The organism is Streptomyces sp. NPDC058401 (assembly GCF_042722885.1).
In the GTDB taxonomy this organism is placed as follows: domain Bacteria; phylum Actinomycetota; class Actinomycetes; order Streptomycetales; family Streptomycetaceae; genus Streptomyces.
In genome coordinates this window covers 21411-79081 of record NZ_JBHXKA010000002.1, presented here as the reverse complement: position 1 = coordinate 79081, position 57671 = coordinate 21411, and the positions used below count along the sequence as shown (strand labels likewise).

Here is a 57671-nt window from a genome sequence, read left to right as displayed (position 1 = left end):
GGCTTCGCGCCGTGCGACCGGATGATGCCGCGGACCTCGCGGTCGAAGCGGTCCAGCCGGGTCTGCAGCCGGGGATCCGCCGGGTCCGTGATGACCGCCGTGTTGTTGGTGGCGAAGATCTCCGCCGTCGACGGGCAGCCCCGGGGCGGGGCCGGGCTCGCGTGTGCGGTCCCCGTGCCGGCGGATCCCAGCGCGAGGACCCCGATCGCGACCAGGACCCGTGCGTACCGCTGCCTCATGTTCCAACTCCCTTTCCGGAAAACGGTGGTGGTGTACCGGAACCTCACCGGTGGTCTACCGGTGACGGACCGGTGGCGGACGGATGTCCACGCCACCCCGGGCAAGGAGAACCCGATCGGCCCCGCAGGCGTCAGGAAGATCGCGAACGTTCACGTGATCGTCAAGAAATGCCCGCAGGCCCGGGCCGGGACCGGCTCGGGCCCGGGAAGGGCCCGAGCCGGTCCCGTCGCGGCTACCGCCAGACGACGGCGCGCCAGCGGACCGGCCAGCTCCGCGAACTGCCCACGTCGCCCGCGACGCTCCCGGCCGCGTTGATCGCGAGCGGCTGGGTCGTGTCGATGCCGGCGGGAAGGGGAAGGGCGGTGACCCGCCCCAGCGGGTCCCATGTCACGGCACGCTCGTCCGAGGTGCCGACGCCGGTGCCCGCGTCGTTGATCCCGTTGACGAAGACCCGGCCCGTGCCGGGCAGCACCGCGAGTTCGGTGGCGCGGTTCCCGTCCCACCGCACGGCGTGGTCCTTGACGTTCCCGACGACGACGTCGGCATTGTTGACGCTCACCGAACGCGCGCCGATCCCCTGCGACGGCAGTGCCTTGAACTTCTTCCCGCGCGGGGCACGGACGGCCTTCCACTCCTCGGCCCCGTCGGTCGCCAGACCGATCACCGTGCCGCGGTCGTTGATCGCGACCGGCTCGCTGTACGAGCCCCCGAGCGAGCCGAGATCGTGGACACGGCCCGCGGTGTCCCACCGTACGGCCCGGGTCTTCTCGCCCGGCACGAACACGTGGCCGGCGATCTCACCCCGTTCGTTGATCCCGGTGGCCACGCCCCCTTCCGCCTTCGGGGGCAGGCGCAGCAGGGTCGCCCGGCCGTCCGGGCCCCAGCGCACCGGGCGCGCACGAACGGCCGTCGACAGCCGCCCGACGGCTACGTGGGAGTCGTTGATGTCCTGGGCTTCGCCGTCGACGTAGCCCGGTGGTTCCTCCAGCCGGGTGAGGGCGCCCGACGCGTTCCACCGGGCTGCGTGCCGTACGCCGTCCGGCGTGGCGGTGAAGCCGGCCACGGTGCCGTCCTCGACCACCTTCACCGCCTGCCCGCCCGAACCTCCGGAGACGGCCTGCAGAGGGGTGAGGGAGCCGTCGGCGCCCCACCGCACGAGGTAACCGTCCTGGTTCTCGTCGAGCGAGAGCCCCACGACGTCCCCGGCGTCGTTCATCGCCTGGGCCGAACTACTGGAATGGCCTGCCAGGAGCGGCAGTTCGTACATCGAGACGGAGACGCCGGAGGGCGCGGAAGGCGCCACCATCACGGACAACATCGCGGAAACAACCACGGGTAACAAGAAGATCTCCCCTGTCTTCTCGGACTGACACGGCGCCGGACGCCCCCGTCCACCCCGTTGATCCCCCGGGCGACGGGAACGGCACGACGCCCGAGCCCTCCCCCGACCGCGAGGCGCAGAAACGCGGCCGAGGGACTCGGTGTGCGACGAGGCCGGGCCGGTCTACCCGCCGATGCCCACCGGACGGGCGACGGCTGCCTCGGAGCGGGCGGTCGCGGGGCGCCTGCCGCGCCGGTCGGCGAGCAGCGCGAGGGCGATGCCGCTGCCGGTCCAGACCGCCAGGGTGAGGGCCGGGAGCCCCGCGCCGGAGCCGTCGAAGAAGGCGTTGGCGCGCAGGAGGCTGCCGGAGGCGCCCGGGGGGAGGAGCTGGCCGAGGGCGGCCCAGCCGGTGGGGAGCCAGTGGGGTCCGGTGGCAAGGCCCGAGAGCGGGTTGCCCAGGAGCATCATCAGTGCGCCGCCGAGGGCGAATCCGGCCATGCCGAGGAGGGCCTGAAGGCCCAGGAGGGTGGTGGACAGGGCGGCGGTGCCTAGGGCGAGGCCGAGGGCGGTGAGCCAGTAGTTCCCGTCGACGGAGTGGGTGGCGAACTGGAGGACGGCGGCGATGGCGGCGCCCGCCACCAGGGAGAACAGCAGGGCTCCCGCGATGCGGGTGCGCAGTCCGCGGTGTCCGGGGAAGACGCTGCCGAGGATGAGGGCGGGAAAGATCCCGCCGAAGATCATGGGCAGGAGCGCGGCGGTCATTCCGGCGCCGCGGGGGTCGTCCTCGGTGAAGGGCGCGAGGTCGTGGACGGTGGCCCGGGTGCCCTGCTGGGCGGCAACGCCGTCGCCCAGTGCGGTGAGGGCGCTGGTGGCCGAGGGGCCGCCCGCGGTGGCCGTGTAGACGTCGATGCGGTGGGCGGTGACGGCGAGGCCGCCGGCTATGTCCCGGTCCTCCACCGCTTCGCGAAGGGCGGCCGGACTCGGGTAGCGGCGGACGTCCCAGGCTTCGCCGTCGGCGCTCTGCCGGAGGGCCTCCGGGACCCCGTCCGAGCCGGTGACGCCGATGGGGACGCGGTGCGGGCCGCTGTGGAGCGAGGGCAGCGCGAAGGCGCACAGCATGGTGGTGATCAGGGCTGCCAGGCCGAGGACGACCAGGGTCAGCTTGCGTCCCGTGGCGGAAGGGGTGCGGTTCGGCATCGTGGGTCTTTCCCGTCCGGGGCTCAGGCCTGGGCGGCCGCGGCGGCGACGATCCAGTTCCGGAACTCGACGGCGTAGTGCCGCAGGTGGTGCTCCAGGACCTCGTCCGGGCACGTGACGGGGAAGTAGACCGTCAGGTTCGAGGTGAAGCCGTCGGCGGTGTCGCCGAACTGGATCAGCGCCCGCCCGACGACGGTGCCGTCGGCCAGGAAGAGGTTCGAGGACATCTTGCGCGGGAAGTCCGACTCCGGGAGGAGCTCGGCCGCGTCCTTGGCCCAGTCCAGCGCGTCGGTGCCCCAGCCGCCCATGTAGAAGTCGGCCACGTGCGGGCCGATGTTCTCCACCACGCGCGCGCCGATCTCGTCGGTGCCCATCACGTAGTGCTCGGGGTGCGCCGCGAGGAGCACGCGCTCGTCACCGGCGAACGCCTTGTCCATCCAGGCCAGGAAGGCGCCCGAGGTCAGGCCCTTCGTCGCGAGCACGGTGGTGCCCCCCTTGAAGGCGCCGCCGGAGGTGCGGGCGCTCTCGCGCAGGAAGGCGTTGCCCTCCTCGATGTCCGCGGCCAGGAGGTCGAGGAGCCCCTGGCGGCCCAGCAGCGTCCGGAAGCGGTCCACTGCGCGGCGGGCGTAGAAGAGCTCGAAGTCGTCGATGCTCCCGGCGCCGGCGGGGCCGGCCTCAAGGGCCACGGTCACGGGCTGGGGAGTCTGGATGTCGGTCATGGTCGCACCTCCGATAGGATGTGAATGTGAATTCACGTTCACATTGCGAGGATACGCCGAGGAGTGCACCGGTTGTCAAAAAGCCCTGTTGAGAGCGGTGCGGATACCATGCGGGACATGAGCGAGCAGTCGGAACGGCCGGCGGCCTACCGGGAACCCCAGCAGGCCCGCAGTGCCGCGACCCTGGCCCGCGTCCTGAGGGCGGCCGAGGAGATCGCCTCCACCTCCGGCCTGGAGGAGATGACGATCGCAGGCGTCGCCCAGCGCGCCGGCGTCGCCGTCGGGACGATCTACCGCCGCTTCGAGGACAAGGACCAGCTGATCGGCGCCCTGACCGAGCGGATGCTGGAACGCCGCGAGGAGTACGTCGCCGAGCGGCTGCGCGCGGCCCCGCCCTCGCTCCCGGGCGTCATGGACGCGTACGTGCACGCCCTGCTGCAGTCCTTCGCCGACAGCAGCAGCCTCTTCCCCGAACTGCTGCGCACGCGCGGGACCAGGTCGCTGGACCGCGGGGCCCGCACCATCACCGAACTCCACCGCCTCCTGCTCGACGCGGCAAGCCCCTACACCGGCCAGATCCGCCGCTCCGACCCACAACAGGCACTCGACACCGCGGCCCGCGCCATCCTCGGCGCCTGCTTCCACAACTCCGTACGCCCCGATGCCGCCACCGGCGAAGCGGCCAGACACCGGTACGCCGAAGAGCTCGGCGACATGGCGATCGCCTACCTCCTCACCCCGGACCGGCGCCGCAGCGCCGACACCTGACCCGAGCGCGCCGCCGGTCGGAGCTCCAGGGGCGCACCACCCCGTACCCGTCCCGGCTAGGCCGTCTCTTTCGGATCTTGCCGGGCCCGCGACGCCTGGCACCGCACCTGGCCGCACTGCCGAGGCGACCACGTACGCCCAGTACGCGAACGCCCCGACAGCACGGCCAGGCACGGCACCAGACGCCGCGTGCTCGGCCGACAAGATCCGAAAGAGACGACCTAAGGCCCCGGGTGGGACATGAGCAGATCCGGACGAGGGGAGGAGCGTGGCGCCGAACCGAATCGGGCCGGCCGCTGCGAAAACGCGCTTCCTGATGACCGTACGTACGGCCATGGAACGGCAGGTGATCAGGCCGGGGCGTTGGGGCGGCGGATGTCCTCCGGGTAGGCCGTGGAGCGTACGGCGTCCTCGTAGCTGATGGTGCCCGCCGCGACGAGGGCGTTGATGCCGGTCTCCAGGGTCTGCATGCCGTCGCGGTGGCCCGTCGCGATCATGTTGCGGATCTGGCGGGTCTTGCCCTCGCGGATCAGGTTGCGGATCGCCGACGTGCCCACCAGCACCTCGAAGGCGGGCACCCGGCCCCCGCCGGTCCGGGGGATGAGCGTCTGGTTGAGGATGCCGACCAGGGTCTGCGCCAACTGCAGCCGGATCTGAGGCTGTTGCTCGGACGGGAACGCGTCGACGATGCGGTCCATCGTCTGCGAGGTGTCGTTGGTGTGCAGGGTGGCGAACACCAGGTGCCCGGTCTCGGCGATGGTCAGGGCCGCGGAGATGCTCTCCGGGTCGCGCATCTCGCCGAGGAGCAGGACGTCGGGATCCTCGCGCAGCGCCGAGCGCAGCGCGGCGGGGAACGAGTCGGTGTCGGTGCCGACCTCGCGCTGGCTGACCGCCGAGCGCTTGTGCCGGTGCAGGTACTCGATCGGGTCCTCGATGGTGAGGATGTGCACCGACCGGTGCGTGTTGACGTGGTCGAGGAGCGCCGCCAGGCTCGTCGACTTCCCCGAGCCGGTCGGCCCGGTGACCAGCACGAACCCGCGCGGCAGGCCCGCCCACCCGACGACGACCGGGGGGAGCCCGAGCTGCTCGTACGAGGGCACGTCGTACGGGATGATCCGCAGGGCCAGCGCCGACGCGCCGCGCTGCACGAAGGCGTTCCCGCGCAACCGGGCCTTCTCCCCCCAGCTGAACGCGAAGTCGACCTGCTTCTCCTGGCGGAAGCGTTCGGTGAGCTCCTTGCCCAGCACCCCGGTCACCAGGTGATCGGCCTCCGGCTCGGTCAGCGCGGCCCCCTCGACCGGTCGCAGGGCGCCGTCGACGCGGAGGAACGGCGCCGACCCGGCGGTGAGCAGCAGGTCGCTGCCGCCCCGCTCCCAGAGCTCACCGAGCAGGTGGTCGATGACTGCGGAACTCGGCCCGGACATGCTGGTCTCCAAGGTGGTGTCTGTGCTCATGGCAGGACCGTCCACTGCTTGACGGTGCCCGCGTGGCCGTCGAAGGCCACGGAGGCCCGGACGAGGGGGTTGGCCAGCAGGTCGATCCGGGTGCCGGTCAGGCGCTCGGTCGCGCCGCCGCTCCCGGCGCTGACGGCGTAGGTCACGGTCAGCCCGGCCAGCTGGGAGGCCTGGGTCAGGCCGCACGCCGCCAGGTCGATGCGGTCGGTCACCGGGCCGCTCGACCCGGGCCGGACCGGCACGTCCAGGGCGTGCTCGGCGCCGGTGCAGGTACTGCCGGGGAAGTCCACCGATACCTTCACCGACTCCACGTCGCCGTCGTCGTGGTGCGCCACCTGCAGGACTACGTGGTCCAGCGGTCCGGTCGCGGCCGGTGCCGGTGCCGGCGGGGCGTAGCCGCCGAACGTGACGGAGGCCCTGCCGCCGCCGGGGACGGTGGCGTCCGTGACGTCGACGGGCGCGCCGGGCGCCGGGGGAGTGAACCCGGTGAGCGCGGTGACCGACGCCGGTCTCGCGCTCACGGCCGGGTAGGCCGTGAACAGCACCGGCTCCGGTGGGATGCCGATCACGGGGCGGAGGTATCCGGCGGCCGGGCTGATGCCGAGGGCGATCGTCCGGGCGATGATGCCGCGGGTGACGACCTGCGAGCCGACCTGGCTCATGGACAGGTCGACGGCCGCGGTAGGCGCGTAGACGGTGCCGTTGATCAGGAGGCGGCTGTGATCGCCCGCCCTGTCGGCGCCGTCGGTCGACTTCAGCACCGCGCAACCGCTGCCCTCGGTGAGGCACCCGGACAGCGCCCTGATGGACGGGGCCCGGAACACGATGCCGAGCTCGACGCCGTCGAGCCGGTCGGCGGCGCCGGTACTTCCCGCGCCCGACTTCACCGCATAGTCGACGAGGAGCTTGGCCACCTGGTCTTCCCTGGTGACCCCGCAGGCGCCGAGGTCGACCACGTCGACACCGAGTGCCCCTGCATGGCTGGCCAGGGGGTGGTTCGCGTCGCAGGCGGTGCCGGTGCCGGAGACGGCCAGCGAGGCCGTGGGCGGCGCCGCCGCCGGCGAGGGCGGTGTCGTCGGCGCAGGCGGTTCCGGGGTGGTGTCGTCGTCCTGGTGCGCCACGCGCAGCACGACCTTGTCGATCACCGACCCTGCCGGCAGGGCCGGCGTCGCGAACGCGCCGAGCCGGATCGACGCGGACGGGGTGGCCGCGGCCAGGGTCGCGTTCGCGGTGGCGCCGTCGATCGCCTGCGCGTTCGCCGGGGCGAGGAACGCCGCGGAGGCGGGCGCCGCGGTGCTGATGGCCGTGGTGGGCCGCACGGGGAGCGGGGACCGGTGGACCAGCTCCAGGGCGACTCCGTCGAGCTGAGCGGTGGCGCCGGTGCTGCCGGCGCCGAGGGCGGCGGTGTAGGTCACGACCAGGCCGGTCAGCTGGGCGGGGTCGGTGAGCCCGCAGGCGGCGACCAGGTCCACGGTGTCGGTGGCCAGGGAGTCCTGGTGCGTCGCGAGCTTCTCCGGGGTGCAGGGGCGGGGCAAGCCGGGCCCGGTCAGGGTGACCGAGACCGCCGGCGGCGGTCCTCCGGCCGTCCCGGGATCCTCGCGGTGCGCGATGTGCAGCCGAGCCCCGTCCAGGACCGAACCGGGCGCCGCCGCAGGGGCTTCGTAGCCGCCGAGGACGATGGCGGCCGTCGGCGTGGTGACCGGGCCGAGCGTGGCGCGGGCCGTGGCGGAGCCGTCGATCGCCTTGGCGTCGGCCGCGCGGACGAACGTCGTGGACTCCGCGCTCGTCGCCGGACGGGGCGGCGGCAGGTCGTAGACGACCTCGAGCCACATGCCGTCCAGGGCAAGGGCGCCCGCGGCGCCGTCCACCTTCAGCCCGGCGGCGTAGGTGGCGGTCAGGCCGGTCAGCTGTGCGGGGTCCGTGACCCCGCACGCCTTCAGGTCGACACGGTCGTCGCCCGGGGTGGCCCGCGCGGTGAGCGGCAGGTTGGTGCACCCGCCTCCGCCGCCCGCGGGGGAGACGTTGATCCTGGGCGTCGCCGCGTCACCGGTCTCCTGGTGGGCCACGCGCAGCACGGCGGACACGATCGTCGAGCCCTGCGGCACGGGCGGCCGGCCGAATCCGTCCAGGGTGATCGACGCGGACCGGGCCGCCGCGGTCAGACCGGCGCCGGCCACCAGCGGGGCCGGCTGTTCGCCGATCTCCAGGGCGTTGTCGGGACCGGTACCGGGAGCGGTGAACCCGGTCGATGCACTCACGGCGGTCGGCTTGAACGTGGTCGGCGTGCGGTACGAGACCTCCAGCCAGATGCCGTCCAGGCGCTCCGTAGCAGTGGCGCCGCCGGTGTCCAGGCCGGCGGTGTAGGTCACTGACAGTCCGCCGAACCGAGCCGGGTCGGTGAGCCCGCACGCGCCCAGCAGGTCGATCGGGGGATCCGAGGCGAGCGCCGCGTGCCGGGGCAGCTCGTCGGTGCGGCAGGTGTCCGCTCCGACGGCCGTGGTGACCTTCACCGCGCCGGGGGCCTTCAGGTCGCCGTCGTCCGCGTGCTGGACGTGCAGCGTCGCGCCGGTGACGACCGAGCCGGGCGCCACCCGCGGGGTGAAGCCGGCGAGCTGCACCGAGGCCGACCGGCGTTTCGCCGGGTCGAGGACCGCGTCGGCCGTGCAGCCCGCGGTTCCCGTCGGCTGCGCACATCCGGGCAGGGTCGGCCGTTCGCCACCGGTCAGGGCATGGCCCGGGTTGGCGAAGCCGGAGTTCGTGACCACCGCGGTCGGCCTCAGGGTGTGCGAGGGCTTCGGCGGCTGGACCCCGTACACCGCCACGTGCTGCGCGTCCGGGGTCACCGGGGCGCACAGTTCGACGTGTCCACGGTCCACCTGGAACCGGCTGCCGCCGCCCATCATGACCTCTACGCCTTCGGGCCGCGTCTTGTCGCAACCGTCCGGGCTGGGGATCTTCGGGCGGGCAGCGGCTCCGGGGTCCCAGCCCGCCTGGGTGCCGCCGACCACGCTGACCGTGGGATCGTCGACCGTCCAGACCGCGGTGGCGGCGTTGGCGGCGGCGCCGGTGAAGGTGAAGTCGAAGTAGTAGACACCCGGCTGGAGCCACACGACGACGCCGGGGCACTCACCCCCGGTGAGGCGGGTGAGGGCGCGGGCGTCGTCGTAGTACCCGGGCTGCAGGCGCACCAGCCAGGCACCGGCGGCGGGGCACGCGGGCACCGCCCGCCGGACCGGGACGGCCGTCGCGGGCGGGGTGTAGTCCGGGTCGGCGCCCACGACCGCGTCGGCGGGTGCCGGCGGGGTGTTGTTGGCGCAGGCGCGCACGTACGGAGCCTGGTTCGAGGACAGTTGGGTCTGCGACACGGCACCGGAGCAGTTGCCGACGGCGGACACGTCGCCCGACACCACCATAGAGCCGCCGGAGCCGGTGGTGATGTTCGAGCGGGAGAACACGCTGCCCTGCACGCGCAGGCCGCGCGTGGTCACGCTGATGCCGTCCGCCGCCGCCTGGCCCAGGCTGAGCAGGGCGTCCTGTGGCTGGGTCGCGCGCGTGGCCGCGGGAGACGCGTTGAGGGGGTCGCAATGGACGATCATCTGCCGCCCGTTGATCGGCGGGGCGGTGTAGTCGGCGCAGGGGTTGCCCTGCGAGAAGTTCTTGATTGCGAGCTGCGTGGCACCGTCCGCGCTGTAGTCCCGCTTGCCCTGGTCGGCGTACGCGTTCGCGGCCCTCAGCCCGGTGCCGGCGAAGGACAGGACCGACACGGCGACAAGGCTGAAGACGACGATGAAGGCCAGCGCCAGGATCAGCGTCGCGCCCTGTTCGTCTCGGCGCAGACGGCCGTTGCCGCGCAGGGGGCGCGGAGTCAGACGGCGCGGATTCAGGCGGTGCGGTTCCGGACGGCGTGGATCCGGGCGGCGCCGATTCAGGCGGCCCGTCATGACGCGCTCGATCGTCGGACTGCGGTGAGGGCCGTCGCGGGTGCGGCGGGGGCGCTCTGCACGGTCAGCGTTACCTCCATGGGCGAGGTGCACGAGGTCTCGGCACCGCAGGTCAGAGTCACCGGATCGGGCGATGAGGTGGCGTCGAAGCGGCCCAGCACCGTGGTGACGACGCCTCCGTCGGTGCACTTCACCCGGGTGAGGGAGCCCGTCGGCTTGTCGTAGGCGTAGACGATGTCGGTGCCGGGCCGGCCCAGGTGGACGATCACCTCGGCAACCCCGCATGCGGGTTCGGTGGTGACGCTGTCGGCGCTCCGCACGTCGCCGTAGAAGTAGCGGTTGAGGGTTCCCGCCGCGCTGGTGGCGGCCACCCGCTTCTCGGTGCCGACCATGAACCGCAGTCCGAGGATGATCGCCTGGGGCAGCAGTGCCCCGATGATCCCCAGGATGACGATGGTGACCAGCAACTCGGTCAGGGTGAACCCCGCCTCCGACTCCGAGCTCGACTCTGACCTCAACTCCGGGCGCCCGGTTGGCTGTTGTGTCGTCATGACAGCATCGCCTCCCGCTTGACCACTTCGAGGGTCACGTCCCTGACGGGGCGCGGACCGGTCGAGTGCACGGTGAGCGTGATCTTCTGCACTCCGGTGTCGGCCGTCGGGCAGGCCCGGCCGAACGCACCCACCCCGTCCCAGTACTCGACCTCGACGGTCACGGTGTACCCGGCCGGTGGCGCCGGAGTCTCGTAGCCGCCGGCGCAGGACACGTACGGGGCGCCGACGACCTTCTCGGCGGCGCTGCGGACGACCGAGTCGGCGCTGGTCACCTTCTGCTGAGTGACCGAGCTGATCATCGCGGTGCCCATGCCCCCGAGGATGGCCACGAAGGCAACGCCTATGAGCACGACGGCGACGAGCACCTCGATCAGGGTCTCGCCCTCTTCGCCGCGGTGGCGCCACGGGTGGCGCCGCGGGCGGTGTGCGGGGCCGGTCACTGGACGTTGACCTGGTTGAAGACGCCGTAGATCGCCGAGAGGAGGGCGACGGCCACGAACCCCACGACGACCCCGACCATGATGACCATGGCAGGCTCGAACAGGCTGGTCAGCCGCTTGAGTTTGTGCTGCAGTTCCTTCTCGTAGAACTCCGACACGTTTTCGAGCTGGTCGTCGAGGGTTCCGGTCTCTTCCCCCACGCGCATCATCTGGGTGACCGCGCCGGGAAACAGCTTGGTCCGGGCGATCGGCCGGGACATGCCGCCACCTTCGAGCATCTCCGTCCGGGCCGTCGCGATGGACCGTTCGTACACCCGGTTGTTGGCGCCCGAGCTGGCCAGGTTGAGCGCCTCCGGGATGGGGACGCCGGCCTTGATCATCGAGGTCAGGATGCGGCAGAACCGTTCGATGACCATGTAGCGGACCACGTCGCCGACCACCGGCATCGCCAGCAGGAAACGGTCGCGCAGGAGCCGTCCGCGCTCGGTCCGCAATCCGGCGATCACCGCAATGACGAGCACGAGGAGCACGCCGGCGATGACCGGGTACCACGCCGTGACGAAGTCGGTGAAGCCCAGCAGGATCCTTGTCGGTAGCGGCAGTTCCGCGTTGAAGGACTCGAAGAACACCTTGAAGCGGGGCAGTACGAACAGGACGAGGACGAGGACGACCGCGAGGGCCAGACCCATCACCAGGCCCGGATAGGTCAGGGCGGAGCGGATGCTGCGCCGGGCCTCGACGTCGCGCTCGATGTAGCGCCCCAACTGAGCCATCACCACGTCGAGTTCACCGGTGGCCTCGGCAGAGCGGAGGACGGAGACGTAGAACGCCGGGAGCGCCTTCGAGTGAGTGGCCATCGCGCCGGCGAAGCTTTCGCCGAACCGCAGCGAGTCCATGACGTCGACGAGCACCTGGCCCAGCTTCTTGTCCTTGGTCTCGGCGCGGATGATCTCCAGGGCGTCCAGGATGGGCACGCCGGCCTTGATGAAGGCGGCCATCTGGCGGGAGAAGTTGCTCAGTTCGACCAGGTCGACCTTGGCCGCGGTGAGTTCGAGCTGGAGCAGGTTGCGGCCCTCGGCCTTGACCGACTGCACCTCGTAGCCCTGCCGGGTCAGGCTCTCGGTCACGCCGTCGACGCTGGAGCCCTTGAGCACACCGGTGGCGCGCTTCCCGTCCGGGCCGACCGCGACGTACTTGAAGGTGGCCATGCCGGTTTTCTCCTGGGTTCCAGTGTCAGCGGTCAGCGTCGTCGGGTCGTCGGGTCGGCAGGTCGTCGGTTCGGCGGTTTTCGAGTGCGGTTTTCGAGTGCGGTGTTCGGGTACGGCCTAGACCACGTACACGCTGGACATGATCTCGGCGATGGTGGTGACGCCCTCCTCCACGAGACGGACGCCTCCGTCCAGGAGGCTGTCCATGTGCTCCTCGCGGGCGGTCCTGCGCAGGCTGTCGATCGACGCGTTCTCGACGAGCAGCCGCTTGACCGCGTCGCTCATCACGAGCAGTTCGAAGACGCCGATCCGGTCCTGGTAGCCGGTCCGGGAGCAGAAGTTGCAGCCCCGGCCCTGCCAGAACTCGGCGTCGGTCGACCCGCCGGCCTTGGCGAAGAAGGCCAGTTCGTCCACGCCCGGCCGGTAGGGCTCGCGGCACTGGTCGCAGATCCGCCGCACCAGTCGCTGGCTGACCACCCCGGAGACCGTGGAGGTGATCAGGAACGGTTCGATGCCCATGTCGGCGAACCGGTGCAGCGCGGAGCAGGCGTCGCCGGCGTGGATGGACGAGAGGACGAAGTGGCCGGTGAGCGCGGACTCGACCGCGATCCGTGCCGTCTCGGCGTCCCGGATCTCGCCGATCAGGATCACGTCGGGGTCCTGCCGGAGGATCGAGCGGAGCCCGGTCGCGAACGAGATGCCCGCCTGGTCGTTGATCTGGATCTGGTTGACCGAGGGGAACACGTACTCCACCGGGTCTTCGATGGTGGTGATGTTGCGCTCGCTCTGGTTCAGCTCGCCGAGCGTGGCGTACAGGGTGGTCGTCTTGCCGCTGCCGGTCGGTCCGGCGCAGGCGACCATGCCGTACGGGGAGCGCAGCAGGGAGGAGAACCGTTCGTAGGTCGCCGCGGGCATGCCGAGCTCGCCCAGCCGGTACAGCGTGCGGTTCCGGTCGAGCAGCCGGAGCACGGCCTTCTCGCCCCAGATGGTGGGGGTGGTCGCCACCCGGATGTCGACCGATCTGCCGTCGATCTCGGTGGCGATCTGCCCGTCCTGCGGGCGCCGCCGGTCGACGATGTTCATGTTGGCCATGATCTTGATCCGGCTGACCACGGAGGGGCCCATGTTCTCCGGCAGGCTCAGCACGTCGTGCAGCGCGCCGTCGATGCGGTACCGGACCCGCACTCGGTCGGCGTGCGGTTCGATGTGGATGTCGGAGGCCCGGTCGCGCAGACCCTGGGTCAGCATGAGGTTGACCAGGTGCACGACAGGGGCGTCCTCGCTGACCACCCTGGCGCCGGAAGTGGCGTTGCGGCCGGTCTCGGTGGCCTCGAAGGCCTCGACCAGGCTGCCGGCCCCGGACAGCGCCCGGTAGGCGCTGTCGATCGAGCGCCGGATGTCCGAGGGGGCCGCGATCGCCAGCTGTACCCGGTCCGGCGCGACGGCCCGGCCGACCTCGTCGAGCACGCGCGGGTCACCCGGGTCGCCCGCCGCGATCAGCAGCGTGCCCTCGGACCGCCGTACGCCGACGACGCCCAGCGAGCGGGCCAGTGCCTCCGGCACCCGGGCGGCCGCTTCAGGATCGGGTTCGCTCTGGCGCAAGTCGGCTACCGGTACGCCGAGTTGAACGGCCAGGGCCTCGATCAGTGACCGCTCGTCGACCATGCCGAGTTCGACCAGCAGGGCGCCGAGCCGCTTGCCCGACGCCGACTGCTGCAGGAGTGCCTCGTCCACCTGTGCGGGGACGAGCTGCCCGCGCTGCACCAGGAGTTCCCCGATGCGCGGCTGCTTCTGCCGTTCGGACGAAGACGGTGCCGCTCCGGACGTCACGTCCCGGGCGGGTTCGTCCGCCGGGGCCGTGGTCGGAGACGGCGTGGATCCGATGGCTCCCTCGGGCAGGGTGCCGTCCTCGCCCGCAGGACTCGTCGTCGCCGCGCGGCGCCGGAGAAAACGGCCATTCGCCAAGGAACCCACCCCTTTCGCACATCCAGAACAGCGGCCGATGAAGAACCGCGAGTCCATGCGTGGTGTCATCAGCTGCTGACTAATCAGCCGCAGACTACAACACCCCGGTACACCGTCATCTGGGAGGTCTCGATGGAGTTGGCCCTTGTCAGCCCAGTACTCGATAAGTAGTCTACCGCTGATTAATCAGGCTGTTACTACAACGTGACTTGGCTTTCTGGCCGGTCGCCGTAGATGGAGAAAGATGTTCACAAACCTGCAAGGCACGTTGCGTCGGCAAATGCGTGCACGGAACGAGACCGCGGAAGCCGGCTTCACGCTCGTCGAGCTTCTCGTGGTCATCGTGATCCTCGGCATCCTGTCCGCCATCGTCGTCTTCTCCGTTCGCGGCATCAACGACAAGGGTCAGAGCGCGGCGTGCAAGACCGATAAGGCCACGGTCCAGACCGCGGAAGAGGCGTACTACGCCAACAACAACACGTACGCCACCGTGGCGAAGCTCGCGGAGGTCGGCTTCCTGTCCACGGCTTCGGAGTGGTACGAGCTCAAGGACCTCACCGTGAACGTGGTGACGCCGATACCCAACAGGGATGGTTGGACGAACCCCTGCGCGACCACCCCCTGATACGGGGTTCTCCTCACCGGACGTCGCCCGTAGGTGGTCGTCCCGTGATCGCGTCGGCCAGGTGGCAGCGGAAGCGCCGCCTGGCCGACCGTGCTGAGCGGCTGCTCGACTCATCCAGGTAGTGACGCGTACGTATGAGTACGGCACCATTGCGCCCATGTCATCCATGTTTGTCGTGATTATCGGCCTGTTGGGGCTCGCGGTCGGATCGTTCCTCAACGTCGCCGTCTCCCGCGTACCGGCCGGCCGCTCCGTCGTGCGGCCCGGCTCCGCCTGCCCGGGATGCTCCACGCCGATCGCGGCCCGGGACAACATCCCCGTCGTGTCCTGGCTCCTGCTGGCCCGGCGCTGCCGCGCCTGCCGGGTGCCGATCCCCGCGCGCTACCCGCTCCTCGAAGCGCTCACCGGGCTGCTCTTCGCCGCCGAAGCACTGCGCTTCGGCCCCTCGGCAGTACTCCCCGCCGCACTGGTATTCACCGCAGGACTACTGGCCCTGGCCGCCTGCGACGCCGAGCTGTTCCTGCTCCCTCTGCGGCTGGTCTACCCGACGCTCGGGCTCACCGCGGCCTGCCTGCTCGCCGCCGCGGCGGCCACCGGGCAGTGGTACCGGCTCGGCGTGACCGCGGCATGCGCCGTCGGCGCCTTCGCCGTCTTCTTCGCCCTGCACTGGGTGCGGCCGGCCTGGCTCGGATTCGGCGACGTGCGCCTGGCGGGCCTGCTCGGCACCGGGCTGGGCTGGTTCGGCCCGTGGTATCTCGTCCTCGCGGTGGTCGGCGGCAGCTTCGTCGGATTGCTGATGGGCCTCGGGCTCATGGCGGCGGGGCGAATGACCCGCGACACCCGCATTCCGTTCGGGGTGTTCCTCGCCGTCGGCGCCATCGCCGCGATCCTCGTAGGTGCTCCTGTCGTCCACTGGTACGAAAGTCTCAGCGACCCGTACGCGAACGCGACGGGTGTGCCGTTCACGACCGTCGGCCACCGCCCCTGACGCCCGGGCCGGACACCGGCCCGGAGGTGTCGACGAACCCGGAACGGCCCTGCTGGGCGTACCTACAGAGCTTCTGGTCGTACCTACAGCGCCGCGATCCGCACGGCCATCGAAGACTGTTACATCACACAACGGCAGGCCGTCCCGATTGGTAACCTGGTTACCATGGAGAAAGCTGACCGACCTGATCTGCCGTTGGCCGAGTGGATCGTGCTCGCCCTCGTGGCCGAACGACCGAGCCACGGCTTCGCCATCGCAGCCCTCACCGTGGAGGGCACGGACATCGGTGAGTTCTGGCACATCTCCCGGCCCATGGTCTACAGGTCGATCACGCGGCTGGTCGAGCGGGGGCTGATCACACCGGTCGGCACCGAGGAAAGCGATCGCGGACCGCAGCGCACGATCTACGCCGCCACCCGCACGGCGAAGACGGCCGTCAACCGGTGGCTGAGCGAGCCCGTGGGTCACCTGCGCGATATCCGTGCCGATCTCACGAGCAAATTCCTGCTGCTCCAGCGTCGCGACGTCAGCCCCGCGCGCCTGATCGAGCGCCAGCGGGTCGTCCTCGATGAGATCGAAGCGGCGCTGCACGTCAAGGAGCACGTCGGCGACCACGTCACCCGCGCGATCTACGCCTGGCGGCTGGACCTCGTCCACGCCGCGCGCCAGCTCCTCGACGCCGTCGACGTCGACGCGACGCGGCCGGCCGTCAAGGCGGGCTGACGCCGCACCGCGGTCGCCGGCGATGCGCGTGACGCAGCAAGAAGGACCCGGCAGCAAGAAGGCCCGGTGACCGCATCATCGCGATCACCGGGCCCTTCACTCACGTCAGTGCCTCATAGCCGGCCGTCGGAGACGGCTCGTCGACTACGGTTCGTCGGCTACGGCACCTCGACGACGGTCTCGCAGGAGCCGCCGGACGCGATCGAGTCCGTGCCCGCGAGCGCCGGTCCGCCGTTGTCGTCCCCGGCGCAGACGTCCGTGTCGCTGCCGCCGGAGAGGATGTCGCTGCCGGCGCCACCGATCACGGTGTCGTTGCCGGAGCCGCCGGAGAGGGCGTCGTCGCCCGCCCCGCCCTTGACGGCGTCGTTGCCGCTGCCGCCGCTGATGGCGTCGTTGCCGTCACCGCCGTCGAGGTAGTCGTTGCCGCTGCCGCCGGATACGGCGTCGTTGCCGCCGAACGTGCAGATGGTGTCGTTGCCGCCGTTCCCGCTGACGGCGTCGTTCCCGTTGCCGGTCACGATCACGTCGGCGCCGCTCGTGCCGTTCACGATCCCGTTGCCGGTGATCGTGGCGGCGAGACCGTTGCAGCCGGCCGAGACGCTGATCGTCACGGTCGCGGTGTTCGAGTCGACCGTGCCGTCCGTCGCCTTGTACGTGAAGCTGTCGCTTCCGGTGTAGGCACTGGTGGGCTGGTAGCTGAACGAGCCGTCCGGGTTCAGCGCGAGGGTGCCGTGCGCCGGCCCGGTCACGAGGGAAGCCGTCAGCGTGTTGCCGTCGGGGTCCGTGTCGTTGCCGAGGACGCCGGGAGCGCCGACGACGAGCGAGGTGTCCGCACCGATGTGGCTGAGCGACTCGTTCGCGGCCGCAGGGGTCCGGTTCGTCGTGTTGAGCAGCACCGACGCGTCCTTGACGTACGCGGCCGAGCTGTTGCTGTTGGCCGTGACGACGTCGGGACGTCCGTCACCGTCGAGGTCGGCCACAGCCGTGCCCTGCGGGTTGAGGGCGCCGTTCAGCCCGAAGGTGATCGGGCTGCCGAAGGCACCCGTGCCGTCGCCCTCGAAGGCCAAGACCTCGGCCGTGCCGGCGCTGGACACGACCAGGTCGACGTGACCGTCGCCGTTCAGGTCGGACACCGACGAGGAGGTGAGGTTCGTTCCCGCCGACAGGACGTTCGCCGTGCCGAACGCGCCCGCACCGTTGCCGAGCAGGACCGCGACCTGTCCCGGTGAGCCGGGTGCCACGATGACGGCGTCCAGTTTGGCGTCCTCGTTGACGTCGGCGAGCTGGAGCTTGGACGGCAGGCTCACACCGGCCGAGACGCTCGACGCCGTGCCGAAGCCGCTGTTGCCGTCGCCCAGCAGCACGGAGACCGTGCCGGTCGACGTGTTCGAGGTGGTGAGGTCCAGGTGGCCGTCGCCGTCCAGGTCGGCGGCCGCGATGCCCTGCGGGCCGGTGCCGCCGTTCAGCCCGAGCTGGGTCGCGGCGCCGAACGTGCCGTCGCCGTTGCCGAGGACGACCGAGAGGTTGTTCGTGGTCGCGTTGGACGTCGCGAGGTCCGGCTTGCCGTCCTCGTCGAAGTCGCCCACGGTGACGTCGGCGGGGAAGCGCACGACACACGGGTTGTCGCCCGTGCTGTCGCACCCGGCCGTCGGGTTGAGCTGGACCACCGCTCCGGCGCCGAGGGCGCCGGTGCCGTCGCCGAGCCAGACCAGGGCGACGTTGCCGCGCGAGTCCTGGCTGACGACGTCCTGGTGGCCGTCGCCGTTGACGTCGCGGATCAGTGCAGAGCCGAGGAAGAGACTCGATGCGGTGCGGGGAGCCGCGTACTTGGTCACGGCGCCGAAGCTGCCGCCGCCCGAACCGAGGAACACGCCCAGGCCCTCGGCGCGGATGGCCGTGACGAGGTCCGGCTTCCCGTCGTTGTCGAGGTCGCCGATCGCGACGGCCGAGCTGCCGCGGCCGCTGTCACTGAGGCTGACCGCGGTGGCGAAGGCGGTCGTGTTGGTGCCGGCCGCCGAGGCCGGGCTGCCGGCCATCACGACGGTCGCCACCGCGAAGGCGAGTGCCGGAACGCGGAGCGACCGGCCGCGCGCGAGCGCGACGGAGCGGCCGTCCGGCGTGAAGTGCCGGCGTGGTGTTCTGCTCATGTGTGGGCCCCTCCTAAGGGCCTGATGACTAAGAGTCGGTACCGCGGCTGGCGGCTGCCGAGGGGGCACCGTGCTCGTGGGAGCAAGCGGTGCCCCGGTGGTCACCTATTGACGACCTCGTTGGCTGACGCTCCAACTTCTGCGCTGTGCGCAGTGCGGTACCCGGCCCCCGCCGCGGGATGCGCACCTCGGGGGCCGGGACCGTCGGCGGGCGGTGTTGGTGCCCGGCCGACGGTCCGTTGCCCAGTACTCCGGATCGCCTAGTAGCCGTAAGCGGCGAGGGTCGACTGGATGTTGTTGTTGATGTCCCACTGGTTGTTGAACAGGTCACCCCAGGCGGCCGCTGCGCCGGTGTTGCCGCCGGTCAGGGCGACGCCGTACTGCTCGATGTCCCCGTAGCCGGAGTACGCGCTGGCGCTGACCTCGGTCCACGTGTTGGGGTCGTTGCTCGTGGTGTTGTTCAGCGAGCTCGACGTCCAGCTCACGTTCACGACGTTCGACTTCGCGACGAGACCCAGCTGGGTGTTACCGCCTGCATTCGAGGTCACCGCGCCACGCACCTGGCTGATGCCCGATTCCAGGCGCACCTTGCATGCGGTACCCGCGCTATCGCACGCGCTTCCCCGGAACACGTTCTGACCCACACCGCTGTCGGTCCAGGTGAACCCGTTCTGGATCAGCGCCTGCTTGGACGCCGCGCCGAACGGCGCGGAGGCCGGGTCGGCGACCGCGACTCGGCGGCCACTGGTCCCGAGCCAGGTCACCAGGGCCGGGATGGTCGTGGGGGCGCCGCCGCTGACCGGCGTGGCGTCACAGCGAGGCGACTGCGCCTTGCCGTTGCCGCTGCCGTTGGCGTCCGCGCCGAACGGCAGCGGGGGGCTGCCGGCGTTGGACGGGTCGTCACCCTTGGTCGAGCCCGCCCAGCTACCGCTGCAGCTGTAGATCGCCAAGTGGCCGATTGCCACTGGGTACTTGGATCCAGCGTCGCCGTTGCACTCGACGCCTCCGCCCGCCGTGCACGTGCCACCGTCCGCGGTCGGGATGACCGCGTCCACGTTGGCCTCGTCCGCCGAGAGGAACGCGTCGACGTGCAGAGGCCCGTTGACGCAGTTGTTCGACGCCGCCGGGTTGCACGTGGTGTACGGGCCGGCGGCCTTCAGCTGCTGCCGCAGGCTTCCGGACGTGATGCCGCGCATCGTCGTCGTGTCGACCGCCGGCTTGTTCCAGAATCCGCCGGTCTGCGACGCGGCGTTGGCCGTGAAGGCCGTGAACGACTCAAGGGTCTGGATCGTGGGTCGCATGTCCTTCAGCGCGGGGTACATGTTGTTCGCGACGCCGACCTGCGCATCCGTCGTTGCGAACACCGTCGGCGCCGCGGCGGTGACCAGCGCCGTGGTGAGGGCACCCACCGCGAAGGCGTTCCGCAGCCGGCGCATGGCGGTGCGGCCGGAGTTCGGGGCGCTCCAGGTGCGCCTGGACTGTCGTTGCATTTGCTACTCCTCATAGATCTGATGGACGGCTGCTGCCGTCGGCTCACCTCGCCGGCGTGAAAAGGCAAAGGGTCGATACGCCTAGGCATCTGCGAGGTTTTCCGGCATGGCTGTGCCGCACATGCCGAATGGTGCGCAGTCGGGCGCCCAGTAGTCAATCATTGACAACCGTGCTCGCTGTGGATGTAATGCACCTATCCAGCCTGCAGCGGGCCGGCGGCCAGTGCCGTCGGTCCGCTGCAGCACGCACGGAAGAGGCCGGCGGCACGATGAGCAGAGGCGTGGAATGGCACTGTTGAGCAGACTGTCCGGCTCACGCGCGGTCAGGCGGAGTGTTCTGGTGATCGCGGTGGTGGCGGTGGCGCTGGCCGTCGTGGTGCTCGCGCGCGGCGGGTGGGGTTCGGCCGCTGAATCCAAGCGGCCCGACCAGGCGTGGTGCACGCCGGGCACCCCGCGCACCGCGCTCTGCCCGAACAGCAAGGTGTTCGACGCGAAGGAGTACACAAGCCACGGCGCCGCCTTCGAGTGCGTCAACTTCGCCAATCAGGCGGATGCCCAGGCGGTGCTGCGGGCCGACCCCGGCGACCCGAACCACCTTGACGACGGAGGCGGCGTCGCGTGCCGCGGACTGCCGGAGCCGCGCGACATCAAACCGGTCACGAGCACCGCAGCATGCGGTCCCGCCGACATGCGCAGCGCGCGCTGCCCGCAGCCGGAGCAAGCCTTCGACGCCCGCTATTTCCTGCGTTACGGCAATGACGCCTACGACTGCCCGGACTTCGCCAGCCAGGCGGACGCACAGGCGGTCCTGCGCTTCGCGCCGGCCGACCCGAACCACCTCGACGGTGACGGGAAGGGCATCGCGTGCCCGGACCTGCCGGGCCCCAAGGACGTCAAGCCGGTACGACGGTGAACCTCGTGACGCGGCCGACGAGGCAAGGGCTCGCGCGTGCGCTCGGGCTGGACGTGACCCATCGATTGAAGGAAGCCCGACTGTCATGACACCGGACCATCGCCTGTTCCCCTTGCGCGCCAGACGCCAGGACGGCTTCACGCTCGTCGAGTTGCTCGTGGTCATCGTGATCCTGGGCGTCCTCGCCGCCATCGTGGCGTTCGCCGTCAGGGGCATCGGCGACAAGGGCACCAAGAGCGCGATCGCCGCGGACGCGGCCAGCCTGCGCACAGCGGAGGAGTCCTTCTGCGCGAAGCACGGACGCTACGGGACGGTCGAGGACCTGACGGCCGATGGGCTGCTGACCGGCGAACCGGTCTACCACATGGTCGTGGTCGGCGAGGAGAACAAGTGCGGCCGGGGCGCGAAGTCGTCCTTCGTGCTGAACGACACCTCCACACCGATGGAGAGCGTGAAGGACGCGATCCAGGTGGGCCAGAACCCGACCGACGTCGCCGTCGACGAGAAGGCCGATCGCGTGTACGTCGTGGCCGGCGTCGGCAACAACGTGACTGTGATCGACGGCAAGACCGACGCTGCGATCGGTGCTCCGATCGACCTCTCCGGCGCCGGCGTGACGAACCCGAACCGCATCGCGGTCGACCCCGGCACGGGGCGGGTCTACGTCGGGGGTACGGGCGGGGTCGCGATCATCGACACAACCAATGCGAATCAAGTGACCAGCGTCGCCGCTTTCGGGACGACCGTCACCGGCCTGGCGGTTTCCCCCGAGAACGGCGACGTTTATGTCGCCAGCGGCGCCAGGGGCACCACGGAGGTCGCCTACATCGCTGCTGGTAGCTCGTCGGCGACGAAGATCCCACTCCCCGCTTTGGGGCTGGGGAACGAGTCAAATGGAGTCGACTTCGCCTTTGCCCCCGTGCACCACGAGGTGTACCTCGCGAAGTCGAATGTCGGCACCGGCGCTTCAGACGCCAGCCGCGTCGGCATCTACGTCATCTCGTCGCAGACCCACCAGGCCAAGCTCGTAGCGCCGTTCTCGACGAAGGCGAGCTGCAACACGGGCGGGGACTTCTTTGCGTCGAACTCCATTCGTAGCAGCATCGCCGTCGATCCGGGCCGCAACCGCGTCTACTTCCTTGCCAAAAGGTGCGTTCCGACCTCGAGGACGGCCGTCGCCACCACGATCGTCATGAACCCCAACGACGGTACCTACACCGCGATCGACGACCTGGGCGCTACATCCTCCCTCGCACACACCGTGGTCTACAACGCGGCGGCAGGATCGGTCTACGTCTATTCGGCGGTCACCGGAACGCACTGCAACACCAAGGGTGGCCGCATAGATCGAATCGTCGAGAAGACGGTTACGGGGCAAGTGTCGGTCTGCGCGGCGTCAAATGATGCCCTCGGTAACCCGTTGCACAAGGTCGTGATGCTGAAGGACTTCAACAGGCTCTTCATCGCTCAAGACGGTGTCATGGGCACGGGCGGCCTCGGTGTGGCCAATGGCGGCACCCTGCTGACACAAGCTTCGCTCGGCGCGCCCCGCCAGTTCTCCTCGGTGGCCACGAACAACACCACAGGCAAGGTGTACGCGGTCGAACCGGACAAGGGAACCGTCGCCGTGTTCCGGGCGGGACCGGCCTAGGACCATGCCAGAGCAGCCACACACCCTCCACCAGGGCCGGGTCCACCGGCTCCGACCGATTCGTCGTACCGCCGTCGCGGTGGTCGGCGTGATCGCGGTGATCACGCTGACCGCGTGCGCCGGCAAGGAAGCCCCGAAGCACACGTTCGACGTCACTCCGTACGTGCAGAAGGGACACGTGGCCGACTGCGGCGCTTTCACGGCCCAGGCTGACGCGCAAGCAGTGCTGCGGGCGGATGCACTCGACCCGAACGGGCTCGACCGGGACGGTGACGGCATCGCCTGCCCGACCCTCCCCGGGCCGAAGGACAAGAAGCCGGTCCACCGCGACTTCATGACCGACGTGGACGGCGCGCCGATCACCGATCCGGCCAACCCGTCGCAGACGGAGTAGCAGAGGACCGTCGCGGCGCATCTCCCTCCCTCCCTTCTGTCCGGGGGGAGGGAGAGGCGTATCTGCCGACCGGTGGAACTCATTCCTCCGCGCGTCGCAGGGCGGTGCGGACGCCCGTGACGACCACGGTGACCAGGCAGAGGGCGATCACGGTTTCGGCCCACAGGAAGGCGTACCAGTCCAGCACGCAGCCGATCGGGGGTGTGCCGGGGGCGTTGTTCCGCAAGGCCGAGAGGGCGAACAGGGTGGCGGCCATCCAGCCGAGGGCGGCCCAGACGAGGCCTTCCTCGCGGGTCGCCACGTACCAGGCCCCGATGAGCACGGATGCCGCCAGTGCCCACATCACGACCATCATGAAGACCGTGAAGACGAGCAGGCTGCCCGATCGGGACAGCCCCAGTGCCAGGCCGGCTGCCTCGGGCCCGGACGGGACGGGTGTCGCGGAGATCGAGAAGAGCGTGTCGTCGTTGGTGAACATCACCCGTACCGGCACCTCCTTGCCGTCCAGCTGAGCCCAGAATTCGATGTCCGGTTTGTACGTGTCGAACGGGTAGTCGCTGATCGAGCCGTCCGTTACGGCGACCTGCACGTCCCGGATCGTGACCCGCTCGTGCGCCGTGAACTCCAGGTCACCGAGGGTCTGCGCGGAGGTCTGGAGGCGGAGATCGCCCACCGGGGCGGACCCGTCCTCCTCGCCGAGGGCGCCGCGCGGGGTGACCCGGACCCGCAGTGCCAGCTCTCTGGCCGCGGCGTCCACGCGCTGGACTCCGGCCTCCACGTCCACCCGGTCGGCGGCCTGGGAGCCGACCGTGTGGACCGTGTCGAGCGTCTGCCGTTCGGTGAACTGCAGCCACGAGCCCACGGCCACCGCCACCACGATCAGGAACGCGAGGGGCAGCAGGACCGGCAGGAGGGAAGCCCCCGAGCGTGGTGGGGAACGGCTCAGGGAGCGGTTTCGAACACGGGCGGTTCGAGGTTCTTCAGGCATGCGGTGTCCGGCGCGTCCGGGGTCTCGAAGAACGAGACGGCGATCTCCTGGGCGCACTTCGAGGTGGCGATCACCACGTGCGGCTCGTAGGGGATCGTGACCACCTCGGCCTTGCTGAGGGTGCGGGCCACGTACGGGCCGTTGTCCGCCCCGGTCTGCGCGTCGAAGGCACCCGACAGGGCGAGGGTGGGGATGTCGCCGCTCGTCACGTCCCGGATCGAGCGCGGGGCCGCGGGGATGTTCCAGGTGTCGCAGTCCGGATGGAGGAAGGTGAGCAGCGGGGCCTGGGCCTGCACCGAGCGGGGGAAGGACGGGAACTCCTTCTGCCCGCCGCGGAGCGCCGCGTCCTTGTTCTCGTACGGGGTCCACTCGCTGCAGAAGACGCCGTAGCTGAGACCGTGCGACACCACGCCGATGCCCTTGGGGTTGAGCCGCCAGCCGGCCCACTGCTGGGCGATGCGCTGCGGGTTGCCGTTCGCCAGCTCGTCGAGGGAGAGGGGTACGGCCTCCGCCGTGTGGGTGGCGGACGTCAGCCAGTTCACCAGGGTCCCGCCGTCGATCACCACCTTCACCGGCTTGTCGCTGCCGGGGACGGTGACGGTGGTGGTGACCGGCTTGGCTTCGAGGTCGCTGACGAGCTTCTCGAAGGTGGCTTTCAGGTTCGGGAAGCGCTCGTTGCAGGCCGGCTGGTCCGCGCAGGCCTTGAACAGGCCGTCGACGCCCTGGCGGAAGCTGCTCCAGGTCGAGGCCGAGCCGGACCTGGACGGTGGCAGGATGCCGTCGATGCCCACCGAGCGCAGGCCCTCGGGATGCAGCCGCATGGAGGCCAGCGCCAGGTGGGTCCCGTAGGAGATGCCGTACAGGTTCCACTGCTCGATGCCCAGCGCCGTGCGCAGGTCGGCGTAGTCGGCGGCGCTCTCGGTGTCGTTGTAGGCGCCGAGGTCGATCCCGCGCGCCGCGAGCTTGTCGCGGCAGGCCTTCGTGGCCTCGACGTGCAGGCGTTCGGTGGACGGAGCGTCGTAGACGAGGCCGACCACCCGTCCGTTGAACTCGTCGATGTTGGGGCAGAGGAGCTCCGGGTCGGCCGAGTACGTACCGCGCTGGGACATGAAGATCACGTCGCGGTCGCGGTTCAGACCACCGTCGACCGCCAGCTTGACCTCCCCGACGGCGTCGTCGCCCGGACCGCCCGCGAGCCAGACGATGGGGTCCGGTTTCGGTGTGGCGGCCGTGGCGGCCACGATCGCGACGGCGAGATCGATCGTCCGGCCGCCCGGCTTGTCACGGTTCTCGGGCACGGTGAGCGTTCCGCAGCGGGCCCCTTCGAGCTCCTCGACCGGCTCCACCGTCTTCGGGCACGGGCCGGGCTCGTAACGGGCATCGCCCACCGTGCGGGCGGTCGTACCGATCGGCGCTCCGGGGCTGGTGTCGGAGCGGGACCCGGCCTGGGCGGGGGCGGTGAGCAGGCCGGTGACGAGGAGACCGGCCGCTATCCCGGCCGACGGGGCTAGGAGCCGTCGTACGGTGCGCCTACGACGGGACGCGGGGTGGCGGGTCGTCTGCGGGCGGGTCATCTGCTCTCCCGGTTACTTCGGGACGATCGTGAACGGCTGGGGCTCGACACCGTCCACGCAACCGGTGTCGGGCGCGGTCGGGCGGGCGAGGAACGAGGCCAGCACGCTTTGGGCGCAAGGCGACTGCGGGACCACCCAGTGGCCGATTCCGGGAATCTGCACGAAGGTCGAGCGTGACAGGTTCCGGGCCACGTCCTTCGCCCAACTCGCTCCGGTCTTCACGTCGAAGGTGCCGGCGACCACGAGGGCGGGCACCGAGCTGAAGGTGGGGACCCGCTGGATCTCCGCGCGGTCCGGAACCTCCCAGACCCCGCAGACCGGGTACTGGAAGGGCAGTTGAGGAGGCTGCGCCAGGACCGTCTCCGGCCACCCGGGGTAGGCCTTCTGCCCCGCCTTCAGCACGTCGGACTCCGTGTACCCCGGAGCCCATTCGCTGCACGCTATCGAGTTGGTCAGGCCGTGCGCGAACACGCCGGTCTTCTGGACCGAACCGGCCGCGCGGGCCTGGGCGAAGCGCTCCGGGTTCCCGTCGGCCAGTTCGGCGAGCGCCGCGGGCATGTCCTTGGGCCGGGGAGTGAAGGCGACGATCAGGTTGAGCAGGGCGCCCCCGTCCAGGACGGTCCTGACCGGCTTGCCCCCGTCCTTCCCGTCCTTCCCGTCCTCCGCGTCCCCCGGCGTGACGTTCAGCGTCAGGGGGTGCGCCTCCAGCTTGCGCACCTGCTCCGTCAGCAGGCCCGGGAGGTCCGGGTAGCGGTCCTTGCAGGCGGGCTGCGCCGCGCACGCCGCGAAGATGTTGCGGATGCCCTCGGAAGTGCTGCCCCAGGTCCACGGCAGCGTCACGAACTGGGAGGGTGCGACCGAGTCGATCGCCACCGCGCGGATGCCCTCGGGGTGCAGGCGCAGGTACGTGAGGGCCAGGTTGCTGCCGTAGGAGTAGCCGTAGACGTTCCACTGGGGGATGGCCAGCGCCGTGCGCAGGTCGGCGAAGTCCGCTGCGTTCTCCGTGCTGTTGTAGGCGCTCAGGTCGGTACCGTCCGCCGTCAGGCGGTCCCGGCACTCCTTCACCGCCTTCAGGTAGAGCTGCTTCGCCTGCCGCGCATCGTAACCCAGGCCCACGGACTGCTCGTTGAACCGGTCGACCTCCGGGCAGGCGAGGTTCGGCCGGTCGTAGAGGTTGCCGCGCTGGGCCATGACGATCAGCTCGCGGTCCCTGTTCAGGCCGGAGCCGATGAGGAAGGGGATGTCGTCGAAGGTGTCGGCGCCGGGGCCGCCCGCCATGAACACCACCGGGTCCGCGGCGGGCTTCGCGGAGAGGGCCGGAATGCGGGCGACGGCCAGCTCGATGGTGCGGCCGCCGGGGCCGGAGCGGTTCTCGGGGACCTCCAGGTAGCCGCACCGTGCGGTGCTCAGCGCCTCGATCGGCTCGGGCGGTTCCGGACAGGCGCCGGGTACGAACCGTGCGGCTGCCCGGCCGGGCTGTCCGGCGGGCTGCGGCGCCCCTGGCGCGGCGCCGGCGGGCACGGGACCGAATGCCGCCAGGCAGGCCAGAGCGGCTGCGGCAGTCACCGCGGGAACGCTGTGCTTCGGCATGTGATCCCGTTCCTCTGCCGACACCGGCGGCTGCCCCGCGGGGGCCAGGCCGCAGCGTTATGGGCGGAACGCACGTCTTCCACGCTACTCGCGGTCGCACGACCTCGCACGCGGCACCGCGCGGGGCAGCGGGCGTGCTCCAGCAGGCGCGAGGGATCGCCGAGTACGTCCCGCACCGGCCCGGCTCGGCACACTGGATCCGCGCGACGACCGCGTCGGCCTCCTCGGTGCGCCCGCTGAACGGCACGCGGCTGTCGCCCGTCCCCGTGCCCGGGCCGCGTCCCGCAGGTGCTGCACGATCTGGGGGCCGGTTCCGCGCCGGTAGAGGGGATGGGCGAACATGCCCCGCCAGTTCTCCTCCTCTCCTTCGTGCGCCATGCGGGTGCGCAGCGGATTGGCGACGAAGTGCAGGCGTTGGTCGGAATACGGCTCGACATCCCGGCGCCAGCGGCCGCGCCGATGGTGTCGAGCGCGGTGCCCGAAGTGCAGCAGTCGATGGCGATCAGCAGCTGCCGTGCCTGCGGTCCTCGAGGACGTCCGCGGAGAAGGACACGCCCACCGCGGCGGGCAGTTCGGAGATCCCCCGGCGCAGCCGGCCGGCGAGATGCGTGAGGCTGTCGGCCACGTCGGGTCGGTGGGGCAGGCCCCGCTCCGCGTGGTCGTACGTGGCCACGCCCAGGCCGGTGAACCGGAAGGCCTCGCCGTCGCTGTCCATGTGCTCCTCCTGCCCCGGTGGCCCGGTTCGCGGGCGCATCACGATGGTTTCACGGCGGACGTGTCACCGGGCTGGGGGTGACACGTCCGTGACCGTTGCCGGGCGGGGCCGGGGCGGGGCCGGGGCGGGGGGTCGGGGCCGGGAGGTCACCCGCAGGCGGTGGTCAGTGTCGCCGTGAACTCCCTTGCCAGTTCGGTGATCACGGGCAGGTCGAAGGCCAGGGCGTTGTACTGGAGCCAGCAGCGCAGGCCGCCGTCGGGCTGTTCCAGGACGGTCAGCTCGGGGACGCTCCGGTCTCCGCCCGGCAGCGGCCAGGGCACCGTGCTGCCGCGCGGCAGTTCCCAGGGCGCGCAGGCCAGGCCGGGCAGTTGGGCGGGCGCCGCCCAGGCCTCGTAGCGGAGCCAGGCCGCGAACGGGACGGAGGGGCTGAACTCGGCGAAGGGGTACAGCTGGTGGTCCAGTGCCCCGCTGTAGACCGTCCGCAGCCGGTCCACCAGCTCGGCGAAGCCCGGCTCCCCGCTGCCGTCCACGCGCAGCAGCAGCGACTGGACGAAACAGCCCACCGTCCGCTCGGAGTCCGGGCGCGGGCGGCCGGGCACCGGGGTCATCACCACCAGGTCGGGGCGGCCGCTACGGCTCGCCAGCAGTCCCGTCCAGGCCGCCGTGACGGCCAGGAAGGGCGTGGCTCCCAGCTCGGCCGCCCGGGCCCGCAGGGCTCCGGCCAGCGCCGCCGGTACCTCGAACTCGTGTGCCTGGGTGAGCACTTCCTCCACCGCCCGGCGGCCGGCGAACTGCTCGACGGCCTCCGGCGCACCGGCCAGCGCGGCCTGGAAGTGGGCCCGGGAGGCCGGCCAGTGCGCGTTCGCCCACTCCACCAACTCCTCGTAGCCCGGGCCCGATCGGGCCGGCGGGGCCGAACGGCCGCGCCGCAGCGCGGAGTAGAACACCCCGAGGTCGGCCAGCAGCACACCGACCGACCAGCCGTCGGAGACCATGTGGTGCACCGCGACCAGCACCACGTGGTCGGTCTCCGACCGGCTGACCACCAGGAGGCGCGCCATCGGGTCGACGGCCAGGTCGGTGAGCCGGTCGCGCTCGGCCAGCAGCAGGGCGTCCACCTCGGCGTCCGTGGCCCCCGGGGCCCGGGTCAGCGTGATCCGCACCCGGGGTTCCGCGTCCAGCACCGCCCGTACGACCCCCTCGCCCGCCGCCTCGAACCGGGTCCGCAGCGCCGGATGGCGCCGGACCACCTCGGTCAGCGCCCGGCCCAGCGTCTCCGGCTCCAGCCGGTCGGTGACCCGGAACAGCGCCGTCACCGCTCCGGCGTCCCGCCCGGGGGCCTCGGCCATCCAGCGGAAGAAGTTCTCCTGCTGCGAGGTGAGCGCGATGGCGTGCGGCTGCGCACGGAGCGCGGCCAGGTAGGGCGTCACGGTGTCCGTACCGGCCGCCGCCGCGCCGCCGGCGCTCTGCCGCCGGTCGGGGTGGTCCACCCAGGCGGCCTGGGAGCGCAGCGAGGGACGCTCGAAGACCACGGCGGTGCCCGCCGGGACCCCGAACTCGGCGCTGATGCCGGCGGCGAGCTGGACCGCGCGGAAGGAGTCGCCGCCGAGCGCGAAGAACTCGGCGGCCACATCGGTGACCGGCCGTCCGAGCAGGCGCCGCCAGAGTCCCGCCAACCGCAGTTCCGTCGGGGTGGCCGGGGCGACCACGGGACCGGTGGGCTCCGCGGGGGCCTCGAAGAGGGGGCGGAGCAGGTGCTTGACCACCTTGCCGCTCGGGTTCCGGGGGAGTTCGCTCGTGAGCAGGATCCGGACCGGCAGCTCGGGGCGGCTCAGCCGGCCGCTCAGGAACAGCCGTAGGTCGTCCAGGTCCAGACCGTCCGGCCCGGCCACCACGACCGCCACCGGGACGGCGCCCATCACGGGGTGCGGCAGGCCGAGCGCGGCGGCGTCGGCGACCGCGGGATGCCCGTGCAGCACCTCCTCGATCCGCAGCGTGGAAACCTTCAGCGCCCCGCTCTTGATGACATCGCTCTCCCGGTCGACCAAGTACAGGTAGCCGTCCGGGTCGAGGCGTCCGACATCGCCCATCCGTACCCAGCCGTCCCGGAACACCCGGTCGCTCTCGCCCGCGGCGCCCAGGTAGCCGCGGGGCGGTCCCGGCTGGCGCAGCCAGACCTCGCCGACCTGCCCGGCGGGCAGCGGCAGCCCGTCCGCGCCGAGGATCCGCAGGTCACCCGGGTCCGCCGGGCGGCCCAGCGAGCCGGGGCGCCGGGTGTCGACCACGGTGGAGATCTGCGCGGGCGAGGCCTCGGCCGAGGTGTAGGTGTTGACCAGCGTCGCGCCCGGAAGCGCCGCCGCCAACGCGGCGGCCACCGGTACGGGCAGGGCGGCGGCGGAGGAGTTGACCAGGCGCAGACCGCTCAGGTCGTACCGCCCGGCGGTGCCCGCGTTGACCAGCTCGATCGCCATCGAGGGCACCAGGAAGGCGGTCCCGACCCCGAACTTCTCGACCGCGCCGCCGAACAGGTCGGCGTCGAACCGGGGCAGGCTGAGCGTGGTGGGCGCGGCCGTCAGGGCGCCCAGCAGCATCACCTGGCCCGCGTTGGTCCCGATCGGGAAGGCGTGCAGGGCGTACCGCGAGTGCGCGTAGGCGCGGCGGCGGGGGTGGGTGACCAGGCCGGCGGTCAGGTTTCCGTGCGCGGCGAGCACGCCCTTGGGCGCGCCGGTGGTGCCCGAGGTGCCGATCACCTGGGCCGGATCGGCCGGGCCCACCCGGTACGGCGGGTCGGCCGGCGGCTCAAGGTTCGCGGCCAGCAGGGCGTCCAGGCGGAGCTCCACCAGCCCGGGGAGGGCGGGCGGTTCGGCCTCGCCGGGCTGGTGGAGCTCCACGTCCTGGTGGAGCTCCACGTCCTGGCGGCCCGTACCGTCCCCGAGGCCCGTGCCGTTCCCGAGCCCCGTACCGTCCCTGAGGACCGTGCCCGCCCCGGCCAGTGCGGCCAGGGCGGCGGCGTCGGCCTCGGTCAGGTCCTCGCGGACCGGGACGGGCACCCCGCCCGCGTACTGGACGGCGAGGAAGCCGACCGCGTACCGCTCCCAGCACGCGTTGGAGAACCGCAGCAGCACCCGGTCGCGCGGCCCGACCCCGGCGGCGGCCAGCCCGACGGCGGCGCGCAGCGCCTCCTCGCGCCAGCGGCGGTAGCTGAGTTCCCCGCCGCCGACGACCTGGAGCGCCACGCGATCCGGGTGTTCGGTGGCACGCGCGTCCAGGAGCTCCGGGACGGTCGTGGCGGCGGGCGGCGCGGTGGTGGCGATGGCGGTCTCCGGTGAGGTGCGGTGGCGGGTGGTGACAGACGGGCGGGCGGGCGGGCGGTCGGGGCGGGGTCAGTCCAGCCGGTCGGCGGCCTCCTCCTCGCTGAGGGCGTCGATCTCCGCGATCAGCAGGGCCTCGATCCGGGCGGCCAGGGCTGCCGGGGTGGGGCTCTCGAAGACGTCGCGGATCGACACGTCGAGGCCGACGCCGGCCCGGATGCGGGCGGCGACCCTGGTGACCAGGAGCGAGTCCCCGCCGAGGGCGAGGAAGTCGTCGAGGACGCCGACCTTCGGTACGCCGAGCACCTCCTGCCAGAGGTCGACCACCAGGGCCTCGGCATCGGTACGGGGCGCCAGGTACCCGGCCGCGGCGCCCGCCGGGTCCGGGTCGGGCAGGGCCGAGGCATCGAGCTTGCCGTTGGCGTTGAGCGGGAGCGTGTCGAGCAGCACCACGGCGTCCGGCACCATGAAGGCCGGCAGGCGCAGCGCCAGGTGCTCCCGCAGTTCGGCCGCGTGCGGCGCGGTGGCGGTCGCCGGCTGCCCGGCAGCGTCCCCCGGACCGGCTGCGGACGGCTGTATGGTGCCCGGCCGCAGGACGGCGTACGCGAGCAGCCGGCGGCCGTCGCGGACCAGTACGGCCGCCCGGGCGACGGCCGGGTGGGCGGTGAGGGCGGCCTCGATCTCGGCGGGCTCGATCCGGTACCCGCGGATCTTCACCTGGCCGTCGGCGCGCCCGAGGAACTCCAGCTGCCCGTCGGTGCGCCACCGGGCGCGGTCGCCGGTGCGGTACATCCTGCCGTCCGGGGTCCCGGCGAACGGATCCGGGAGGAAGGCCTCCGCGGTCAGCTCGGGCCTGGCCAGGTAGCCGCGCGCGAGGCCGGCGCCGCCGATGTGGAGCTCGCCCTCGGAGCCGGCGGGCAGCAGGCTGCCGCGCTCGTCCAGGAGGTAGAGCCGCACCCCGGGGAGCGGGCGGCCGAGCGGCGGGCGCTGCCCGGCGGCGGACACGCCGCCCGAGGGGCCGACGGGCCCGCCGTCCAGCTCGCCCGCGGTGACGATGACGGTGGCCTCGGTCGGGCCGTACGTGTTGACCAGCCGGACGGTGTCGCCGTGCCGCTCCCGCCACCGGGCGAGGGTGGCGGCGCGGGCCTCGGAACCGCCGAGGACCACCAGGCGCAGCGCGGGCGGCCACGGGGCCTGGTCGCCGAGCGCCACCAGTTCCTCCCAGTACGCGGTCGGCAGGTCGAGTACGGTCACGGACCGTCCGGCCTCGCCGCGCAGCAGGTCGGGCAGCATCCGGCCGCCGCCGGGCAGCAGGACGACACAGGCGCCCGCGGTGAGGGCCGGCCAGATCTCCTCGGCGTGGGTGTCGAAGCCGATGGAGGCGAACTGGACGATCCGGTCGCCCGGCCGGAGCCGGTAGCCCTCCGGGCCGGCCATCCAGCGGACGCGCTCGGCCAGGGCGGCGTGCTCGACGGCGACGCCCTTGGGGACCCCGGTGGAGCCCGAGGTGTAGAGGACGTACGCGAGGCCGCCCGGGTCGGTCCCGGGCAGCGCGGGCCCGGCGTCCGGATCGCCTACGGGCGGTACGGGGCCCCCGGGCGCCGGGATTCGAGGCGCCGTGGTCCCGGACACTGGAACCCCCAGCACCGGGACCCCCAGCACCGGAACCCCCAGCACCGGGACCCCGAGGTCCGGGCGCTCGCCCCCGGTGAGGAGCAGGGCGGCGTCCGCCTCGCCGAGCATCAGCCGCTGGCGCTCGGCCGGGTGCGCGGGGTCGAGCGGCAGGTAGCCGGCGCCGGCCTTCCAGATCGCCATCAGGGCGATGACCAGTGCGAAGGACGGCTCGATCCGGACGCCCACCGCGCGGCCGGCCACCGGGCCCAGTCGCCCGGCCAACTCATCGGACGCACGGTCGAGTTCGGCGTAGGTGAGGGTGCTGCCCGCGCATTCGAGGGCGGGTGCGCCGGGGCGCAGGGCGACCTGCTCGGCGAAGCCGTGCAGGACCGGGCGGGCGTCCTCGGCGACGGCGGGTCCGGCGCCGAGCGCGAGCAGCGAGGCGTGCTCCTCGCCGCTCAGCAGCCAGTCGCCGTGCAGCGGGACCTCCACGTCCTCGACGGCCCGGGCGAGCAGGTCGCGGACCCGGCGTGCGAGGGCCTCGACCGTGGCGCGCTCGAAGAGCTCCCGGTCGAAGCAGAACGAGAGCGTCATCCCGCCGTCCGGGGTGCGCCAGCTGTCCAGCAGCAGATCGGTCTTGGCCCGGTCGAAACCGGAGTCCATGCTCGCCGTCCGGACGCCCGCGGGCAGCGAGGTCCGTTCGTCGGCGCCGGCCAGCTCGTACTGGCTCTGGTGGACGAACACCGCCTGGTAGAGCGGGCCGACGCCGGGCAGCACGGGCAGCCCCAGTTCGGCGGCCACCCGCTCGACCGGGATGTCCTGATGGCTCAGCGCCGCCATCGTCGCGGAGCGCACCCGGCGCAGCACGGTACGGAAATCGGGCTCGCCGGTGAGGTCCGCACGGATCACCCCGGTACGGGAGAAGTAGCCGAGCAGGGCCTCGTGGGCGGTCTCGTTGCGGCCGGCCAGCGGGGTGCCGACGGCGAAGTCGTAGGTGCCGCTCCAGCGGGCCAGCACGCTCTGGTAGGCGGCGAGCAGCACCATGAACGGGGTGCAGCGCTGCTCGCGGGCCAGGGCGTCGAGTCCGGCGACGAGGACCGGGCCGAGGGCGAGTTCGGCGAAGCCGGCCCGGTGGGTGGGCTCGGCGGGCCTGGGGCGGTCCAGCGGCATCCGCAGGGCACTGACACCGGCCAGCCGTCCGCTCCAGTACCGGACCGCCTCCTCGGCCGCGCCGCCGTCCAGCCGGGTCCGCTCGGCGAGCGCGAACTCTCCGAACTGGAGCTTGAGTTCGGGCAGCTCGGCCGCACCCTCGCCGATCTCCTCGCGGTACAGCGCGAGCAGCTCGCGCCACAGCACCGTGAACGACCAGCCGTCGGAGACGATGTGGTGGACCACCACGCTCAGCGCGTGCTCGTGCTCTCCGGCGCTGACCAGGACGGCCCGCAGCGGCGGCCGCTCGCCCAGGTCGAAGGGGGCGTTGACGAAGGGGGCGCACGCCGCGGTGAAGGCCTCCTCCGAGGCCTCCGGTATCGGGACCAGGGTGAGGGCGACCTCCCGTACGGGCTCGACGAGTTGGACGGGCTGTTCGCCGTCCAGGGCGAACCGGGTGCGCAGCACCTGGTGCCGCGCGGTGAGCCGGGTGAGCGCCGCGCTCAGGGCCCGCGGGTCGACGGGGCCGCTCCAGCGCCGGTTCAGGTACATGTTGAACCCGGCGTCCCGCGGGTCCAGTTGCTGGAGGAACCACAGGCGGCGCTGCTCATCGGTCAGCGGATGGCGGGAGACGGGGGCCGGGGCCGGGGCCGTGCTGGGGACCGTGCTCGGGACCGTGCTCGGGATCGGGGAGGTCATCTGTTCGTCTCGCCTTTCGCGCGGGCCTGCAGGGTTTCGAGGCCGATCAGGTCGTCGGACTCGGCGTCCGGGACGTCCCGGTCGAAGCGGGCCAGGACGGGGATGCAGAGGCTGATGAGGACCAGTGCGGCCATGGCGAGGCCGAACACCAGGTAGAGCAAACCGATGCCGCGCCCGTCGCCGGTGCCGATCAGGGCGCCGACGCTGGAGGCCAGCGCGCCGCCCTCGTCCATCAGGGGCTGGAGCAGTTCGGGGCCGGCCGGGGCGACCAGGGCGAAGCCGATCGGCAGGGTGGACCAGGCGACCAGGGTGTTCACCGCGATCACCCGGCCGTGGAAGCGCATCGGCACCTTGGTCTGGATGACCGTCGCGTAGATGCCGTTGAGCAGCGCCAGCCCGTAGGTCATGCCGAACGCGCCGATGGCGACCACGGTCACCGAGGGCCGCAGGCCGGTGACGACACAGGCGGCGGCGAGGCCGAGGGTGGCGAACAGCACCCCGCGCAGCCGCATCCGGCGCGGGCCTCCCCAGATCAGCAGGGTGAGGCCGCCGAGGACGGCGCCCAGGCCGGCCGCGGTGGAGACCCAGCCGGCCGAGGCGGTCGAGGAGAAGGAGAGCACCAGAGGGGTGATGAGCAGGAACAGCGGGGAGAGGAAGATGTTCAGCGCCGCGAACCAGAACAGCATGGCCCTGAAGTGGCGGCTGCCGAGGGCCCGTTGGAACCCGGCCCGGATCTCGGCGCTCACGCTCTCGCGGCGGGTGGCGGCCATCACGTCGGGGAAGCGCACCGCCAGGGTGACGCCGGTGGCGATCAGGTAGCTGACGACGTCGAAGACCAGGATGCCGCCGAGACCGATCACGTGCAGGATGCCGACCGCGATCAGCGGTACGAGGAACTGGGCGAGGCCGAGGGCCATTTGGACCACGCCGTTGGCGCGGCCGAGGAAGCGCTTGGGCACCAGCTGCGGTACCGCCGATCCCCAGGCGACGCGCTGGAAGGCGAGCGCGGTGGAGAGCAGGGAGATCATCACGTAGCAGTGCCAGATCTCCAGCGAATCGCTGAGGTAGAGCACCAGCAGGGCCGCCTGGGTCAGGCCGGCCGCGATGTCTCCGCCGAGCATCACCCGGCGGCGGTCGCCGCGGTCGACTATGGCACCGGCCAGCGGGGCGACGACGATGCCGGGCACCAGCCCGAAGGCGGCGAGCAGGCCGAGCTGGAACAGCGAGCCGGTCTGCAGGTAGATCCAGATCGGCAGGGCGAACTCGGTGAGGGCCGAGCCGATCATCGAGAGCTGCTGGCCGGTGGCGATGGCCAGGAAGCGCCCCATGGTCGGGCGGACGGGGCCGCGCGTACGCGCCTTCCGTGCCTTCCGGTCCTTCCGCTCCTTCCCCGGTGCGCCGGACCGCTCCGGCTGCCCCGGTTGCCCTGATTCCGGCCCCGGTTCCGGCTCGGATTCCCGTACGGGTTCCCCTACGAGCTCCCCTACGAGGTCACGCCCGGAGTCCGGCTCCGTCCCGGCGATGCCGCGGGACAGGCCGGCCAGCCACCAGGTGGCGTCGTCGGTGCGCTCGTACCGTGCCTCCTCACCGGCGGCGATCGAGCGGTGCACCCCGGTCAGGATCCCGGCCAGCTCCTCGGCGCGGTACTTGAGGTAGAAGTGCCCAGCCTCGTCCAGGACCACCACGGCGGTGGTCCCGGCGATCCGGTGCCACTCGCGGAACCGCTCCTGGTAGAACTCGGTCGCCGGGTCCCGGTCTCCGCAGACGGCGATCACCGGCGCGGTGATGGTGCCGCCCTCGCTCTCGTACAGGTCGCCGAAGTAGCGCTCGGCGCCCTTGGTGCCGACCCGGCGGTTGTGCACGATCAGCCGCAGCTGCTCCTCGTCGACCTCGTCCACGTCCAGGCCCGCCGCGGCCAGGGCGTTGATCATGCCCTGGTCGCTGCGCAGCCGGGCCGCCAGCTCGGCGAAGCGCTCGGCCAGTGCGGCGCCGCGGCCCTTCGGGCGGGCGAAGGGGAAGATGCCTCCCAGGTGCACGGCGTCGATCTCCCGGCCGGCGGCCTCCACCCGGCGGGCGATCTCCACGGTCAGCCGGACGCCGACCCCGCAGTGCCCGTAGAGCACCAGAGGTCCGGAGACGTTGGCGACGATCTCCTCGGCGCAGAGCCGGGCGACCTCGTCGACGTCCATCGCCTCCTCGCCCAGCTCGTGGCCGGGGACGGCGATGGAGTGCAGGGCCCAGTCCGCGGGCATGGCGTCGGCGAGCGGCTTGTAGATCAGCGCGCTGCCGCCGCCGTAGGGGGCGCAGACCACACTGGCGGCCGTCTTGCGGCGCTCGGGGGTGAGCAGGTGCAGCAGCCGGCGCGGCCCGCGGTCGCCCTCGGGGGTGGCCACCAGTTCGGCGAGGCGGCGGACCGTCGGGTGCTTGAAGAGGTCCATCACGCTGACCGGCGTAGCCAGTTCGGGGAAGGCCCGGCGCATCCGGGCGACCACCTGGGTGGCGAGCAGGGAGTGGCCGCCGAGTTCGAAGAAGTCGTCCAGCGCGCCCACCCGGGGCAGGTCCAGCAGGTCCGCCCACATGGCGGCGATCACCTGCTCGGTCCCCTCCTCGGGGTCGACGTGGGCGCCGGGGGCCGGGCCGTCCGCCGGCGCGGGCAGCGCCTTGCGGTCGACCTTGCCGTGGGCGAGCAGCGGCAGCCGCTCCAGCACCACGTAGCGGGCCGGGACCATGTAGTCCGGCAGGACCTCGCCCAGGGCGGCGCGCAGCTCGGCGGCGGCCGGGGGTTCGCCGCCCGCGGGGCGCTCCAGGTAGGCGACGAGGTTCTGCTTGACGCCCTCGCCGCGGGCCAGGACCACGGCCTGGGTGATGCCGGGCAGGGCGGTCAGCGCGGCCTCGATCTCGCCGGGCTCCACCCGGTAGCCGCGGACCTTGATCTGGTCGTCGCCGCGGCCGAGGTACTCCAGGGTCCCGTCGGCGCGCCAGCGCGCCAGGTCGCCGGTGCGGTACATCCGCGGGCCGCCGGTGGCGGGGGCGGCGGGCCTGGGAGCGGCGTGCGGCTCCAGGACGGCCGGGGCGGCGTGCGGCTCCACGGCGGCCGGGGCGGCGTACGGATCGGGCAGGAACCGCTCGGTGGTCAGGTCCGGGCGCCCGAGGTAGCCCCGGGCCAGCCGGTCCCCGCCCAGGTACAACTCGCCGGTGACGCCCGGCGGAACGGGGTTGCGGGCCTCGTCCAGCACGTAGCAGCGCCCGCCGGCCAGCGGGCTGCCGATCGGGGTGCTGCCCGGCGCGTCGAGCCCGTCGGTGGTGACCTCGTGGACGGTGATCCCCACCGTCGCCTCGGTCGGCCCGTAGTGGTTGAACACCGCGCACCGGCCCAGCGCGGCGATGCCCGCCGCCCAGGCCCAGCTGCTGGCCTCGCCGCCGAGGACCAGCGCACGGCGCGGCAGCAGCCGTTCCATCGGCGCGTCGGCGGTCAGGGCGGCCAGGTGGGAGGGCGTCATCTTGAGGTAGTCGATGCCGGCCCGTTCGATCTCCGCGGCCAGTTCCACGCCCGCGATCCGGCGCGGCAGCAGGTGGACCCGCCCGCCCGTCGTGAGCGCCAGGTAGAGCATGGTCATGCTGAAGTCGAAGGAGAGCGACTGCAGCAGCCCGTAGGAGGCCCCGGGCTCGATCCGCAGCCGGTCGTGCGCGCCCGCAAGGTAGTTGAGGATCTGGCGGTGCTGCACCGCGACGCCCTTGGGTGCGCCGGTGGAGCCCGAGGTGTAGATCACGTACGCCAGGTGGTCGGCGCCGGACACCTCCTCCAGCGGCGCCCCGTCCTCTTCCGACGCGTCCCGCTCCGCCGCGTCACCGTTGCCGGTCAGCAGGTCGCCCGTCAGCAGGTCGACCGCCGGGTGGTCGCCGAACCGCGGCCGCAGCACGGCGTCGGTGATCAGGACCTTCGCTCCGGCATCGGCGACCAGGTGGGCGAGCCGGGCCGGGGGCTGCTCCGGGTCGAGGGGCAGGTAGCCGCCACCGGCCTTGAGCACGGCCACCAGCGCGACCGCCAGCTCGGGGGACTGCTCCAGGCAGACGGCCACCCGATCGTCGGCGCCCACGCCCAGCGCCCGCAGGCGCCGGGCCATGGAGTTGGCCCGCCGGTCGAGGTCGCCGTAGGTGAGTGTGCGGTCCTCGAAGACCAGGGCCGCCGCCTCGGGCGTCCGGGCCGCAGCCTCGGCCAGCGCCCGGGTGAGCGTGGCCGGACCGCCGTCCGGGAGTGCGGGACCGGCGGCCCAGGTCTCCAGTACGGCCGTCCGCTCGGCCGCGCTGAGCAGCGGCAGGCTGTCGAGCGGCAGTGCGGGGTCGGCGACGCCCGCCGCGGTGAGCAGCTCGAACCGTTCGGCGAGCCGCTCGACGGTGCCGGCGTCGAAGAGGTCGGTGCGGTAGGTGAGCAGGCCGTAGAGGCCGCCGTCCGCCTCCTCGCGCATGTAGAGGGCGAGGTCGGCGTGGGTGGTGGTGGCCTCGTAGCCGAAGCCCTCGGAGTCCAGGCCCGCAGTGGGGGCGGCGGTGTGGTCTCCGTAGTTCTGGAAGGCGAAGGTGGTCTGGAAGACGGCGGCGCGGCTGACGTCGCGTTCCACCGCGAGGTCGTTGACCATCTGCTCGAACGGCACCTCCTGGTGCGCGTACGCGTCGAGCGTGGTCTCGCGGACCCGGCTGATCAGCCGGCCGAAGTCGAGGTCGGCGCCGAGCCGGGCGCGGATCGGCAGCATGTTGACGAACGCCCCCACCACGCCTTCGAGTTCGTGATGGAGACGGCCGGCGACGGCGGAGCCGACGGCGAAGTCCCGTTGTCCGGTGTGCCGGCCCAGCAGGGCCTGGAACGCGGCCATCAGCACCATGTACGTGGAGGCGCCGTACGACTGCGCCACCTCCCCGACCCGGCGGGAGAGTTCGGGACTCCAGCGGAACTCGGTCGCCGCCCCCTCGAAGGTGAAGACCGGCGGGCGGGGCCGGTCGGAAGGCAGCTCCAGGGCCGGGACACCGTCGAGTTCGGTCCGCCAGTGCGCGCGCGAGGCGGCGAGCGGCCCGTTCTCCAGACGGTCGCGCTGCCAGGCCGCGTAGTCCCCGAACTGAACGGACAGAGCCGGGAGTTCACCTGGCGTGCCGTGTGCGTGGTGGGCGTAGCGGAGGTCGAGTTCGCGGTTGAGGAGGTCGATCGACCAGCCGTCGCAGATGATGTGGTGCATCACGAGGGCGAGGACGTGATCTTCCTCGGAGATCCGGACCACCAGGGCGCGCAGCAGCGGGCTGGCCTGGAGGTCGAAGGGTACGGCGATCAGCGCGCCGAGTTCGGCGGCGGCGCGCGCCTGCGGGTCGGGGTCCGCACTGGCGTCCAGGTGCTGGGCGGCGAACGGCGCGGGCTCGGCGACCCGGACCTCGGCCGTGCCGGCCTCGGTGGTGCGGAAGGTCATCCGCAGGCTCTCGTGCCGGGCCACGAGGTCGGTCAGCGCGGCGTCGAGGGCGGCGCGGTCGAAGGGGCCCCGGAGCCGGCGGGCCGGAGCCAGCGCGTAGGCCGTGGAGCCGGGCGCGAGCTGGTCCATGAACCAGAGCCGCTCCTGGCCGCTGGAGAGCGGCGGCGCGGTGTCGGCCGGGCGGGGGTCCACCACCCGGGCGGGGGCCGAGGCGCCGCGCAGCCGCTGGCTGAGAAGGGCGCGCTTGGCTGCGGACCAGTCGGTGGGCAGGTCCTGGGTATCCGTCATCGAGTTCCTGTTCGGGCGTGCGGCGGGTGAATCGGAGCGTGCGGAGGTACGGACGGAGGTACGGGGGTGCGGAGGTGCGGACTCGGCCCGGTAGGGCAGGGCCGAGTGAGTGAGGCGGAGCGGGCCCGGGCCGGGTGCGGCCGAGCGGACCGGGCCCGGCGTACGGGGCTGCGCGGGCCCGGCACGGCCGTCAGGAAGGGGCGGCTCTACTGGCGCTCGCGGACGGCGGCGGCGATGCCGGCCGGGGTCGGGACGTCGAAGAAGATGTCGAAGTCCAGCTCCACGCCGAGCGCGTCGCGGATCCGGGCGGCGATCTGGATCACCGTCAGCGAATGCCCGCCGAGGTCGAACAGGTCGTCCTCGGGGCCGACGTCGGGCAGGTTCAGCACCTCGGCCCAGATCCGCCGGACCGTTCCGGTCGTCGCGTCGCCGGCCTCCGCGGAGCCGGCGGGAGCCCCGCCACCGTGGGCCGCCGCAGTCTCGCGCGGCGGCACCGGCAGGGCCCGCCGGTCCAGCTTGCCGTTCGGGGTGAGCGGCAGGCGCTCCAGGGTGAGCCAGCGCTGCGGTGCCATCGCGGCCGGCAGGGTGCGCATCAGGTGGGTGCGCAGGTCGGCGGGGGCGGGCGCCGGGATGCCCGCGGCCGGGATCAGGTAGCCGGCCAGGAAGGGCTCACCGTCCTCCTCGGTGTGCACGGCAACGACGGCCTGGGCGAGGGCCGGGTGCTCCAGCAGGGCCGACTCGATCTCGCCGAGTTCGATCCGGTGGCCGCGGATCTTGACCTGGTCGTCGATCCGGCCGAGGAACTCGAGTTCGCCGTCGGACGTCCGGACGGCACGGTCACCGGTCCGGTAGAGCCGGGCTCCGGGCGGGCCGAACGGGCTCTGCACGAAGCGTTCGGCGGTCAGTTCGGGGCGGCCGAGGTAGCCGTGGGCGACACCGTCCCCGCCGATCAGCAGCTCTCCGGGGATGCCGAGCGGAGTGGGGTTCAGCTGCTCGTCGACCACGTAGGTCCGGGTGTTGGCGATCGGGCGGCCGATCCCGACCCGCTCCGGCCCGACGGGGATTTCGGCGCAGGTGGACCAGATGGTGGTCTCGGTGGGCCCGTACACGTTGAAGAGCCGGGCGGTGCGCGCACGCAGGTCCCGGGCGAGCGGCAGCGGCAGCGCCTCGCCGCCGGCCAGACCGGTGACGGCGGTGAGCGGGTCGGAGCCGCTGCTCCCCGCCGCGAGCATCACCCGCCATCCGGAGGGGGTGGCCTGCACGTGGGTGACGCCCTCGGAGCCGATCAGGGAGAGCAGCCCGGGACCGTCGACGGCGAGGCCGTCCGGGGCCAGGACCAGGCGGCCGCCGGTGATCAGCGGCAGGTAGAGCTCCAGCGCGGAGATGTCGAACGAGAGCGAGGTCAGGCCGAGCCAGGCGTGCTGCGGGCCGGAGCCGAGCAGGTCGGCGAAGGAGGTGAGCAGGTTGACCAGGGCCCGGTGGCCGACGGAGACCCCCTTGGGGCGGCCCGTGGAGCCGGAGGTGTAGAGGACGTACGCCACGTCGTCCGGACCGGGGGCGGCCTCCGCGCCGGCGGCCTTCGCCCCGGCCGGGTGCTGCGCCGACGGCGCGGGCATCCGCAGGACCGCGGGGGCGGCGGCGGCCACCTCGGGCGCGGGCTCGCGGTCGGCCAGCACCAGGACGGCACCGGAATCGCGCAGGACCAGGGCGAGGCGCTCGGCCGGATAGCCGGGGTCCAGCGGCAGGTACGCCGCACCGGTGGCGAGGACGGCGAGCAGGGCGGCGGGCAGGTCCGCGGTGCGGTCCAGGTGGAGGCCGACCAGGTCGCCGGGCCGGACGCCGGCACTGTGCAGTGCGGTGGCCAACTCATCCGTACGGAGCAGGAGTTCGCGGTAGTCGAGGTGACGGCCGGCAGCGCTGACCGCGATCGCCCCGGGGGTGGCGGCGGCCTGGGCGCGGACCAGGTCGAGCACGGTCCGGTCGGCCGGGTAGGGCCGGTCGGTTGCGTTCGGCGCGGTGGTGACGGCCCGCAGTTCGGCGGCGTCCAGCAACGGCAGGTCCAGCAGCCGGGCACCGGGTGCGGCGACCGCGCCCGCGAGCAGGGTCCCGTAGTGGCCGGCGATCCGGCGCGCGGCATCCGGGGCGAGTACGGCCGGGTCGTACTGGAGGCTGAAGTCGAGTCCCCCGTGCGGGGAGTTGTGGCTGCCGGGGGCTTCGACGACCTGGAGGTGGAGGGTGTTGCGGGCGGTGCGGTTGTGCACGGCCCAGGCGATCCGGGCGCCGGTGCCGGCGAAGTCCGGGTCCGGGCCGCGCCGGCGGTAGCCGAGCGAGACCGCGGTCAGCCCGACGCGGGGGCTCAGCCCGGCGACGGCACTGCCGAAGGGCACACTGCGGTACGGGTAACCGGCCCGCAGCTCGGCCCGGACGGCGCCGGCGAATGCGGCGAAGGTCTCCGATGCGGATGCGGATGTGGACGTGGATGCGGACGCACCGGCCCCGGGCGCGTGGACGGGCAGTTCGTTGACGAACAGCCCTATTTCATCGGCGAGTTCCGGCGTCCGGGTGGAGAGCGGCACGGACACCGGCACCGCTTCGCCGCCGTAGCGGCGCAGCAGCCCGTGCAGGGCCGCGAGCAGGAACTCGAAGACGGTGGTACCGGCGAGGGCGGCCGCAGCGGCCAACTCCTCGGCCTCGGCGCCGTCGAGGCGCCACCCGACCGTCTCACCGGCCCCGGCGAGGGTCGGAGTGCGCTGCACGCCTGGCAGGACCGGGTCGGTGGCGGCGGCCCAACGCGGTCCGTACCACTCGGCGGCCCTCCGTACGGCCTCCGGATCCGCCGCCGGGGCGGCCGGGGCCGGGGCAGGGGTGGCGGGCAGGGGTGCCGAGCCGTACGCGGCTGCGAGGTCCCGGGTCAGGACGTCCTTGGAGTTGCCGTCGAAGACCGCGTGGTGCGCGGTGACCAGCAGCTCGGCGCTGCCGTCGGCGCGCCGGTGCAGGGTGAAGCGGCTGAGCGGTCCCGTCTCCAGGGCGAACGGTCGAGCGGCCTCCTCCTCCAGTCGCTTCTCCAAGTCGGCCTCGTCCGCGGGCGCTTCGAGCTGCACCAGTTCGGGCTGCTGCGCCGCGGGTTCCTGCCAGACCCGGCCGTCACGCTCCACCAGCCGGGCACCGAGGGCCGTGTGGCGCCCGGTCACGGCGGTCACCGCGCGGGCCAGCGCCGCCGTGTCGATCCGGTCGAAGGAGATCCGCACCGGCATGTGGAACGCCTCGCGGGCCAGTCCCAGTCGATCGGTCAGCCAGACACCCTGCTGGGCCGGCGAGGCCGGCGTGCGGTCGGGCAGGGGGAGTACTTCGGACATCGGGGCTCACTTAGGACGTCGGAGCAGAGTGGAGGAGCGGCACGTGTCAACGTGCGGACGCGGCTTTGGGCGCGGAGAACCGCACGTGAGGACTTCAGAGGTCAACGGCAGGCTGCGGCGAACGGGTTCGGTGACGGCGCCGGCCATCATGGGACGTCCGGCCCTCCCCCGGGGACCGGCCGATGGCCGTGAGTGGTCCGGACCGCCGGAAATCCGAGGATCACCGGAGACGTCGGCAGCTCGGGCCCCCACCCGATGAAGACAATTGGTCCAGACCTGTCGAGAGATTCGCACAACGCCCAAGTACCGTCAAGAGCCGTCCACGGCCCGGAATCAACCACCATGTACGGGCCGAGCTCCACCGACGTCCACCCAAACGTCCGCAGTCCGCCCATCCCTGACAGTTCATCAACCTCTCGACGGGCAGGGGTAGATCAGCAGCGTCGCCCGCTGCGTGAGCATCGCGACGGCCATGGAAGCCCGGCCCTGGGCGGGGAAGCGGCATCCGCAGCCGGCCCGCCGACCGGTCCTACTGTTCGCCGGCGCGTGCGGCAGGCCCGGCGGTGACGACGGCGCCCCGGCGCTCCGAGCCCTGGAAGTCGGCTGCCCGCGACAAGGAGGAGCACGCTCGCGTATGTGAAGTGCATGCGCGAGAACGGGGTCGCCGCCGTCCCCACCCCCAATGCCGAGGGCGGCTCGGCGGTAGCGGGGATGCGCTGGGCGGCGATCCGCGGAGCCCGGTCCTCAAGGCGGCCGAGAGGAGGTGCCGGCGGATCCCGGAGCAGGTTGCAGGAGGTGGCGAGGAGTTCCAGTCCGGTGGCCCGGGACCCGGCCCGCGGTAACCGGCGCGGGGCCCTACGCCCCGCGCCGGGTCCGCGGTGCGGGGCGGTCCGTGCCGGTCCGTGCCGGGGAAGGGGGCGGTGACGGTCAGGCCGCCTCCCGGGCGCGGGGAGGCGCTGAGACCGGCATCGTCCGCGTGGGCGGTGGCCTGCGCGGTGGCCCTGCACGTCGGCGGCATCGGCGTGGCCGACACCATGCTCGTCTCCGTGCCCGAACGCCGCTCCGGGATCGGCCTGCGACGAGCCGTCGGAGCGGCCAGGGGCACCATCCGCCCGCAGGTCCTGCCCGAGCCGATCCGGCTCGCCATGCTCGGCGGGATACCCGGAGCGGCGCCGGGCGCCGTTGCCACCGCCGTGTAGGCCCGCGCCAAGCGCCGGGCGGCCGTCGTTCCGGTCCTCGCCCGGGACACCGGACTCTGCACGGCCGTCGCGATCGGTGCGATCGGTGCGGTCGCAGGGCAGCGCCCCGCCCTGTACGGCCCGAATGCGGCCCGCCGAAGCCCTGTGCCCGCCCTAGGCAGTCCCTCTCGGACCCTGCCCGGCCCGCGACGACGCCGTCCGCCGCTCCCGCCGGTATGCCCCGGGCGGGGTGCCGAAGTGGCGCTTGAAGGCTTTCGCGAACGCGAATTCCGAGGTGTAGCCGGCCTTCTCGGCGACGGTGCCCAACGGGTCGGCCGTCTCGCGCAGCATCCGCGCCGCGAGGGCCATCCGCCACGTCGTCAGGTAGCCGAGGGGCGGCTCTCCGACCACCGTGGTGAACCGCCGGGCGAACGCCGCGCGCGACAGTCCGGCCCGGCTCCCCAGCGATTCGACGGTCCACGGATGCGCGGGGTCCTCGTGGGTCGCCTTCAGCGCCGGGGCGATCAACGGGTCGTTCAGCGCCGAGGCCCAGCCCTGCGTCCGCTCTCCGGGCAACTCGGCGTACCAGGACCGCAGGATGTAGAGGAGCAGCAGATCGACGAGCGCCGTGACCACCGAGTCCGAACCCGGCTGAGGCCGGTGGATCTCGGCGCAGAGCTGGTCGACCGCCGAGCGCAGCGTCGGTTGGCGACCGGGGCCGGCCGGGAGGTGGATGACCTCCGGGAGGTCGCCGAGCAGCGGATGCGGCCGGTCGATGTCGAGGTGGTGGGCCCCGCACACCAGCACGCTGCGGGCGCCGTCGCCCTCGACGGTGAACCGCCCGATGGGCGAGGAGGTGTCGACGCGGGCGGGTTCGAAGGCGACCGGCTCGCTGCCGACCGCGTCACAGATGGCGTGGCCGGTGCCGCGGCGCAGGAACACGACGTCGCCGGGGCCAGGGCGACCGGCTCGCCGACGACCGGCAGGAGGAAGCAGTGGCCTTCGACGACGACGTGGAATCCGGCTCCCGCGACGGGCTGGAAGCGCACGCCCCACGGGGTCGTCATAGGCGGCACCTCCGGCATCGGATTCGCCGTCGCGCAGGCCGTAGTTGCACAAGGTTCGAACGTGGTCGTCGCCTCCAGCAGTCGGGACCGGGTCGACCGGGCGGTGAAGAGGCTCGGCGGTCCGGCCGAGGGCGTCGCGCTGGACGTCGCCGACGAGGCCGCGCTCGCCGCCTTCTTCGAGCGGACCGGCGCGTTCGACCACCTCGTCTACACGGCGGGGGAGCCCCTGTTGCTGAAGCCGCTCGCCGACCTCACCGCCGCGGAGTCCCGGACGTTCTTCGAGCGCCGTTTCCGAGGCGCCCTGCTCGCCGCGAAGTACGCGGCGCCGAAGCTCCGTTCGGGCGGCTCGATCACTTTCACCCCCGGAGCCTCGCCAGCCGGCCCGCCCCCGGAGCTTCGCCAACCGGCCCGCTCCCGGAGCCTCGCTCGGCGCGAGCGTCACGGCAGCCGCCGAGGGTCTGATGCGCGCCCTGGCCCTGGAACTCGCCCCGCTGCGGGTCAACGCGGTCCGCCTCGGCGCGATCCGCACCGAGCTCTGGGACAGCAGCGTGCCCGAACCGGAGGCCTTCCTCCAGGCGCAGGGCCGCGGCCTTCCCGTGCAGCGGGTCGGCAGCCCCGAGGAGGCCGCGGCGGCCTACCTCTACCTCCTGGGCAACGGCTACGCGACCGGCACGGTGCTCACCCTCGACGGCGGAGCCGCGCCGGCCTGACCCGGCCGTCATTGGCCTCGGACGCCCCCGCGCCATCTCGGCAAGGGGGGTTGCCAAATTAGGCAAGTCACTGTCACCATTCTTGCCATGAAGCCTCGTGTACTTGTCCTCGGCGATCAGCAGACCATGGTCGACGCGGCGGTCAAGCTGGGAGCCGAGGTGTGGTGGGCGCAGCGCCCCGAGCGTGTCCGGGCCGAGGAGGCCGCCGCTCCGGTCGTGACACTGCTGACCGACTACACCGATCCGGCCTTCGTCGACCTCGTCGCGCATCTGCACGCACTCCGGCCCTTCGACGCCGTGGTGAGCATCCAGGAGCACGCGCTGCTGTCCCTCGCCGCGCTCAACGAGCGGCTGGGGCTGCGCGGGCCGCACCGTGAGACGGCGCGGCTGGTCACCGACAAATGGGCCATGCGCGCCAGACTCGCCGAACGCGGGGTGAGTCCGGTGGCGGCCGCCCTCGGGCGGACCGCGGACGACCTGCGCGCGTTCGGCGCCGAGCACGGTTTCCCGTTCATCGCCAAGCCGGTGGCGGCGACCGGCAGCTTCGGGGTGGTCCTGGTGGACCCGCACGGGGTGGACGCGGTCGCCGGGGGGTTCACGGGCACCGGGGTGAGTGCGTTCCTGATGGAGGAGCACCTCGACGGCCCCGAGATCAGCGTCGAGACCTTCACCTTCGCCGGCCGCCACGTAGTCCTCGCGCTCACGGACAAGTCGACCGGCCACGGCTTCGTCGAGAGCGGGCACACCATGCCCGCCACCCTGGACGAGGCCGTCCGCGCGGAGGCGGTCGAGGTGGTCGGGGCGTTCCTGGACGCCGTCGGCCTGACCGACGGGCCGTCCCACGTGGAGGTGAAGCTGACCTCCGCCGGTCCGCGGATCGTCGAGGGCCACTGCCGCCGCGGCGGCGACCGGATCAACGAACTCGTGCGCCTCGCCTACGGCGTGGACATGGAAGAGCTGACCGTGGCCTGGGCGCTGGACCGGACCGAACCCCTGGCCGGACCGCCGCAGGCCCTGCGCGCCTCGGCGATCGCGTTCGCCGAGGCTCCCTGCGGCGAACTGACCGCGGTGACCGGGGAGACCGAGGTCCTCGCCGACCCGGACGTGGCCGAGGTACGGGTCCTGCACGAGGTCGGCCGGCTGATCGGCCCGGTCCGCTGGTCGGGCGATCGCGCCGGGTACGTCATCGCCACCGGGACCACCCCGGCGCACGCGGCCGCCAAGGCGGTGGCGAGCGCGGCACGGCTGGTCTTCACCGTAGCCGCGCCGTCGGACGCCCTGCCGTCCGATGCCCCGCAGCAGGATGCCCGGCAGCCGGACGCCCCGCCCTCGGACACCCGCCTCCCGACGCCCCCGCAGGCCACGGCCGCGGGCCCGGGCACGGCAACAGGCACGGCCACGGCCACGGCCACGCCCGGGCCCGCGCCGCACCCGGCCGCCGACCGCGACCTCAGCCGCGAGAACGACCTCTCCCGGCACGTCGGTTACGAGCGGACGGACGGCGTCTGCGATGACTGAGGTGATCGAACGCAAGGGCGCCGGGCCCATGATGGGCGAGTCGGCCCTGCGGCGCGTAGTCGCCGCCAACTACCTGTTCTGCCAGTTCGGCAAATTCTCCCTGATGCCCGTCCTCGCGGTCATGCTGACCCAAGGCGGCAAGGGGAACGCGTCGATCGCCGGGCTCGGCATGTTCGCCTTCCTCCTGTGCATCGGCCTGTCCTCGCTGCCCGTCAGCCGCTGGCTGCCGAGACTGCCGTACTCCGTCACGATGGCGGCCGGCATGGTCTGTTCGGCCGCCGGCTTCGGCGCCCTGGCCTACACCACCCGCCCCGTGCCGGTCGTGCTCGCGCTGTGCCTCGCCGGCTTCGGCAACAGCGTCCACGGCGTCCTCGTCCGCGTACTGATCGCGGAGAACCTCGCCGCCGAGCCGGCCCGCAACATCGTCTACGCGATCATGCAGATGGCCACCAACGCCGCTGCCGCGCTGGGCCCGTTCATCGCCGGCGCGCTCTACGTCTCCGGTGACAACCGGCCGCTGATCGCCCTGGTCTCCGTCGCCTACCTCGCCGCCGCGGTCACGCTCCTCGTCGGCGTGCCGCGCGGACTGAGACCGCCGAGCACGGTCCGGCCCGCCGATGGCTCCCCGGCGCGGCTCCGTGCGCTGCGCGACCCGGAGTGCGCCCGCGCCATCGGGCTCACCGTGGCCGGGGCCTTCGTCTACGGGCAGTTCTACTCCGCGTTCGCGCTGTACGTGAGCCTGGCGATCGACGCTCCGATGCTCCGGGCGGTGCTGCTGGGCGGCCCCCCGGTCGTCATCGTGCTGCTCCAGTCCGGGGTGACCGTCCTGGCCAACCGCAGGCTGCGGGCCGGCGTGGCGCCGAACACCCTCCTGGCCTTCGGGGTGATCGCCTTCGGCAGCGGGATCGTCCTCCTGGGCGTCGGCCTGCCGGCCGTTGCCGGGGCGGCCGTGGCCATGGCGGTGTTCGCCTTCGCCGAGATGCTCTACGCGCCGATGGTCAGCATCGCGTTCAACCGCCTCACCAACGTTTCCCCCATCGCCTCCTCCAACCTCCAGGGCGTATCGCTGACTTCGGGCGAGGCCCTCGGCTCGCTGTTCGGCGGAGCGGTCTTCCTGACCAGCTACCACCACGGCGCCGGCGACTGGTACTGGCTGGGCCTCGGCACGGCCGCCATCGCCGGAGTCTGCCTCCACCTGGCGAAAGCCCGCACCAACACCACCACCACCACCGCACCTCGTAACGAAGGGCATTGACATGGACCATCTGAAGCGCATCGCGATCCTCGCCGACGGGGAGATCACCCCGAGCACGGCCAAGACCGTGACCGGCATCCTGCGGTACCGCTCCGACCGCGTGGTCGCGGTGGTCGACCGGGACAACGCCGGCCGGGACGCCGGGGAGGTGGTCACCGGCGGTCTCGGCGCCGGGATCCCGATCGTGGCGGACATCGAGGCCGCCATGGCCCTCCAGCCGGACGCGGTCCTGCTGGGTACCGAGCCCACGGGCGGCATCCTGCCGCCGCACTGGCGGCCGACGGTCCTGGAGGCGATCGGCCGGGGCCTCGACGTGATCAACGGACTGCACACCATGCTGGCCGAGGACGAGGAGATCAGCGCCGCCGCCGAGCGCAGCGGGGCCACCCTCTGGGACGTCCGCCGGGAGCCGAAGGAGCGCTACGTCGTCGAGTTCCACGAGGACGGCAAGCCCGTGTTCGAGATACAGACGCACCGGCCCGGATCGCGGACCGTGCTCACGGTCGGCACCGACTGCGGCATCGGCAAGATGACCACGATGCTGGAGATCGAGAAGGAGGCGCTGCGCCGCGGCCTGGCACCCGCCTTCGTGGCGACCGGTCAGATCGGCACCATGATCACCGGAAAGGGGGTGTCGATCGACGCGATCATGGTCGACTACGTAGCCAAGATCATCGAGGAGGAGGTCGTCGCCGCCGTCGAGGGGAGCGACCTCGTCCTGGTCGAGGGACAGGGCGCGCTCAACCACCCGCGGGGCTCCGGCGGTCCGCTGTTCCTGATGCACGGCAGCCGCGCGGATTCCCTGATCATGTGCCACGACCTGAGCCGGCCGGCCATCAAGTACCTGCCGGACCACCCGCTGCCGTCGCTGGAGCGGGCGATCGAAATGCACGCGGAGGGCGCGAGCTGGGTGTGGCCGGAGGGCCGCTGCCCGATCGTGGGCCTCTCCCTCATCACCGCCGGACTCTCGGACGAGCGCGCGCGCGAGGAGATCGCCGCCATCGAGGCGGCCACCGGCCTGCCGGCGACCGACGTGGTCCGCTACGGCGCCGAGAAGCTGCTCGACGCGATCCTCGCCGGCCCCACCGCCTGACGCCACGCCACGCCACACGACGCAGTCGCTTTCCCCGGCGGCCGGGGCGGCCCGGGCGTGGCCCCCCGGCCGTCCGCGGCCGCCCACCGCGTTCGCCGCCCGCCGCCCGCCGCCGGGGTCCGGGACGCGCCGCCCACCTCCCGGAACCGACCGTGCGACGACACCCGTCCCCGGCCCCGTCGGTTCCGGTCCGCGCCGTGCTGCCCTTTTTGCACCTGGAGAGGAAACGTGACGACCACCGTACAGAACGACCTCCGCAGCCTGGACTTCAGCAGGCTCGACCGCACCGTGCGCAAGGAGCTCAGAGAGCTGTGCACGCTGGACAACCACCATGCACCGCTGGCGCTGCTCTCCGACTACCTGATCCTGGCCGCCTCGGTCTGGCTGAGCGTGGGCGTCTCCTACTGGTTCTACCCCGTCGCGCTCGTCCTCATCGGGTCCACGCAGCGGGCCTTCGTGAACCTGCTGCACGAGTCCTCGCACAAGGTGCTGGCACGCAACGGCCGGCTCAACCTCGCCCTGGGCACCGTGTTCTCCGGCTACCTCGTCCTGCACATGTACAACCCGTACCGGCACTCCCACATCGGCTTCCACCACCGGTTCCTCGGCGATCCGGAGAAGGACCCCGACTACAACTTCCACGTCGGCGTCGGCCTCTACGACCACACCCAGTCCGACCGGACGTTCTTCCTCCGCAACATCGCCCAGGCGATCCTCGGCCTGCGGGCCGCCGAGTACGTCACGTACGTCGTCCGCGACCGCATCCTCTTCAAGGCGGACGGGGCCACGGTGTCCATGCCGATCCGCCAGCGCACCGAGCTCGTGCTGATGCTCTCGCAGTGGGCCGCGATCGCCGCCGTGTGCACGTGGCAGGGATGGCTGCTCGAACTGCTGCTCTTCTGGTTCGTGCCGTTGTTCACCACGGCCATCGCCATCGGCTGGCTGTCCGAGCTGGCCGAGCACTACCCGCTGCCGGAGAGCGAGTCGCGGCAGATCCTGATGACGCGCAACCGGCACGGCTGGGCCATCGAGCGGTTCCTGCTCGGCCGCCACCACGACAACTACCACCTGGTGCACCACCTCAACACGGGCGTGCCCTTCTGGAACATGAAGCGCGCCCACCGCATCCTGCTGCGGGACCCCGCCTACGCCCGCTGGGACGGACTGTGGGCGGGAATCCTGACCCGGTCCCGCGGCCGGCGGAACCAGGAGACGCTGCTCAGCTACGCCTCCAAGTACCGCAAGTGGCAGCGCGCCGGAGGCGACCCCGAACAGCTCGGCGCCGACGGCTCGTTCGCGGAGGCCGCTGCTCTCGCGCGGGCTTCCTGACCCGTACGCACAGGACCCACGAGGATCACGAGGAGAGCCCAGCCATGCCCGTACACCTCAACACGGCGGGCGCCGGGCTCATGCCCGCCGCCGTCGTGGACGCCATGACCGGCTGTCTGCGCAGCGAGGCGCGGGACGGCGCGTACGAGACCGAACTGCGGCACGCCGACACGCTCGACAAGGGGGTGTACGAGAGCCTGGCGCGCGTGCTCGACGCCCCGGCCGAGGGCCTCGCACTGTTCGACAGCGCCACCCGGGCATGGACCTCGGCCGTCACGGCCCTGTCCCTGTCGCCGCGGGACCGGATCTGGATCACCCCGTACGAGTACGCGGGCAACCTCATCCTGTGGACCGAGCTGAGGCGGCGCACCGGCGTACGGATCGAGGTCGTGCCCCTGCTGCCCGGCGGCGACCTGGACGTGGAGTGGATGCGGAACTCCATCCGGGAGGACGTGGCCGTCGTCTCGGTCCCGCACGTGCCCTCCGGGTGCGGCATCGTCCACCCCGTCGAGGAGATCGGGCAGGTCCTGGCCTCCTGGCCGTGCCTGTACCTCGTCGACGCCTGCCAGTCGGTGGGACAACTGCCCGTGTCCGTCGGGGAGATCGGCTGCGATCTGCTCACCGGTGCGGGCCGCAAGTTCCTCCGCGGGCCGCGCGGCACCGGCTTCGCGTACATCGGACCGCGCCTGCGCGAGCGGGCGCGCCCCCCGTTCCACGATCTGCACGTCGCCGACATGACCTCCGACACCACCTACGAGGTGCACACCGACGGTGCCCGGCGCTTCGAGTACGCCGAACGCTCGGCGGCCGCCGTCATGGGGCTCGACGCGGCCCTGCGCCACCAGCTCCGGCGCACGGAGAGCGCCGTCGAGCCCTCCGGAGACACGCTGCGCGACCTCGTCCGCGCCGCGGTCGAGGAACTCCCCGGAACCCGGCTCGTCGACCCCGGAACGCGCCACGCGTCGATCGTCACGTTCGTGTGCGACCGCACGCCGGCTCCGCGCGTGCGGGACGAACTCGCCGCCCGCGGCGTCAACGTCTGGGTGGCCCAGGGCAGTCACACGCCCCTGTTCATGCGCCGCGAGGGAATCGACCACGCCGTGCGCGTGGCGCCCCACTACTACAACACCCCTGACGACGTGGCCGTGTTCGCACGGGAACTGCGGGCGATCGTCGCCTGACCGAAGGTCCGGACAGGGCCGGCCAGGTAAAGCCGGGCCGGCCCGGGCCGGCCACAGAACACCGAACACCGAACCGAAACACGAGAGGAATCACGGTGACCACACCGCACGAGGCGATCGACCGGGAGGCGCTCCGGGCCCTCGGCGACGAGGTGATCGACTGGCGCTTCAAGGGGCTGCCGGTCTCCGCGGAGGGCGGCACGGTGGCCGAGCTGGCCGCCCGGGGCCTGAACCTCTTCGACGACGGGTTCGTCGGGCCCGTGCTCACGCTCGACGCCGACGCCCTGGAACACAACGTCACCACCATGGCCAAATGGTGCGCGGAGCGCGGCGTCGAGCTGGCCCCGCACGGCAAGACCACCATGGCGCCGCAGCTCTGGGCCCGCCAACTCGACGCCGGCGCCTGGGGGATCACGGCGGCCAACACGGCGCAGTTGCGCGTCTACCGCCACTTCGGCGTGGCGAACGTCCTCTTCGCCAACGAACTCGTCGACGCCCCTTCCCTGCAGTGGGTCAGCGCCGACCTGGACCGCGACCCCGGCTACCGCTTCAGCTGCTTCGCCGACTCGCCCGAGGTCGTCCGCCGCATGCACGACGCCCTCACCGCGCTGCGGCCCGCGCCTTCGCGGCCGATCGAAGTGATCGTCGAACTCGGCCGTACGGGCGGCCGGGCCGGCGCCCGCACGGTGGCGGAGGCCCTCGCCACGGCCCGCGCCGTCGCCGACAGCCCGGTGCTGCGGCTGGCCGGTGTCGGGGGATACGAGGGCGTCCTCGTCAACGACCCCTCCCCGAACAGCCTCGGCGTCATCGACGGCTTCCTGCGTCGCATCCGCGAGGTGACCGAACTGATCCACCAGGAGGGGCTGTTCGAGACCGACACCGTCGTGGTGACGGCCGGCGGCAGCTGCTTCTTCGACCAGGTGGCCAAGGCCCTCACCGAGCCCTGGCCCGACGGGCTCAACGTGCTGCCGGTCCTGCGCAGCGGCTGCTACATCGCCCACGACGACGGCTTCTACCGCTGGATGTCGCCGTTCTCCCGGGAGGCGGCGGGGGAGGGACGGCTGCGCCCCGCCCTGCGGGCCTGGGGCCGGGTCACCTCGCGTCCCGAACCGGGCCTCGCCCTGGTCACGGCCGGCAAGCGGGACCTGTCATTCGACGCCTGGCAGCCCGAGCCCCAACTGGTCCGCCGGGACGACGGATCCACGCAGCCGCTGCACGACTGCGTGATCAAGGAGGTGAACGACCAGCACGCCTTCATCCGGCTCGCCCCCGGCAACGACGTCCGCGTGGGGGACTGGGCGGGCATCGGCCTCGCCTACCCGTGCACCGCGTTCGACAAGTGGCAGCTGATCCCGGTGACCCGCGGCGAGACGGTGATCGATCTCGTGCGGACGTTCTTCTGACCGGTACGGCGGAGAGGGCGGAGAGCGCGGAGAGTGCGAAGAGAGAGGTGGGCGGCGGGGTGACCGTGACCGTGACCGGACGGCACGCAGGCAGCGCGACACGGCTGCTGTGCGCACTGCAGACGGCCGTCGCCGTACCGGCGGGCGTGCTCCTGGCGGGACGGCTGCCCGGTGGCTACGCCGCCGGGGCGGCCCTCGCCGCGCTGGCGACGGGCACGGCCCTGCTCGGCCCGCGCCTGGGCTCCCGTACGCGCAGAGGCGTCCGGGGCCCCCGGCCGCAGGCGACCGGCTCCCGTACGCGGGCGGCCCTGTCCCTCGCCCTCGGCGCGGTCGCGGGAGCGGGCCTGGCCGCGGGGCCGTCCCTGACCCTCCCCGCGGTGGCGGGACTCCTCTGCCTGCTCGGCTGCGCCACGGCCTGCGCACCGCGCGCGAAGCCGGCGGGCACCGTTCTCGTATGGAGCGCCGGGCCGCCGCTGGGCGTGTTCGTCGCTCTCCTCGCCGGTACGGGCGCGCTCTTCGGGGCGCTCGCCGCCCTGAGCGCCGTGGCGCTCGCGCTCCTCCTGGCAGGCCCGTACCCGTCCCTCCGGGCACGCCTGTTCCGGCTCCGGCGACGGCTCGCCACCCCCGCGACCGGGGAGCCCTGGCCCGCGGGACAGCGCCGCTGGGTCAACCAGCGGACCCCGTGACCGGCCTAAGCCGTCTCTTTCGGATCTTGCCGGGCCCGCGACGCCTGGCACCGCGCCTGGCCGCACTGCCGAGGCGACCACGTACGCCCAGTACGCGAACGCCCCGACAGCACGCCCAGGCACGGCACCAGACGCCGCGGACTCGGCCGACAAGATCCGAAAGAGACGACCTAAGGCCCGTGGCAGGACGGGCCCGGCACGTAGCAAGCCCCGCGGAGTTCGCTCCGCGGGGCTCGTACGGTGACCGCGGTCAGTGTTCGGCCGAGTACCACGGCTCGTGGCCGCACCGGAAGGCCGCCGAGCAGCGGGCCAGCGCGCCGGGTCGCAGCTCCGTGACGCGGCCGGCACGGGCGAGCGCCTCCAGCGTCGTACCGCCCAGGTACGCGGCTCCGAGCTCGGAAGCCGTCAGGCTCAGATCCGCCGCGGCGGCCGTACGCTCGCAGGAGACCCGCCCGCCGTCGGCGGACAGCCGGTATCGCCCCGCGTTCCACGGGCAGAACCGGTCCTCGACCTCGAGGACGAGATCCAGCGGTGCCGCGTAGCGGCGCGCCGCGAGCGCCCGGCCTACGTCGACGAGCCGCACCCACAAACCGTCGGAGACGGTGGTGCGCAGGGACCGCATGTCGGCCAGCAGGTGCAGCAGCGGTTCACCGGGAGCGCCGCGGTAGCGGACCCACGGGTGGACGTCGATGTCGATCAGATAGCGCCACAGGGCCGCGTACGCCGGCCCGCTGGTGGTCACCAGCTCGCCGATCTCCACCGCGCTGTGAGGATTCTCGTGGCCGCCCCCGCGCAGCCGGTAGAAGGCGTAGCCGCTCACCTCGCCGTCGGGTTGGGTGTGCACGGCGAAGCGCAGGGCCGTCGCCCCGTTCCGTGCGTGCTCCTCGTCGTACAGCCGGTCGTTCCAGAAGGGCCCGGGGCGGTCGATGCGGCCCACGGTCAGCGTCCTGGCCCTGTCGTAGAGCTCCTCCAGGACCGGCCGGGCCGCTTCGCGGGGCAGCAGCCGGATGCGGCCCCGGCCGAGGTCGGTCCCGGGGCGGAAGGCCATCGCCCGGGTGTCGCCCAGGTAATCGGCCTGGTACGAGGCCACGCCGTAGCCGAAGCGCTCGTAGATCGCGGCCTCGGAGGCGTTCAGGACGGCGATCGGCTCCCGTCCCGCCGCGTGCACGTCGTGCAGTTGCCGGCGCATGAGCGAGGTGAGGATGCCGCGCCGCCGGTGGGTCGGGGCCACGCCCACCCAGACCGCGCGGGCGGCGGGAACGATCGCGCCGGGCACCGTCAGCGCCCGCGTGTAGAGCGCGGCGCCGCCGACCGGCCGGTCCCCGTCGAACGCGCCGAGCGTGCGGTCGAGTTCGATCGTGGTCCGTTCCACGGCCAGCTGGGACGCCGTCCGGTCCTCGCCGTAGCTGTCGGCGACGGCCAGGGCCCAGGCGTCGAACTCCTCGGCGCGGATGGGGCGCAGGGGATGGGGAGGGGCGGGTTCGACGGGGGTGGGTTCGGGAGGGGCGGAGGACATGGGGGTCGTACTCCTTCCGGTGCGGCTACGACAGGCCCTGGCGCGACGGCCGGGCTCCGGCCCGGGTGCGCGCGACGGGCCGGGCGAGCCGGCGGACGACGGCGTCCGGGCGGCCGAAGCGCCCGCGTGCGTCGGCGTCGGCGTCGACCATCGGGCCGATCGGGCCGATCGGGCCGGTCGCGGCGGCCTCGGGGGCGGTGGTGTACCGGGTCGCGTCCACGAGCGCCACGGACCGCCCGAGCAACCTTGTGTGACGGTCCATCAGGTGGGCCGGTGGCGGTCCGGTGGTCAGCGTCACGGTGTCCAGGGTGCGCAGTTGGTGAAGACCCACCCGGCCCGTGGCTTCCAGCAGCTCGCCGAAGAGGTCTGCCGTGCAGAGCAGTTGAGTCACCCGGTGCCGCTCCACGAGCCCTGCCAGGGCTCCGGGCTGGTGCGTCTGCTCCTCGGCGGCGAGGATCAGCCGCCCGCCCGCGGTGAGCGTGGCCCACAGGCCGGCCGCGGCGATCCCGTGGGTGAGCGGCTGTGTCGGCAGCAGGACGGGAGCCCCCGGACACAGCGCACGCCGCGCCGCGGTCGCGGCGGACAGCTCGGCGTGCGTGACGGCCGGGCCGCCGGGGGCGGTCACGCAGGCGGGAGCGTCGGGGGCAGGTGCGGAGGCGGCGCATCCCCGGGCCGGCACCGGCAGGGTGGCGTACGGCTCCACCTCCACGACGGGCAGCCGCACCGCACCGAGCCCGGCCGGGCGGGCCGTGCCAGTACCGGTACCCCGGGTCGCGACGCAGCGCACCGCCGCGCCGGACAGGGCGGCGTCCAGGGCGTCGGCCGGCGCCGACGGGTCGAGGGGAACGTAGGCGGCGCCCGCGCGCAGGGTGCCGAGGGCGGCGGCGACCATGGCGGGCGACGGCTCGACGAGCACGCCGACGCGGTCGCCGCGGCCCACCCCGGCGGCGGTGAGCCGCCGGGCGATCTGCCCGGCCCACAGGTCGAGTTCACGGTAGGTGACCGCGTCGGTTCCGGTGCGCACCGCGGTGCGGGCCGGCACCTTGCGGACGACGGCGGCCACCGCTTCGTGCACGGGCGGGTACGGACGGACGGTGCCGACCTGGTCGGGCCTGGGCATGTGGACTCCTCCCACTGCTCCGTGAAGGGTGGGGCGCCGGGCCCCACCCGCCGGGGCCGAGGGGGGACGGCGCCCCGTGGTCAAAAACCCCCGGGGGCGGGCGGCGCGGCCCGGGCCAGGCCGATCAGGGGCAGCCCGGTAAA

39 protein-coding genes and 2 pseudogenes (1 of these 41 only partly in view) are annotated in these 57671 nt (G+C 72.6%); 17 read left to right on the top strand and 24 right to left on the bottom strand.

What is annotated here, in order from left to right; all coding sequences use genetic code 11:
• The 4 genes from ACFWNV_RS01200 to ACFWNV_RS01185 form a co-directional block, all read right to left on the bottom strand.
• Positions 1-239: the 5' end (the start) of a hypothetical protein gene (locus ACFWNV_RS01200; RefSeq protein WP_383938570.1), read on the bottom strand. 430 nt of this gene lie to the left of the window's left edge; the window shows 239 of its 669 coding nt (coding positions 1-239); its start codon is at positions 237-239; its stop codon lies off the left edge, out of view.
• A 233-nt stretch (positions 240-472) separates the two neighbouring features.
• Positions 473-1546: a hypothetical protein gene (locus ACFWNV_RS01195; protein WP_383938566.1), complete on the bottom strand. Its 1074-nt coding sequence runs from the start codon at positions 1544-1546 to the stop codon at positions 473-475.
• A gap of 198 nt (positions 1547-1744) precedes the next feature.
• Positions 1745-2758, bottom strand: a complete 1014-nt coding sequence (locus ACFWNV_RS01190) for a hypothetical protein (protein WP_383938563.1) — start codon at positions 2756-2758, stop codon at positions 1745-1747.
• A 23-nt stretch (positions 2759-2781) separates the two neighbouring features.
• On the bottom strand, positions 2782-3477 hold the full coding sequence (locus tag ACFWNV_RS01185) for a hypothetical protein (RefSeq protein WP_383938560.1): 696 nt from the start codon (positions 3475-3477) through the stop codon (positions 2782-2784).
• A 117-nt stretch (positions 3478-3594) separates the two neighbouring features.
• Between ACFWNV_RS01185 and ACFWNV_RS01180 the strand changes: the two genes are divergently transcribed.
• Positions 3595-4245, top strand: a complete 651-nt coding sequence (locus ACFWNV_RS01180) for a TetR/AcrR family transcriptional regulator (protein ID WP_383938556.1) — start codon at positions 3595-3597, stop codon at positions 4243-4245.
• A gap of 350 nt (positions 4246-4595) precedes the next feature.
• Here the strand turns inward: ACFWNV_RS01180 and ACFWNV_RS01175 are convergent, their stop codons facing one another.
• The 6 genes from ACFWNV_RS01175 to ACFWNV_RS01150 form a co-directional block, all read right to left on the bottom strand.
• Positions 4596-5699 (bottom strand): type IV pilus twitching motility protein PilT, encoded by a 1104-nt coding sequence (locus ACFWNV_RS01175; RefSeq protein WP_383938553.1) that lies wholly within the window; start codon positions 5697-5699, stop codon positions 4596-4598.
• Positions 5696-9640: a hypothetical protein gene (locus ACFWNV_RS01170; RefSeq protein ID WP_383938550.1), complete on the bottom strand. Its 3945-nt coding sequence runs from the start codon at positions 9638-9640 to the stop codon at positions 5696-5698. The genes ACFWNV_RS01175 and ACFWNV_RS01170 overlap by 4 nt, the downstream gene beginning before the upstream one ends.
• Entirely contained in the window at positions 9637-10191 is a 555-nt protein-coding gene (locus tag ACFWNV_RS01165; protein WP_383938547.1) for a type II secretion system protein, read from the bottom strand. Before ACFWNV_RS01165 ends, ACFWNV_RS01170 begins: the two co-directional genes overlap by 4 nt.
• Entirely contained in the window at positions 10188-10634 is a 447-nt protein-coding gene (locus ACFWNV_RS01160) for a prepilin-type N-terminal cleavage/methylation domain-containing protein (RefSeq protein ID WP_383938544.1), read from the bottom strand. The genes ACFWNV_RS01165 and ACFWNV_RS01160 overlap by 4 nt, the downstream gene beginning before the upstream one ends.
• Positions 10631-11842, bottom strand: a complete 1212-nt coding sequence (locus ACFWNV_RS01155; protein ID WP_383938541.1) for a type II secretion system F family protein — start codon at positions 11840-11842, stop codon at positions 10631-10633. The genes ACFWNV_RS01160 and ACFWNV_RS01155 overlap by 4 nt, the downstream gene beginning before the upstream one ends.
• A 117-nt stretch (positions 11843-11959) precedes the next feature.
• A complete protein-coding gene (locus ACFWNV_RS01150; RefSeq protein ID WP_383938538.1) occupies positions 11960-13807 on the bottom strand; it encodes a GspE/PulE family protein in 1848 nt (615 codons plus the stop codon).
• 280 nt (positions 13808-14087) lie between these two features.
• Here ACFWNV_RS01150 and ACFWNV_RS01145 point away from each other — a divergent pair, with 280 nt between their 5' ends.
• The 3 genes from ACFWNV_RS01145 to ACFWNV_RS01135 all read left to right on the top strand — a co-directional run bounded on the left by ACFWNV_RS01145 (position 14088) and on the right by ACFWNV_RS01135 (position 16143).
• Positions 14088-14432 (top strand): type IV pilin protein, encoded by a 345-nt coding sequence (locus ACFWNV_RS01145; RefSeq protein WP_383938535.1) that lies wholly within the window; start codon positions 14088-14090, stop codon positions 14430-14432.
• Positions 14433-14589: 157 nt separating this feature from the next.
• Entirely contained in the window at positions 14590-15420 is an 831-nt protein-coding gene (locus ACFWNV_RS01140) for a prepilin peptidase (protein ID WP_383938532.1), read from the top strand.
• 165 nt (positions 15421-15585) lie between these two features.
• Positions 15586-16143, top strand: coding sequence for a PadR family transcriptional regulator (locus tag ACFWNV_RS01135; protein WP_383938529.1), 558 nt, complete (start codon positions 15586-15588; stop codon positions 16141-16143).
• Between the two features lie 158 nt (positions 16144-16301).
• On the opposite strand, the gene ACFWNV_RS01130 is transcribed toward ACFWNV_RS01135, so the two are convergent.
• The gene (locus tag ACFWNV_RS01130; protein ID WP_383938526.1) at positions 16302-18290 is read right to left on the bottom strand and encodes an FG-GAP-like repeat-containing protein; all 1989 of its coding nucleotides are present in this window, start codon (positions 18288-18290) and stop codon (positions 16302-16304) included.
• Positions 18291-18550: 260 nt separating this feature from the next.
• Positions 18551-19780: a molybdate ABC transporter substrate-binding protein gene (locus ACFWNV_RS01125; protein WP_383938523.1), complete on the bottom strand. Its 1230-nt coding sequence runs from the start codon at positions 19778-19780 to the stop codon at positions 18551-18553.
• A 340-nt stretch (positions 19781-20120) separates the two neighbouring features.
• Between ACFWNV_RS01125 and ACFWNV_RS01120 the strand changes: the two genes are divergently transcribed.
• The 3 genes from ACFWNV_RS01120 to ACFWNV_RS01110 all read left to right on the top strand — a co-directional run bounded on the left by ACFWNV_RS01120 (position 20121) and on the right by ACFWNV_RS01110 (position 22738).
• Complete coding sequence (locus ACFWNV_RS01120) at positions 20121-20693, top strand: hypothetical protein (RefSeq protein ID WP_383938520.1); 573 nt, start codon at positions 20121-20123, stop codon at positions 20691-20693.
• A gap of 85 nt (positions 20694-20778) precedes the next feature.
• A complete protein-coding gene (locus tag ACFWNV_RS01115) occupies positions 20779-22344 on the top strand; it encodes a prepilin-type N-terminal cleavage/methylation domain-containing protein (RefSeq protein WP_383938517.1) in 1566 nt (521 codons plus the stop codon).
• 4 nt (positions 22345-22348) lie between these two features.
• On the top strand, positions 22349-22738 hold the full coding sequence (locus tag ACFWNV_RS01110) for an excalibur calcium-binding domain-containing protein (protein WP_383938514.1): 390 nt from the start codon (positions 22349-22351) through the stop codon (positions 22736-22738).
• Between the two features lie 79 nt (positions 22739-22817).
• Here ACFWNV_RS01110 and ACFWNV_RS01105 read toward each other — a convergent pair whose 3' ends face one another.
• From ACFWNV_RS01105 to ACFWNV_RS01070, 8 genes are all read right to left on the bottom strand, one after another.
• Positions 22818-23726 carry a DUF4436 family protein gene (locus tag ACFWNV_RS01105; protein WP_383938511.1) on the bottom strand — a complete coding sequence of 303 codons (909 nt, stop codon included), beginning with the start codon at positions 23724-23726 and terminating at the stop codon, positions 22818-22820.
• Complete coding sequence (locus ACFWNV_RS01100; RefSeq protein ID WP_383938508.1) at positions 23681-25300, bottom strand: alpha/beta fold hydrolase; 1620 nt, start codon at positions 25298-25300, stop codon at positions 23681-23683. The genes ACFWNV_RS01105 and ACFWNV_RS01100 overlap by 46 nt, the downstream gene beginning before the upstream one ends.
• A 12-nt stretch (positions 25301-25312) precedes the next feature.
• The gene (locus ACFWNV_RS01095; RefSeq protein ID WP_383938504.1) at positions 25313-26890 is read right to left on the bottom strand and encodes an alpha/beta hydrolase; all 1578 of its coding nucleotides are present in this window, start codon (positions 26888-26890) and stop codon (positions 25313-25315) included.
• Positions 26891-27392: 502 nt separating this feature from the next.
• Complete coding sequence (locus ACFWNV_RS01090) at positions 27393-27605, bottom strand: hypothetical protein (protein ID WP_383938501.1); 213 nt, start codon at positions 27603-27605, stop codon at positions 27393-27395.
• A gap of 146 nt (positions 27606-27751) precedes the next feature.
• A complete protein-coding gene (locus ACFWNV_RS01085) occupies positions 27752-30874 on the bottom strand; it encodes an AMP-binding protein (protein WP_383938821.1) in 3123 nt (1040 codons plus the stop codon).
• A gap of 114 nt (positions 30875-30988) precedes the next feature.
• Positions 30989-34378, bottom strand: coding sequence for an amino acid adenylation domain-containing protein (locus ACFWNV_RS01080; protein ID WP_383938498.1), 3390 nt, complete (start codon positions 34376-34378; stop codon positions 30989-30991).
• A complete protein-coding gene (locus tag ACFWNV_RS01075; RefSeq protein ID WP_383938495.1) occupies positions 34375-40116 on the bottom strand; it encodes an amino acid adenylation domain-containing protein in 5742 nt (1913 codons plus the stop codon). Before ACFWNV_RS01075 ends, ACFWNV_RS01080 begins: the two co-directional genes overlap by 4 nt.
• Before the next feature lie 206 nt (positions 40117-40322).
• On the bottom strand, positions 40323-43472 hold the full coding sequence (locus tag ACFWNV_RS01070; protein WP_383938492.1) for an amino acid adenylation domain-containing protein: 3150 nt from the start codon (positions 43470-43472) through the stop codon (positions 40323-40325).
• A 920-nt stretch (positions 43473-44392) separates the two neighbouring features.
• Here ACFWNV_RS01070 and ACFWNV_RS01065 point away from each other — a divergent pair.
• Complete coding sequence (locus ACFWNV_RS01065) at positions 44393-44671, top strand: ABC transporter permease (protein ID WP_383938489.1); 279 nt, start codon at positions 44393-44395, stop codon at positions 44669-44671.
• 153 nt (positions 44672-44824) lie between these two features.
• Here ACFWNV_RS01065 and ACFWNV_RS01060 read toward each other — a convergent pair whose 3' ends face one another.
• Both ACFWNV_RS01060 and ACFWNV_RS01055 read right to left on the bottom strand, forming a co-directional pair.
• Positions 44825-45061 (bottom strand): helix-turn-helix transcriptional regulator, encoded by a 237-nt coding sequence (locus tag ACFWNV_RS01060; RefSeq protein ID WP_383938818.1) that lies wholly within the window; start codon positions 45059-45061, stop codon positions 44825-44827.
• 228 nt (positions 45062-45289) lie between these two features.
• Positions 45290-45717 (bottom strand): annotated as a pseudogene (locus ACFWNV_RS01055) (cupin domain-containing protein); the annotation flags it as partial.
• Here ACFWNV_RS01055 and ACFWNV_RS01050 point away from each other — a divergent pair.
• The 9 genes and pseudogenes from ACFWNV_RS01050 to ACFWNV_RS01010 all read left to right on the top strand — a co-directional run.
• Positions 45716-46018, top strand: a pseudogene (locus ACFWNV_RS01050) (SDR family NAD(P)-dependent oxidoreductase); the annotation flags it as partial. The pseudogenes ACFWNV_RS01055 and ACFWNV_RS01050 overlap by 2 nt on opposite strands.
• 160 nt (positions 46019-46178) lie before the next feature.
• Positions 46179-46427, top strand: coding sequence for an SDR family oxidoreductase (locus tag ACFWNV_RS01045; RefSeq protein ID WP_383938486.1), 249 nt, complete (start codon positions 46179-46181; stop codon positions 46425-46427).
• Between the two features lie 87 nt (positions 46428-46514).
• Complete coding sequence (locus tag ACFWNV_RS01040) at positions 46515-47945, top strand: ATP-grasp domain-containing protein (protein WP_383938484.1); 1431 nt, start codon at positions 46515-46517, stop codon at positions 47943-47945.
• Positions 47938-49200: an MFS transporter gene (locus tag ACFWNV_RS01035; protein ID WP_383938481.1), complete on the top strand. Its 1263-nt coding sequence runs from the start codon at positions 47938-47940 to the stop codon at positions 49198-49200. Before ACFWNV_RS01040 ends, ACFWNV_RS01035 begins: the two co-directional genes overlap by 8 nt.
• A gap of 1 nt (position 49201) precedes the next feature.
• Positions 49202-50293 (top strand): DUF1611 domain-containing protein, encoded by a 1092-nt coding sequence (locus ACFWNV_RS01030; RefSeq protein ID WP_383938478.1) that lies wholly within the window; start codon positions 49202-49204, stop codon positions 50291-50293.
• Positions 50294-50521: 228 nt separating this feature from the next.
• Complete coding sequence (locus tag ACFWNV_RS01025) at positions 50522-51622, top strand: fatty acid desaturase (protein ID WP_383938473.1); 1101 nt, start codon at positions 50522-50524, stop codon at positions 51620-51622.
• 44 nt (positions 51623-51666) lie between these two features.
• Positions 51667-52803: an aminotransferase class V-fold PLP-dependent enzyme gene (locus ACFWNV_RS01020; RefSeq protein WP_383938470.1), complete on the top strand. Its 1137-nt coding sequence runs from the start codon at positions 51667-51669 to the stop codon at positions 52801-52803.
• 95 nt (positions 52804-52898) lie between these two features.
• A complete protein-coding gene (locus ACFWNV_RS01015) occupies positions 52899-54206 on the top strand; it encodes an amino acid deaminase (RefSeq protein ID WP_383938467.1) in 1308 nt (435 codons plus the stop codon).
• A 59-nt stretch (positions 54207-54265) separates the two neighbouring features.
• On the top strand, positions 54266-54892 hold the full coding sequence (locus tag ACFWNV_RS01010; protein WP_383938464.1) for a hypothetical protein: 627 nt from the start codon (positions 54266-54268) through the stop codon (positions 54890-54892).
• Positions 54893-55142: 250 nt separating this feature from the next.
• On the opposite strand, the gene ACFWNV_RS01005 is transcribed toward ACFWNV_RS01010, so the two are convergent.
• Both ACFWNV_RS01005 and ACFWNV_RS01000 read right to left on the bottom strand, forming a co-directional pair.
• Entirely contained in the window at positions 55143-56408 is a 1266-nt protein-coding gene (locus ACFWNV_RS01005) for a GNAT family N-acetyltransferase (RefSeq protein WP_383938461.1), read from the bottom strand.
• A gap of 25 nt (positions 56409-56433) precedes the next feature.
• The gene (locus tag ACFWNV_RS01000) at positions 56434-57528 is read right to left on the bottom strand and encodes an AMP-binding protein (protein WP_383938458.1); all 1095 of its coding nucleotides are present in this window, start codon (positions 57526-57528) and stop codon (positions 56434-56436) included.
• Positions 57529-57671 lie beyond the last annotated feature (143 nt).

What these genes read in the sequence shown, in the direction of transcription:
- ACFWNV_RS01195 (WP_383938566.1), bottom strand. Translation starts at nt 1,546, where the DNA reads ATGGTGGCGCCTTCCGCGCCCTCCGGCGTCTCCGTCTCGATGTACGAA.
- ACFWNV_RS01190 (WP_383938563.1), bottom strand. Translation starts at nt 2,758, where the DNA reads ATGCCGAACCGCACCCCTTCCGCCACGGGACGCAAGCTGACCCTGGTC.
- ACFWNV_RS01185 (WP_383938560.1), bottom strand. Translation starts at nt 3,477, where the DNA reads ATGACCGACATCCAGACTCCCCAGCCCGTGACCGTGGCCCTTGAGGCC.
- ACFWNV_RS01180 (WP_383938556.1), top strand. Translation starts at nt 3,595, where the DNA reads ATGAGCGAGCAGTCGGAACGGCCGGCGGCCTACCGGGAACCCCAGCAG.
- ACFWNV_RS01175 (WP_383938553.1), bottom strand. Translation starts at nt 5,699, where the DNA reads ATGAGCACAGACACCACCTTGGAGACCAGCATGTCCGGGCCGAGTTCC.
- ACFWNV_RS01170 (WP_383938550.1), bottom strand. Translation starts at nt 9,640, where the DNA reads ATGACGGGCCGCCTGAATCGGCGCCGCCCGGATCCACGCCGTCCGGAA.
- ACFWNV_RS01165 (WP_383938547.1), bottom strand. Translation starts at nt 10,191, where the DNA reads ATGACGACACAACAGCCAACCGGGCGCCCGGAGTTGAGGTCAGAGTCG.
- ACFWNV_RS01155 (WP_383938541.1), bottom strand. Translation starts at nt 11,842, where the DNA reads ATGGCCACCTTCAAGTACGTCGCGGTCGGCCCGGACGGGAAGCGCGCC.
- ACFWNV_RS01145 (WP_383938535.1), top strand. Translation starts at nt 14,088, where the DNA reads ATGCGTGCACGGAACGAGACCGCGGAAGCCGGCTTCACGCTCGTCGAG.
- ACFWNV_RS01140 (WP_383938532.1), top strand. Translation starts at nt 14,590, where the DNA reads ATGTCATCCATGTTTGTCGTGATTATCGGCCTGTTGGGGCTCGCGGTC.
- ACFWNV_RS01135 (WP_383938529.1), top strand. Translation starts at nt 15,586, where the DNA reads ATGGAGAAAGCTGACCGACCTGATCTGCCGTTGGCCGAGTGGATCGTG.
- ACFWNV_RS01130 (WP_383938526.1), bottom strand. Translation starts at nt 18,290, where the DNA reads ATGAGCAGAACACCACGCCGGCACTTCACGCCGGACGGCCGCTCCGTC.
- ACFWNV_RS01125 (WP_383938523.1), bottom strand. Translation starts at nt 19,780, where the DNA reads ATGCAACGACAGTCCAGGCGCACCTGGAGCGCCCCGAACTCCGGCCGC.
- ACFWNV_RS01115 (WP_383938517.1), top strand. Translation starts at nt 20,779, where the DNA reads ATGACACCGGACCATCGCCTGTTCCCCTTGCGCGCCAGACGCCAGGAC.
- ACFWNV_RS01110 (WP_383938514.1), top strand. Translation starts at nt 22,349, where the DNA reads ATGCCAGAGCAGCCACACACCCTCCACCAGGGCCGGGTCCACCGGCTC.
- ACFWNV_RS01105 (WP_383938511.1), bottom strand. Translation starts at nt 23,726, where the DNA reads ATGCCTGAAGAACCTCGAACCGCCCGTGTTCGAAACCGCTCCCTGAGC.
- ACFWNV_RS01100 (WP_383938508.1), bottom strand. Translation starts at nt 25,300, where the DNA reads ATGACCCGCCCGCAGACGACCCGCCACCCCGCGTCCCGTCGTAGGCGC.
- ACFWNV_RS01095 (WP_383938504.1), bottom strand. Translation starts at nt 26,890, where the DNA reads ATGCCGAAGCACAGCGTTCCCGCGGTGACTGCCGCAGCCGCTCTGGCC.
- ACFWNV_RS01090 (WP_383938501.1), bottom strand. Translation starts at nt 27,605, where the DNA reads ATGGACAGCGACGGCGAGGCCTTCCGGTTCACCGGCCTGGGCGTGGCC.
- ACFWNV_RS01080 (WP_383938498.1), bottom strand. Translation starts at nt 34,378, where the DNA reads ATGACCTCCCCGATCCCGAGCACGGTCCCGAGCACGGTCCCCAGCACG.
- ACFWNV_RS01075 (WP_383938495.1), bottom strand. Translation starts at nt 40,116, where the DNA reads ATGACGGATACCCAGGACCTGCCCACCGACTGGTCCGCAGCCAAGCGC.
- ACFWNV_RS01070 (WP_383938492.1), bottom strand. Translation starts at nt 43,472, where the DNA reads ATGTCCGAAGTACTCCCCCTGCCCGACCGCACGCCGGCCTCGCCGGCC.
- ACFWNV_RS01045 (WP_383938486.1), top strand. Translation starts at nt 46,179, where the DNA reads ATGCGCGCCCTGGCCCTGGAACTCGCCCCGCTGCGGGTCAACGCGGTC.
- ACFWNV_RS01040 (WP_383938484.1), top strand. Translation starts at nt 46,515, where the DNA reads ATGAAGCCTCGTGTACTTGTCCTCGGCGATCAGCAGACCATGGTCGAC.
- ACFWNV_RS01035 (WP_383938481.1), top strand. Translation starts at nt 47,938, where the DNA reads ATGACTGAGGTGATCGAACGCAAGGGCGCCGGGCCCATGATGGGCGAG.
- ACFWNV_RS01030 (WP_383938478.1), top strand. Translation starts at nt 49,202, where the DNA reads ATGGACCATCTGAAGCGCATCGCGATCCTCGCCGACGGGGAGATCACC.
- ACFWNV_RS01020 (WP_383938470.1), top strand. Translation starts at nt 51,667, where the DNA reads ATGCCCGTACACCTCAACACGGCGGGCGCCGGGCTCATGCCCGCCGCC.
- ACFWNV_RS01005 (WP_383938461.1), bottom strand. Translation starts at nt 56,408, where the DNA reads ATGTCCTCCGCCCCTCCCGAACCCACCCCCGTCGAACCCGCCCCTCCC.
- ACFWNV_RS01000 (WP_383938458.1), bottom strand. Translation starts at nt 57,528, where the DNA reads ATGCCCAGGCCCGACCAGGTCGGCACCGTCCGTCCGTACCCGCCCGTG.